Below are 57501 nucleotides of genomic sequence, written 5' to 3'. Positions count from 1 at the left end.
CGGGGAGAACCAATGCGTGCCACCCACCGATCCACGCGAAGACTGACCATTGCAGGCGGGTTCGCGGCAGCGGCGGCGGCACCGCTGGTCGCGGCGGCTCTCATCGCACCCGCCAGCCAGTCCACGTTCCTCGGCCAGTGCTCGAACGGCGAAGAGGGAGATGCCTACACCGGGCAGTGTGTTCCCTATCTTGTCCCGAACAGCCCTGGCGATAACGCGGCGGCCCACGCGGGCAACGCGATGTCCAGTGGGTGCCCGGCCGGAGTCAGCGGCTCTGAGTGCGCGATCCAACCGCCGGCCAACTCCGGGCCGAACATGCCTGCGAACCCCCCGCCGCAGCAGCCAGAGCAGCAGCTCGCTGAGGTCGTCACGCCCGGCTACTGATTTCCGACTCCTAGGCGCTGAAGCCGGTCAGGATTTCCTGACCGGCGGTGTGGATGTACTCCGAGCTGGCGACATCGGGGATCGTGAACAAGAACGTGTCGACTCCGGCTGCGCGGTACTCGTTGATGCGCTCGACGCACTTCTGCGGAGGTCCGACGATCAAGCCGGTCTCAGGAATGGAAGCGAATTCCTGGCGGACTCGAGCCTCCTGCTCGGCTGATTCGGTGGGCGCAAGCAGCGTCGTCACCGAAAGTCGAAGCGTCGCGGGATCCCGTTGCGCCTCTGCGCACGCCTCTGCAAGGAAACCTCTTCTCTCGCTTACCTTCTCGGGCGACCACCAGCGAACGTTGATCCCCTGCGCACTGCGTGCTGCGATCCGGTGAACGCGGTCACCCTCGCCACCGACCCAGAGCGGTGGATGCGGCGTCTGCAACGGTGGTGGGTCGCAAACGGCGCCGTCCAACGTATAGAACTGACCCGCATAGACGGGGTCGGGCTGGGTCCAGATGGTCTTGATGACATCCAGCGCCTCGCCGAGCGCGGAGACCCGCTCTCCCGCAGGGGGGAAAGGGATTCCGTAGGCCTCGAACTCGCGCTTGAACCAGCCGGCACCCAAGCCCAGGTCGAGGCGTCCCTCGGAGATGACGTCCAGCGTGGCCGCCATCTTGGCCAGCACCGAGGGATGACGATACGAATTGCACAGCACGCTGGTGCCCAAGCGAACGGTCGTGGTGTCGCGGGCCAGCGCCGCGAGGGCCGTCCATCCCTCGAGAAGAGCCATCGATGTGGAGGGCGCTCCGGTGGCACCCTGCTGCACGCCTCCCGCGGAGGTGATGCCCGCGTCTTGAACGTAGTCTTCGGCGCTTGTGGTGAGAAAGTGGTCGCAGAGCCAAATCGAGTCGAAGCCATAGCTTTCGGCCGTGTTGGACACCCGGACCATCTCGGGGTAGCTACTCACCGCCAGACCGTTGATGGTGAGGGCCAAGATCAAGCCAAATGTTGGTCTTTCGGCGACATCGTCCACCATCCCGTTCTACCACTAGCCTCAGCGGTTCGGTGTCGATCTAGAGCTGTTGCAGCGGAGTGGGTTTCAACGCCAACGTGGCAATGACGCTGACGATCGCCGTCGCGACGAGGTAGCCGCACGCTATCCACGGCGATCCACCTGCGGCGCCGATCAGCGCGGTGAGGATCAGCGGCGTCAGACCCGATGCATAAACGCCAGACAGCTGATAGACCGTCGACAATCCCGTGTACCGGACCCGGGCGGGATACAGCGACGCGTACAGCGTTCCCTGCGCCCCATAGAACACTGCGTGAACGACGCCGAAGACCAGAACCATCGCGACCGTGTAGGCCACGATGTCCCTGGTGCCGAACAGCGCGAACACCGGGAAGACGGCCACGCCGTAGGCGGCGATTCCGGTCGCATAGACCCGCTTCGCGCCATAGCGGTCGGTCAGCAGTCCCGACACCGGCAACAGCGCGGCCATCAACAGGGCGGCGATGGTGACCGCAACCAGCACCGGGACTTTTTCGAGCTCGAGGGTGCCGGTCGCGTACGAGATCGCGAAGACACCCCACGTGTTGAATGCAGCACCTTCGCCCCACCGCGAAAGCATCCCCAGCACAGTCGATTTGAGAAAAGGCGGTCGGAACACCTCGCGTAGTGGCACCGTCGCGCGGTCGTTGGTGTCACGCACCTTCTCGAAGGCGGGGGTCTCACTGGCCTTTAGTCGCACCACCACACCGAAGATCACCAGCACGATGCTGAACAGGAATGCGATCCGCCATCCGTAGGCGAGAAATGCCTCGTCAGGAAGGGCGATCTGCAGCAGCGCGAAGACCCCGGTGCCCAGGGCTAGTCCGAGCGCGAGACCAACCTGTGGGACGCTGCCGAACAGGCCGCGCTTACGCCCAGGGCTGTGCTCGACGGCCAGCAGCACCGCGCCCGCCCACTCACCGCCGAGTGCGAAACCCTGCACGATCCGCAGGAGCAGAAGCAGGATGGGCGCCAGCACGCCGATCTGCGCGGCGGTCGGCAGGACACCCATCAAAGCGGTCGCGCCGCCCATCAACAACATCGTCAACGCCAACGTCTTCTTTCGGCCGATTCGGTCTCCGACGTGGCCGAAGACGAAGCCGCCAATCGGTCGAACGAGGAACCCGACCGCGAACGTCGCGAACGACAGCAGCGTGCCGACGAACGTGGTCTGGTCGGGAAAGAACGCCTGATTGAAGACCAGGCTCGCGGCCGTCGCGTAGAGGAAGAAGTCATACCACTCGATCGTCGTCCCGACGAGGCTTGCCCATAGCGCTGTGCGGGCCTGCGGGGTCACGGTCTGCGCGCCGTCCGCCTCGGCGGGTGCGTTGGTGATGGTCACAAGAACCCATCAGTCCAAGTTCAGCGTGACTTGGCCACCTTTGTGCGCGTGGTGATCGCAATAGTGCGGTCGACGGACGTCACTCTCCGAGGGCCGCCACCGCCATGTCGTAGATCGGTTTTGGGGCTTTCGAAGGTGCGCCCGAGTTGAACGGTGGCTGGGGATCGTATTCGATGGCGAGCTGAATCATTTGAGCCGCATCGGGTCCCGCGATGTCGGCGGCGAGTGTCAGCGCGAGGTCGATACCGGACGAAACCCCGGCGCCGGTCACGATCTTCCCGGCGGGTACCACCCGCTGCTCGGTGGGCTGCGCGCCGTAGGTGGCGAGTTCGTCATAGAAGGCCCAGTGGGTGGTGGCGGGCAGGCCGTCGAGCACGCCCGCGGCACCGAGAAGGAGCGCGCCCGTGCATACCGAGGTCGTCCACGTGGTGTGTGGATGTGCCTGGCGTATCCAGTCGACGATCGGGTGGTCGTCCCTGGCGTACTGGCCAGCTGCGGGACCGCCGGGCACCAGCAGCACATCCGGGCGAGGAACGTCGGCGAAGGTCTGATCGACGCGTAGATGGATCAGGTCGTTGTGGTCGTCGACCACTCCAGTCTCCTTGGCGCAGAGAACGACTTCGGTATCGGGTAGGTACGTCAGAACTTCGTACGGGCCGATCGCGTCAAGCGACGTGAAACCTTGATAGAGGCCGAGCGCAATGATCATGAGTCCTCCTCACCGGCACCCTAGATTGTGCCCGGAGTATCACGAGGACCGACGGAGTTGACGACAACGACGCATGATGGGGATTCGGAATAACGGAGTCGTTTCCGCAAACTTCGCCATGGAACGGGCCAAGTCGCGCGCCAGCAGCGCGCCGTCATGCAATACTCGCCGGATAGCTAACAGCTGGTGGCCGCTGCCACCCTGGCCCCGGTGGAGAAAGCGTGCTCAGAGCTACTGCCGAGCAACTGGCGCCGCTGTCTCGCATGGAGCGTTTCGCATTCCACTTCGCCGACCTCTTCAACCGCAGATTCGCCCGCTTGGCGCATTTCTGGAACCGCACGTTCATGGTGGTGGTGTTGCGACTGACGGCGGCGCGTCGCATCCGTGCCTACGGGTTGGAGCGGATCGCGGACCTCGACAGCTCCGATCGCCTGGTGATGGTGGCGAATCACCGGTCGTTCTTCGACTACTTCACCGTCATGCACGTCATCTTCCAGTCGACGAAGCTGTCCAGCCGCATCATCTTCCCGGTCCGGTCCGCGTTCTTCTACGACAATCCCGCGGGCATCGCAGTCAACTTTCTGATGAGCGGAATGGCGATGTTCCCACCGGTTCTACGCGACCCCGCCAAGCGCACGTTCAATCAGTACGCCGTCGCGCGCATCGTCTCCGAGCTCGAAATCCCCGGCAGGCTGGTCGGTTTCCATCCCGAAGGCACCCGCCAGCGCGGTGGCGATCCGTACCGACTCCTGCCGGTGCGGGCCGGTGTCGGCGAGGTCATCCAGCGTGCCGGCCCCGGAGTGAAGGTGTTGCCGATCTTCGTCTTCGGCATCGACAACGACCTGCCGCGAGAGGCCTACCGCAATTGGTTTCGCCGCGATGAGCACCCGATCGACGTCGTGTTCGGCGATCCGGTAGACGCGGCCTACCTGCGCGTGGAACTGGACGGTCCCCAAAGCCATCTGGCCATCGCAAACCGGTGCGTCGACCTGGTGGCGGCGCTCGGCGAATACCAGCGCACGCACGGCAGGGCAATCTACCGTCCAGAGTGAACTACCTGCGAGCCCGCCATAGCGCGAGCAACACGCTGATGCCGACGGACAAGGCGAACAACGCGAGGATCAGATGGCGCAACCCGTAGTCGGACACGACGAACGCGGCCAACTGAAGTCCTCCCGCGGCGAGAGCGATCATCGCGAAGAGCAGGCCGGCGATCCGCAACAGCTTGGTCGACACCCACCAGCATAGGTACTCGCTACAACCCCGTCGCGAGTCTGGCCTCCGCGCAGGGTGTTCCGGTCATCGCGAGGATGATGGCGGCGCTGACCGCTCGCGGGGCCTCCTGCAGAAGCATGTGCCCCGCAGACGGGAGGTGCGTGTGCACGGCACCCGCGATCGACTCGGCGAGATCGTCGGCGTGTGACACCGGGGTTGCGAAGTCCGTGCCACCACTGACCACGACAGTCGTGGCGGTGATCGACGCGAGGGTCTCGTATTGGTCGTAGCGCTTCAGACCGAGGAGAAATCCGGCGGCAGTGGTCAGCGAGTTCTTCGGTAAGGCGGCCAGGCCGGTACGGGCGGTTGCATCGAGGCCCGGTAACGCCAACAGGGCACCGCTCAGCGTGCTGGCGATGGCTCGGACGGCCCACCCTGTGGCGAATCTCGGTGCCCGATCGACTATTTCGAACAGTGCCTCGGTGGCGGGTGTGGAGATCAGGCGGCCGATGCCGCGCTCGGCGAGCTTGCCTGCTGCGGTCGCGATGAGGACGATTCCACTCGGCTCGACCGGTCGATCGGCGGCGGGACGTCCCAGGTACTCCAGGGCGGTCATGCCGCCCATCGAATGACCGGCGATCGTCAACGGCCCGGCCACGTCCAGCGCGGTGAGCACGTCGGCCAGATCGGCGGCGAGCCGATCGATCCGGTAGGTGTGCATGGACGCCGACGACGAGCGCCCGTGTCCGCGGTGGTCGTAGGTGACGATGCGGATCGAGGTCCCCCACTTCTGGACGAGGTTGCGGACCTGGGCTGCCCAGCTGTCTTGGGTCAGGCAGAGTCCGTGCAAGAGGACGACGGTGTGTTCGGCGTCCGCGGCGGAGCCGACGTCACGAACTGCGAGCCGCACCCCGTCGCTCGTGAGGACCGTAAGCTCGCGATAGCCCAGAGTTGACACCGCATCGGTTGTCGCGAACATGTTGCCTCCCAATGTTTTTGAATTCTGCCGACGGGAACTCTCGACGGGCATGCTTCAAAGCTATGGAAGGGTTGCTGCGGTGTCGCGCTTGTGCGCACTAGTCACACAACGCGCAATGTGGCACTTCTGCGCATTGTGCTCAGGGGCGGCTACTCCTCATCGGGCAAGGGATGGCGGGTGCGGTCGTCGCGCGCGGGAACACCGTTGCGTCCGCCCTCGTCTTGGGCGTACAGGCCTACGACGTGGGCGATCACGCCGCCATTGAGTGCCAGCGCGTCCTGGTTGATGTTGTCGATCGTGTCCTTTGCGGTGTGGTAGTTGGGATCGCACTGCTGATCGGCGGTGCCACCCCATAGCTCTACTTGCTCCGGCGATTTGATTTCGTCGGCGCCGGTGTCGAAGTTGCCGGCCGGGACACCCGCCTGAGCGAAACCGTCGTAATCGCTGCGACCGTCAAACGGCATATCCTGCGGCGTCTTGCCTGCGCTCTCGATGGTGTCGATCAGTGTGCGTTCGATCCCGGGCGAGCCTTCGGGGATCAACTGGTCGTAGCCGAGCTCTGGATCCGGCGGTAGCGATTGATCGGCATCGGACGTGAAGTAGCACGTATTGGGCGAGGCCATCATGTCGAAGTTCAGATACAGCGCAATGTCTTTCAGCGCTTCGACGTCTAACGACCCGACGTAGTCATACGATCCGAACAGGCCCTGCTCCTCGCCTCCCCAGAATCCGAACCGCACCGCGTTCGCCACTTCCGGTGATGAGCCCATCTGTAACGCTGTCTCCAATACCGTCGCCACACCGGACCCGTTGTCGTTGATGCCTGGGCCCGCTTTGACGCTGTCGAGGTGCGCACCGACCATCACGACGTTGTCCGTCGCGCCGGTCTTGGTCTGGGCGATCACGTTGCGTGTCTTGATCTGCTCGAGTTTGGTTTCGGCGACGGCGGTCGCCGTGCCGGTTTCGGACCGGAGCCTGTCGCCGTCGGCCTTGTTGACGCTCAGCACCGGAATCTTGATTCCGTCGCTCTCGTCCATGCTGCCGCTGAACTCTTTCTCCTCGACGTCGTTCGCGACGATGAGTGCGGCGGCTCCGTTTTCGGTCGCTACGTTGGCCTTATCCACCAGGTCGCAGTCGCCCCTATCGACCATCACCACCGCACCCTCGACGTCCAGATCGTTGTAGTCCCTGGCTGCACATCCCTTGGCTCCATCGCCGGAAACCACTACAAATCGGCCTGTTGCCCCGTCACCGGGACTGGCGCCGCTGTACTCGATGGCGTGCGCCTCGAACGGTTGGCCGTTGACGTTCAGCGACTCCTCGCCGACGGAGAAGAGTGGCATCGAGAACTCGGGCGTCTCGACATCGAAACCCTTGTCGCGCAGCATCTTAGCGACGTACTCGACGCTGGCGTCATAGCCAGGGGAACCGGCGACGCGCGTACCGCCATTGGCATCTGCGATGTTCTGGAGTTCTTGCAGATGCACCATCGTCGCATCGAGGGTGACCTTCGACTGGAGATCGTTGGCGTACTCGGTGGCGGCGTTGGTCGCGTGCGCTTCATCGCCCTGATCGCGTCCGCAGCCCCCGGCGGCAACCAGTGCCACGATTGCCGCACCCACCATCGTGTGCCGAAAGACGTTGACCATGCCCGGATGCTAGGGCGGGAGATGATCCACCGCAGCCACTTCGGCAATCGGCGGCATATTGCGTTGGCTTCATACGGAACTGGGCAGCCAGACGCCAGTGGGGCCTTTCACACAGCCAGGATCAGGCTTCGACGTCCATTTCGACCAAGACCCGGCGCAGCAGCTTCCCGGTGGCGTTTCGAGGCAGCTCGTCGATGAAGATCACATCACGAGGCACCTTGTGTCGCGCGAGGTTGTCTTTCACGTATTGCTTGACCTCTGCCGCGTCTTGCGCGCCTCCTGGCTCGGTAACGATGAAGGCGCGCAATCGCTTTCCGAACTCGACGTCATCAACGCCGACGACGGCAACCTCGGCGATGTCGTCGCGCTCTTCGAGCAGATTCTCCACTTCTTGCGGGAAAACGTTTTCGCCGCCGGACACGATCATGTCGTCGTCGCGGCCGTCGACGAACAGCAGCCCGCTCTCGGTGAAATGACCCATGTCGCCGCTGGACATGTAACCGTCGAGGATCTGCTTGTTGCGGCCGTCGGTGTAGCCGGAGAACGGTGCACCGTTGCGGATGAAGATCCGTCCGCGGCGGTTCGCGCCCTCGACCCGTTGATCGTGCTCGTCATACAGCACCACCTCGCAGGTCACCGGGGCGCGACCGGCGGTACCGGGGGCGACGCGGAGCTCGGCAGGCGTTGCGACGGTGGCGATGGCGCATTCGGTGGAGCCGTACATGTTGTACAGAACATCGCCGAACGTGTCCTGCACGCGGTTGGACAAGTCGGGGCTCAACGCCGACCCGGCGATCAGGATCACCTTCAGTGACGAGGTGTCGTACTTGGCGATGACGTCGGGCGGGAGCTCGACCATCCGGTGCAGCATCGTCGGGACCGCGACGAGCATGTCGGCCTGGTGGTCGGCGATGAGCTTCAATGTGTTCTCGGCCTTGAAACGGCGGGCGGTCACCACCTTGTTGCCCAGTGCGGCGCCGACGGTATAGGTGGCCCACCCGGTGCTGTGGAAAATTGGTGACACGATGACCATGGTTCCCTTGCGCGGGAACGGGATTCGGTCGATGATCTGCGCGGTGGCGAGCGGGGAGACGGAGTCGCGCGGCGCCCCCTTGGGGAGGCCGGTCGTGCCGCTCGTGAGGATCACGGATCCGCCCGCCTTGCTCGGCGGGGGCAGCGGCTCTGTGGAGTTGGTTGCGATGATGTCGTCGAGCTTCTGTGCCGCAGGCGGTAGATCTGCGCCGTCGTCCACCCACGTCAGCACGCGCGGCATGTCGGCGGGCAGTGCGTCGAGCAGACCGAGAAATTCGCTGTCGTGCAGCACCACGGTCACGTTTTCTCGTGCGCACACCTCGGCGAACTGTGGTTTGGCGAATCCGGTGTTCATCAACACCATTCGGGCGCCGAGCTTGCCGCAGGCAGCCATGGTGATGACGAGGCCACGATGGTCACGGCACAGCACGCCGACGACCGCGCCCGCTTCGACGCCGAGTTTCTGCAAGCCGTGCGCCAGAGCCCACGACTGATCGTCGACCTGCTTGTAGGTCAGCGTCCCGCGTTCGTCGACGATCGCGGGCAGGGTCGCGTACTTGCGACCACCCTGGATCGCCATCGTGGCCTGCGGGCCGAAGACAGGCGCGAGCTTGGCCGTCTGAATACCTGAACCGAGGTCCTTCAGATCGATGATTCCGGTGTCGACGAGACGTTTGGCCGCGCGCCCCGCCTCGGACACTTGCTGCAGCTTCTGTCGAACGCCGGCCAGCACCTCAGCCATCGGGCCTCCTCACCATGGATTTTGCGATGCACAGTAGCAGTCGCAGATGAGACCCGGCCCGGTACCCACGCCCGGCACAAGGGCTTCGAAGTTAACGGCCATTCGCACCGCAGGGGTCCGCGACTCCCGGGTTACCGCTCGGAGTCGAACCGTGCCCGTGAGCTAGCGCGGCTCACTCTCGCGGGGACTAACCAGGCCCGCCGACTCAGCGTTGGCGACGAGGTGCTCCCAGCCGATCAAGGCCGCTGCGATGACGGCGATGATGGTCGCAAGGGCAGCGATTGAGGCGATGGGGTGCACCATTTCATTGCTGATGCAAAGTGCGCCAAGCAGGATGGCGCCGAAAACTGTGGCGAGAGCCGTTCGCCAGGCTCCTATCGAGGCGGTCATTACACCACTGTGCGTTTGGCACCTGAGGAAATGCGAAGCGTTGTTTAGGGAAATGCTCTGAAAGACCCGCGCGGCCATTGACGTCTCGGAGGGATCGAGTTCGATCTGCCATCGGCGCGAGGAATAGCTCGAATTACACCGATGTTGTTTGGCTTTGACGATCGCGGGGAACCAATATCGCCGGAGGTGACGGCAATGACAACTGTTGGACGTGACGCTCGGCGACATCGATATGCGGCAATGCATACAGGTGCGGTCGCCGTTGCATTTGTATCGGGCACATTCGCTTTGGTGGCAATGCTGGTGGGGTCGCCGCTGCAATTCGGAATCGCGCTGGCTTTGTGCGGTGCGGGATGGATCGTCACTCACTTCGTCGAGCAGCTCGCAGAGCAAGATCTCGACCAGTCGCGACGGCCCACCGCGGAAGACCTCGTGCACGGGTATATGCGTTTCGGCGCGCTGGTGCAGTCACATCGCCACACGGCGCACAGCTGACGGCTCGGGCGGCGAAGTCAGGGCGGCGGCGCTGGGGGTTGGCCATTGATGAGCAGCGGACCCTTGGCACTGTTGACGAGCGTCGACCACCCGCCGTTGCCCAGGACCGCGCCGACGCTACAGGACACCTGACGGCTGCCCGCGGTCCAACTCGCGGGCGAGAGCGTGCTGTAAACCACCGTTAGCGTGGTGTCGCGCAACGGCTTCGGCGCGAGGAACGAGTCGGTGATCGCTGTGCATTCGTTCTTGACGAACCCGTCCTGGTCGGCTTCCGAGGGAAACGCGTCGGGGAATCGCGCGCCGACATTGACCGAGCCCGTCACCTCCATGGCGTGTGGTGCCGCGCAGTCGACGGGGATGTCGGTGGGCTGGCTGGTGGATAGGTCGATCCCGATGCAGGTCCCTACGGGCCAGACTCTGGACTGGTCGGCATCGGCCACCCTGCCTTGGAACACCGATTGCTCGTTGTTTGGTCCGGGAAGCTGGAGACCGCACAGCATCCGACGTTCACCGGACTCGCGCCAGACCTCATCGCCCGACCACAGCATGGTGACGGTGAAACGGCTGTTCGGGTCGAAGCGGGTGCCGAGGTAGCGCTGGACGGCCGCCGAGCAATGTTCCTGGCTGATCTGCGCGATGCCGTCCGCCGACGGTGGGGCCGCGTCGGGACCGTACTCGTAGCCGGGGAGGGTGCTCACGTCGATCGCCTCGACGACCTCGAATCGATGATCGCTTGCGCAGTCGACGATTTCCGCTTCGTCAGGTATGCGCGCCGGCCAATCGAGGCAGTCACCGATTTTGACCCGGTCGAGGAGTTCAACGAGGGGTGCTGCCGTGGCGCTGGTCGTCTGTTCGGTGACCGATGGGCCGTCGTCCTGCTGCGATCCAGTACATCCGGCGAGCAGGGCGATCGCCGCGGGAATCATCGCGGCGCCGCCCAGCAGTTCGACCAGACGATGGCGTCCGAACGTCGCCCCCTGCACGCGTCAACGATAGTTGCCGCAACTCCACGCTAGGGAGACCACGACATCCGTGCCGAAAATCTTGATCTGCGCCCAGCCAGACAGCCGCGCCTGCCCACGAACTGAGCAAACGACGTCGGACATGCGCCTCTATCAACGTCTTGGTAAATCTCCAATATCAGTGTGATTTGGTTAACCGCTGGTTATCGTGGATCAGTCCCGCTGACTGGGGGTTTACGTGGATCGACCGAGGGTTCCGCTGATCGCGTGGATCGGCGTCGCCTACCTCCTCGGCTATGGATTGTGGCTGGCGTTCGGCTGGGGCGGCCCCGACGTGCTGATCGTGGTGAGCGATCTGGGATCCCTGGTGGTCGAGGCCTTGGCCATTATCTGCGTCGCGCTGGCCATCAGGTCTACTTCCGGTCGCCAACGTATGGCGTGGGTGGCACTGGCAGCCGGGTTGGTCAGCTGGTTCGTCGGCGACGCGATCTGGGCGATCTACGAGTTGGGCCTCGGCGTGGAGGTGCCGTTCCCGTCGCTGGCCGACGTGGGTTACCTGTTGTACTACGTTTTCACGCTCTTCGTCCTGGTGATGTTGCCGACCGGGAACGCGGCCGCCACGCTAGCCCGATTGTTCCTCGACGGACTGCTCTTGGCTTTGTCGCTCTTCGCGCTGGCCTGGGTGTCAGGACTGGACGACGTCGTCGCGGCGGGGGGAACCGATCCGTTGTCGTTCGCGCTGTTGCTGTTCTACCCCTTGGCGGACTTGGCGCTGCTGACCATGGCGGCGCTGATGCTGTCGCGGGCCGGGCCCGGCCAACGGTCGACGATCAGCCTGCTGGCTACCGGCATCGCAGTACTTGCAGTCGCCGACAGCGTGTACGTGTACCTGAACATCAACGGAACTTATTTGAGCGGCGACTTCATCGACATTTTGTGGGCAGGGGGGGTGACGTTCATGGCGGCCGCAGCCTTGGTCGCGGCGAGGGCGCGCTGGCGCGTCACGGAACCACGGGATGCGACTGGCGTGGCCGTGTGGGTGCCGTATGTGCCGCTGCTCGTCGCGGTCATCCCTAGCATCTGGTACCTGTTCGGCGGCCAGAACACCGGCCCGGTACTCGCAGCGTTGCTGCTGTTGATGGCGACGGTATTGGTGCGGCAGATGCTGTTTGTCGTCGAAAACCGGCGGCTGTCGGCGAAGGTCACCGATCAAGCGTTGCGTGATCCGTTGACGTCGTTGGCCAACCGAATGCTGTTCAACGACAGGCTGGCTCACGCGGTGGCAATACACGCCCGCGACGGTCGCGACGTCGCCGTGCTGTCGCTGGATCTCGACGACTTCAAACTGGTCAACGACAGCCTGGGCCATCCCGCGGGTGACGCAGTGCTGATCGAGGTCGCGGACCGGCTGCTGCGCAGCGTGCGTACTGGCGACACGGTGGCACGGCTCGGCGGCGACCAGTTCGCCGTTCTGCTCGAAGGAGGCACCGAGCCGGCTTTGACGGCGGCCGAACGAATCCTGGAGGCGTTCGATACGGATTTTGTCATCGACGAACAGCCGATCGACGTGCGGCCGAGCGCCGGCCTGGCCGAGCTCACCCGTAGTGACCCCGCAGGCTTGACGGCAGACGAACTGTTCAACCAGGCCCACGTCGCGATGTATTCGGCCCAGCGCACGCGCACAAGTGGAATCGCGACATTCACCGCTGACATGAAGCTGGTCGACGCCGACGAGGTTGGACCGACGTGCAGCTCTGAACGCGTGGGCGGTATGCGACTGCTGAGCGAATTGCGCACCGCCATCCGCCACGACGCGCTGTCGACCGAGTATCAGCCGAAGTGTCACATGCCCACTGGGCGAGTCATTGGAGTGGAGGCGTTGGTGCGCTGGCCGCACCCTCAATTGGGCACGCTGCTGCCGGACCAGTTCCTCCCGATCGCACGACAGAACGGTTTGATGGGAGCGCTGACTGAGCTGGTGCTGCGCCGAGCGGCCGACGACGCCGTGATGTGGAACTCGCACGGTTTCGCAATTCCGTTCGCCATCAACGTTTTCCCGCCTTCGCTGAGCAAGCTGAGCCTGGCCTCGATGGTCGCCGAGGTGATGGCCGAGCGACATCTCCCGTTCGATCACGTGACCATCGAGATCACCGAGGACCTGCTGCTGAGCAATCCGACGCGAGTCCGTGAGGTCCTGATTCGGTTGCACGACTTCGGAATACAAGTTGCGGTCGATGACTTCGGAAGCGGCTATTCGGCTTTGGACTATCTACGTCAGCTGCCGATCGACGAACTCAAACTGGATAAGCAGCTGATCGCACCGATCGTGGAGGATCCGCGTGCGGCGGTCATCGTCCGCAAAGTCGTGGAGTTGACGCAAGAACTGGGCATCGTGTGCGTGGCCGAGGGTGTCGAGAACGCGGCGACCGCGGACCTGCTCACCAGCTACGGCTGCGACGTCGGGCAGGGCTTCTATTTCAGTCCCCCGGTGACGGCCGACATGCTGCCGAGCATGATGTCAGCGCAACACCCCCGGGTGGCCGAGGAGTTGGCGACACTGGCCGAGCGCATGCCATCCGACGAGTTCTCAGGGCAGGCGTGGCGGCGACACCGCGACCCTAGGTAGTCGAGTTCCGCTTTTCCTCCGAAACATTGGGAGTCATGCAAGGACTGACGTGTCCTGCTCTGACGCAAGATCGGGATCCTCTTTTCCAGAGCTCGACCCACATTTTTTGGGGATTTCATGTTTGCACTCGATGTCGCGAGGTTTCCCGATCAGACCGTCTCGACTAGCGAAACTTGCACAGAAGGCGAGGCCGTAAACCGGCGGCTGATGCCGGGCAGGCCGCGGAGGGAGCGGGTTCCCTCGGGGTGACAGCACTTGCTTTACGCCGTAACGCGGCATCGCTGGCGATGTCAGCTAGGGCGAACGTCAAGGTGTTCAGCGCCCGCTTGAGCACACGTCCGCAGCTCCGACTCGCAGTAACTTGACGTGCCCCAGGCGAGAGTCGAACTCGCAACTCAAGGATTTTAAGTCCTTCGCCTCTGCCAATTGGGCTACTGGGGCTCGAGCGAAGAGTTTACGTCCTCGTCTTCCAGTCAAGCTGCATGCCTGTTCTGATCATATGGCAGTTGGCGCACCTGACCTCACACTTCTCGAGCTCAGCGAGAAGCTTATTGCGGGTCCCGATCAACCTTGAAATCCTGCGAATGTCCGGCCCACGCTCAACGTGGTCAAACTGTAAGACGCGTATATCTGTGATGCCGCAGTCCACGCAGGGATGGTCCTCCAAATATTGCCTAATCAACAAGCGTTGTTCAATGCGCTGTTTTGCGCGAGACGCGACCGCCCGCGCCTTGTACAACTCCTTATGTCGTTCATAGTGGAGGCGCTGATAGGCGCGTTCATCATCCGGGTTGACATAAGGCACTATTCCTCCAAAGTCATTGCGCTCATGGGCCTGTCGAAGTTCTGGCGAATTAGCATTTCGTATTGCTGCCAGTGTTCCAGACACCTATGACACTGCCAGCATGAAATCCGTTCCGCATTTCATCTGTTGCTGGCGGATTTTAAGTCCGCTGCCTCTGCCAATTGGGCTATGGGGGCCCGACCCGTTACAGGCCGCGCCTGAGTTTACGACCGGGCGGCACGGGATCCGGATGAGAAGTCGCTCATCTGGGACTCCACGTCACCTCATCTGCGCCCACGAACCTTGAGTTCGTCGGGAACCAACAGATAAGGAGACACCCATGCAGCGCCCCAGCACCTGGAAGATCGCGGTCCTGTCGGCCGCCCTCGGCGGGCTCAGCATCGCCGGCGCAGGCACCGCCCTAGCCGACATCGGCTCCGCCGACGTAGCACCCCTGTCCATCACCGCACCCATCCCCGAAGACTGGCCCTCCAATGACCTCGATGACCTCGACGACGCGGTCCGCTCCGGTTGGAACGGCCATATCGTCGGGCTCGATGACGACTGGGACGATGACGACTGGGACGACGATAATTGGGACGACGACTGGGACGACGACTGATCCCCCTCGACGACGCCCGCTGTCTGCCGTACCGACAGCGGGCGTCGGTCTTTAAGAACTCTCCAAGACCCGTGGCCCACTCTCCTATCAACACGAACAACAAAGGGAGAGAACAACCATGAACCGCAACGTCTTCAAGCTCACGATCGTCAGTGCCGCGTTCGGTGCCATGGCCGTCGTCAGCGCCGGCGCCGCCTTCGCCGACGTGCCTCACAGTGACATCGCACCGCTTTCGGTCTCCGCACAGGCACCCGCCTTCTTCCCCTTCGTCGACTTCGAAGACGGCGTCGAGCGACCCTTCGAGAACTTCGGCGATCGAACCGAACGCACCTTCGAGAACTTCGGCGACGGCATTGAGCGTCAGTTCGAGATCTTCGACTGAAACCCCCCGCGCCTACGCCCGCTGTCCAGGCACAGCGGGCGTTTTCGCGTCAGTCGATCGTGTCGAGCCGATAACCCATGCCGCGCAACGTGACAAACCGCTCCGCACCCAGCTTTCGCCGCAGATACCGCACATACACGTCGACCACATTGGATCCCGGATCGAAGTCGTAGCCCCACACATGACTCAGCAACTGCTCGCGTGACAGCACCTGCCCGGGATGCCGCATGAACGTCTCCGCCAACGCGAACTCGCGCGCCGAGAGATCCACCATGCGCCCGTCGACCTGGGCTCGTCGCGTTCGCAAATCCAAATGAAGCCCACCGCAGGACAATACGGTCAACTCAGCCTGCCGTTCGGGAGCCAGCCGCAGCCGAACCCGGGCCAGCAGCTCCTCGAACCGGAACGGCTTCGGCATGTAATCGTCGGCGCCGCCTTCGAGCCCCGCCACGGTGTCCTGCACGCTGGTCCGCGCCGTCAGCACGATCACCGGGATCGTATGCTTCTCGGACCGCAGCTTACGCAGCACGGCGAAGCCGTCCATCTCCGGCAGCCCGATGTCGAGCACCATCAGATCGAACCCACCCGTCACCGCATACTCGTACGCCGACGGTCCGTCGGAGACGACGGTGACCGCAAACCCATTGGCGGATAATCCCTTGTTGACGAACGAGGCGATCCGCGGCTCGTCCTCCGCGATCAGAATCCGCGCCATTGCCCCTCCATCACTGCCGGAATGGCGACCGTGAACGTAGCACCGCGGCCGGCCACGCTGTCGACCAGCACCTCACCGCCGTGCGCCACCGCGATCGCGCGCACGATCGACAGCCCAAGCCCCGCACCGTCAGACCGCCGCCCACCACCGCGGGCGAACCGTTCGAAGATCCGGGTGCGATCCTCGTCGCTGACCCCCGGACCCGAATCCGACACCCAGAACCGCAGCCATCCGCCCGACAACTGTGAGCCGACCCCGATCCAACCACCCTCCTCGGTGAACCGGCACGCGTTGTCGGCCAGGGCCACCAGCGCCTGCGTAATCCGTTGCGGATCAAGCACAGCCACCGCCCGGGCCACCGTCTCCAAGTTGAAGTCCCGATCCGCGAGGCTCGTGACTTTCTCGAATGCCTCCTGCGTCAGCGCACCGACGTCGACCGTGTCCAGATGCAGGAACGACGGCTGCTCGGAATGCGCCAACAACAGCAGATCCGACACCATCCGGTTCATCCGCACCAACTCGTCGTCGACCAACGCCACCGTCGACCGCACATCCTGCGGATCGTGTGCGTCGACGACTTCGAGGTGCCCGCGCACAATCGTGATAGGCGTACGCAATTCGTGTCCGGCGTCGTCGATGAACCGCCGCTGCGCCGACACCCCCGACTCGACCCGATCGAGCATCCCGTTGATCGTCGTGACGAGGCGGTCGAGTTCGTCGCCATTACCCCGCGACGGCACCCGCTTGGATAGGTCGGTATCGCTGATCACCCGCGTGGTGTCCGCGACGGCGCGCAACGGCCGCAGGATCCGTCCCGCGACCAACCACGCGGCTCCCGCGGCGCCCAGCATCGTCACCGACCCGACGATCAGCATCAGCCGGGCCGCGTTGTTCGCGAACTGCCGCTCGGCGTCGGCGAGGTAGGCGGCGACGATGACCCCACGCGCGGGGTCGCCAGCCAACCCGACGGGGATCGCGAGATACCGCACCTCACCCGCCTGGGCGTGCTGGTAGCGGCCCTCCACCGGTTCGGTCACCGTGGCCACCCGCTCGGCGAACGCGGCGTCCTGCGCGAGCACCTCAGGCGTGCCCGGCTCCTGCCTGCTCTGGGTCCGGTACACCCCGTCGACATAGCCGAGGAACTTCTCGTTGGGCCGGGCGATGTTGTAGGCGATCGCCTCCCGGATGACCTCCTCCACACCGGCGAACGGCGCACCCGTCCGCGGATTGACGCCCGGTTCGGTCAGCTCGGTGAACTCCTGCACCTCGAACCGCAGCGCCTCGTCCATCCGCGCATCGGTGTCGCGGACCAGGAGTCGCCAGGTCACGAACGTCAGCACGCCGAGCGCGGCCAACACCAGCAGCAGCACCCACGCGATGATCTGCGTGCGCGCCGTCGACGGCAGCAGCCGCCGCCGCGGCCTCGGTCCGTCTGGCGCGGATCCAGCACTCATCGTCGTCCTTCGGGTCGTACTACCTTGACCCCATACTCCAGGCGGCTCGACGATCAGCGCCCGGTCAGCCGTCGTCGTCATCATCATCGTCACCGTCGTCGTCATCTCCGTCGTCGTCACCAGGCCCGACGGGCGGGGGCGGGGCGGGAACGTCGGCCGTCGCCGGCGGCGGTGGCGGCGCCACGGTCGACGCACTGGGCGGCCTCGGTGGACGTTGCGGCGGCATCGGAGCAACGGGAGCGACGGGCGCGATCGTCGCCTCGGGCACGCGGAGCACCGGTTCCGGGGCCGGATCCTGCGGCGCATGAACCGTGATCGGTCTCAGCGGCCGGTCCTCGGCCGCGAACCCCGTCGTCGCGATCACCACAGCCGCTACACCAACCAGTCCGGCGACGGCGGCCGCGACGATGACCGGTGTTCGCATGGCCCCAGCATCGGATCGCCGGATGTCGCCTGCGTGATAGCCAGATGAGAAGGCTCTCATCTGAAGCACCTGAGAGCTGGGCCCGATCGGGACAATCTGCCTGCGTCGTCAACTATGTTCGCCTATGTGGAGCCACCCCACACCTACATACGGGAGGCATCCGCTTCGGTGGCACACCACGCGGACTACCTCGACCGGCGCGACAACCATGCGCTCTGCGGAGCGGCGATCGCGGGCGCGATAACGCTGACCGAGGTTGACGCCGTCTGCCCGGACTGCGAAGAGAAGCTGGTGCTGTACCACCTCGAGTGGTGGCGCTCGAAAGCCCTGGCGGCATCCGCGGAAGTCGAGGAATTACGCGCGAAGTACGGCGAGGCAGCGGAGGTTGAGCAGGAGCCGGACTCGATCGAGGAACCGGCCGAGAAAGAGCCGACGACCCTGCTCGACCACGCCCGCCGAGAACTCACGAGACTCTGCCGCGAATTCGACGACGACGTCCCCTACTTCCGACTCAAGAACACCATGCAGGCCTTCAGCGACCGGCTGGAGTCCGACGAGCGTGTGCTTCTTGCGCAGGAGATCGGCGGCGACGGCACCCTAATACGTTGGTCGACAACAGAAGTCGAAGCCCTCGGATGGCACGTCAGCAACAGCCCCGTGCAAGGAGACTCCGAAGCGCAATGGGACGCCTGGGTTCAGGATCCCTACCCGCCGGCCAAGAAGGCGAAGCGGCGGTTCGGCCGCTCGCGCTGAGGCACTACATCTTTTGCACCGCTGCGGCCCTCCTCGCTGATTTACTCACGAAGGCCGGGCTACATCATTTGCCCCATAGACGCCCCACAAGACGCATCTTTCGCCCGATGAGCACGGCATGGCCGCAGCCATAACGTCGTCATCACCCGGCAAGGAGCCGAGAAACAACGAACGGCATAGACATGAACGCCATCAGCACCGTCAAGAACAACGTCATCTGCAGCGCGACCGGCAGCCACCTCAAGGCTGTCAGCTAAATGTCCAGCGCAGGATCCACCCACATGCCCGAGAACCTCGTTCTTGGTGCGGCGCTGAGCTCGCTCTCGTTCTTCGGCACCGCAGTGATGAGTGCAATGGTGAAAGCTACCGAAGCGCTGACGTCGGCAGCGGTCATCTTGCTCTTCCAGAACCTCATCTGCTTTCTGCTCATCCTCCCGTTCGCCTTGCGCGGCGGATGGTCGTCAGTGAAAACCGAGAAGCCAGGCCTGCACATCCTGCGGGCGGTCGCCGGGACCGGAGCGTGGTACGCCCTCTTCATCGCCATCACGATGATGCCGCTGACAAATGCGACGCTGTTGACGTTCAGCGCTCCGCTGTGGATGCCCGCTATCGCCTGGGCGTTCTTCCGCGAAAAAGCCGCGAAGGCAACGTGGTTCGGCGCTGCCGTCGGCTTCATCGGAATCGTCCTGGTCCTGCAACCCACCCATCAGACGTTCAACATCGGTGCGCTCATCGCGATGGCCGGCGCGATATCCCTTGCCGTCGCCTGCATCTCGGTGCGCCGGCTGGGAGGGACCGAGCCCACATCGCGAATTCTGTTCTACTACTTCGGCATCTCCACTCTGCTTTGCCTGCCGTTCGCCATCAGCGACTGGCACACCTTTGGGCTGCGCGGATCCGTCTACATGGTCGGTATCGCCTTGATATTGCTGATCAGCCAGGCGCTCATCGTCCTCGCCTATCGCTACGCGTCGGCCGTCAAGGTCGCGCCCTTCGTTTACACCGTCATCGTCTTCACGGCCCTGATCGACTGGTTCCTCTGGAACCATGCGCCCACGCTCGGCGTCGTCCTCGGCATCGCGCTCGTAATCGGCGGCGGAATCATCGCGATCCGCAGGCAAGGGTCCGTCGGCCCGATGGAAACCGTTAAAGACGACGACCCGGCCGTCAAGAAACCGTTAAGGCCGGTATTAACACCCTGAGCTGCGGCGATTCTTCTACAGGTCGCCGAAATCCGGCGGCCCGTAAACGTCTCGGAGTGTCATGTCCGTCTTGGTGTACATCGCGTTGACCGTGGCGGTCTTCGCCGTCTTCGGCCTCATTCAGAAGTGGGCCGAGGGGCTGTGATCGACAACGTCATCGGCCTCGTGCTGGCGGTCCTCATCGCGGTGTTCCTCTTCGCCGCCCTGCTCTTCCCCGAGCGGTTCTAAGTGAGCACCACCACCGCGGGGATCCTCTTCCTCGTCTCGCTCATCATCGGCCTGGCCGTTGTCCACGTGCCGCTCGGCGACTACATCTACCGCGTGTATTCCTCGGAACGGCATCTGCGCGGCGAGCGCGTCGTCTACCGACTGATCGGTGCCGACCCCAAGGCCGAACAAACCTGGGGCGCCTACGCCCGCAGCGCGCTGGCGTTCTCGGCGATCAGCCTGCTGTTCCTCTTCATCCTCCAGCTGGTTCAGGGCAAGTTGCCGTTGCACCTCAACGATCCGGGCACCGAGATGACCCCGGCGCTGGCGTGGAACACCGCGGTCAGCTTCGTCACCAACACCAACTGGCAGGCCTATTCGGGTGAGTCAACCCAGGGCCACCTGGTGCAGATGGCCGGTCTGGCCGTGCAGAACTTCGTCTCCGCCGCGGTCGGTATGGCCGTGGCGATGGCATTCTTGCGCGCGCTTGCCCGCCGCAACACCACCGAGTTGGGCAACTTCTGGGTCGATCTCATCCGTGGATCCATCCGAATCCTGTTGCCACTCTCGGTAATCGGAGCGCTCATCCTCATCGTCGGCGGCACCATCCAGAACTGGGATCTGCACACGACGGTCGCCACCACGCTGGCCGGCGGTCAGCAGACCATCCCCGGTGGCCCGGTCGCCAGCCAGGAAGTCATCAAGCTGCTCGGCACCAACGGCGGCGGATTCTTCAACGCCAACTCCGCACATCCCTTCGAGAATCCGACCGCGTGGACCAACTGGATCGAGATCTTCCTGCTGTCCTGCATCGCGTTCTCCCTGCCACGCACGTTCGGACGCACGGTCGGCAGTCGCAAGCAGGGCTACGCGATCGTCGCGGCGATGTCCGTCATCGCGCTGATCAGCATGACGCTGATCATGACCTTCCAGGTCCAGGCGCACGGCACGGTCCCAACCGCCGCGGGCTCGGCGATGGAAGGTGTCGAACAGCGTTTCGGCGTACCGGATTCCGCGGTGTTCGCCGACCTGACGACGTTGACGTCCACCGGCGCGGTGAACTCGTTCCACGATTCCTACACCAGCCTCGGCGGCATGATCACGATGTTCAACATGCAACTCGGCGAGGTCGCACCGGGCGGCGTGGGCTCGGGCCTGTACGGCATGCTCGTGCTGGCGATCATCACGGTGTTCGTCGCAGGCCTGATGGTCGGTCGCACCCCGGAGTACCTCGGCAAGAAGATCACCCCGCGTGAGATCAAGCTCGCGGCAACGTACTTCCTCATCACCCCGCTGATCGTGCTGACCGGGACCGCGGTGGCGATGGCGATGCCGGGTCAACGCGCCAGCATGCTCAACACCGGGCCGCACGGGCTCTCGGAGGTGCTGTACGCCTTCACCTCGGCGGCCAACAACAATGGGTCGGCGTTCGCGGGAATCTCGGTCAACACGGAGTGGTACAACACCGCGCTCGGGCTGGCGATGCTGTTCGGCCGGTTCCTGCCGATCATCTTCGTGCTGGCACTCGCCGGTTCACTGGCCAAACAGGGCAAGACACCCGACTCCGTCGGCACGCTGCCGACGTACCGGCCGCAGTTCGTCGGCATGGTCGCCGGTGTGACGTTGATCCTGGTCGCCCTGACCTTCCTTCCCATGCTCGCGCTGGGACCCCTCGCTGAAGGAATCCACTGATGTCCGTGACCCTGGAAAACCCCGCGCCTGCACGGCCGAAGGCGAATGCGCCCAAACGTATTCAGGGCGGGCTGCTCGACCCGAAGATGCTGTGGCGCTCGACGCCCGACGCGCTGCGCAAGCTCGACCCCCGCACGCTGTGGCGCAACCCCGTCATGTTCATCGTCGAGATCGGCGCCGCGTGGAGCACCGCGCTCGCCATCATGGATCCGTCCTGGTTCGCCTGGCTGATCGTCGTATGGCTCTGGCTCACGGTGATCTTCGCCAACCTGGCCGAGGCGGTGGCCGAGGGCCGCGGCAAGGCGCAGGCCGAGTCATTGCGTAAGACCAAGACTGCGACGATGGCGCGACGCCTCGTCGGCTGGGCGCCGGGCAGGCCGGGTCACGAAGAGGAGGTCGCCGCACCGCTGCTGCAACAGGGCGACGTCGTGGTGGTCGAGGCGGGCCAGCCCATCCCTGGAGACGGTGACGTCGTCGAAGGCATTGCCTCTGTGGACGAGTCGGCGATCACCGGTGAATCCGCCCCCGTCATCCGCGAATCCGGCGGTGATCGCTCCGCCGTCACCGGCGGCACCACGGTGCTCTCGGACCGCATCGTCGTCAAGATCACGCAGAAGCAGGGTGAGAGCTTCATCGACCGGATGATCGCGCTAGTCGAGGGCGCCAACCGGCAGAAGACGCCCAACGAGATCGCGCTCAACATCCTGCTGGCCTCGCTGACCATCATTTTCGTGTTCGCCGTTGCGACCCTGCAGCCACTGGCCATCTATTCCAAGGCCAACAATCCGGGCGTCGCGGACTCGTTGGCGCTGGGCGGCAACGGCGTCAGCGGCATCGTGATGGTCGCACTGCTGGTGTGCCTCATCCCGACGACGATCGGGGCGCTGCTGTCGGCGATCGGCATCGCCGGAATGGACCGGCTGGTGCAGCGCAACGTGCTCGCCATGTCCGGGCGCGCCGTGGAGGCTGCCGGTGACGTCAACACCCTGCTGCTCGACAAGACCGGCACCATCACGCTGGGCAACCGGCAAGCCGCGGCGTTCGTACCGCTCGCCGGGATAGCACCTGAAACTCTGGCCGACGCCGCGCAGCTGTCCAGCCTCGCCGACGAAACGCCGGAGGGACGGTCGATCGTCGTGTTCGCCAAACAGGAGTACGGTCTGCGGGCACGCACATCCGGCGAGCTCGACACTGCCCGTTGGATCGAATTCAGCGCCACCACAAGGATGTCCGGTGTCGATCTGAAGGATCACAAGCTGCGCAAGGGCGCGGCGAGCACCGTGGCCGAGTGGGTGCGCTCCGAAGGCGGGATCGTCCCGACCCAGCTGGGCGACATCGTCGACGGCATCTCCGCCGCCGGTGGCACTCCGCTTGTCGTGGGGCAGGTGTACCAGGGTCAAGCCGAAGTGCTCGGCGTCATCCACCTCAAGGATGTCGTCAAACAGGGCATGCGGGAACGCTTCGACGAGATGCGCCGCATGGGCATCCGCACCGTGATGATCACCGGCGACAACCCGTTGACCGCCAAAGCCATTGCCGACGAGGCGGGCGTCGACGACTTCCTCGCCGAGGCCACGCCGGAAGACAAGATGGCGCTCATCAAGAAGGAGCAAGCCGGCGGCAAGCTCGTCGCGATGACCGGCGACGGCACCAACGACGCACCCGCGCTCGCGCAGGCCGACGTCGGCGTCGCGATGAACACGGGCACCTCGGCGGCCAAAGAGGCCGGCAACATGGTCGATCTGGACTCCGACCCGACCAAGCTCATCGAGATCGTCGAGATCGGCAAGCAGTTGCTCATCACCCGCGGTGCGCTGACGACGTTCTCGATCTCCAACGACATCGCGAAGTACTTCGCGATCATCCCGGCGCTGTTCGTCGCGATGTTCCCCGGCCTCGACCTGCTGAACATCATGCGGCTGCATAGCCCGCAGTCGGCGATCCTGTCGGCGGTGATCTTCAACGCGTTGGTCATCATCGCGCTGATCCCGTTGTCGCTGCGGGGAGTTCGTTACACACCGGCCAGCGCGTCAAAGCTGTTGAGCCGCAACCTCTACATCTACGGCCTCGGCGGAATCATCGCCCCGTTCATCGGCATCAAGCTGATCGACCTCGTCATCCAACTCTTCCCGGGAATGTGACCATCATGCGTTCAAACTTCGTTCGTCAACACTGGGCGGCACTGCGCGCCGTGCTGGTACTCACCGTCATCCTCGGCATCGCCTATCCGGTGGTCATCTGGCTGGTGGCGCAGCTGCCCGGCCTCAACGACAAAGCCAACGGCTCGCTCGTCGAGGTCGACGGAAAACTGATGGGCAGCAGCCTGATCGGCCAATCGTTCACCGACGCCGACGGCAACGCGCTGCCGCAGTACTTCCAGAGCAGACCGTCGGCGGCCGGCGACGGGTACGACACGTTGGCCACCAGCGCGAGCAACCTCGGACCGGAGAGCATCGTCGATACACCGGACAAGCCGAGCCTGCTCACCCTCGTCTGCGAGCGCAGCGCCGCCGTCGGCAAGACCGAAGGAGTCGACGGCGCACGACCTTTCTGCACCGGCGGCGGCGTGGGCGCGGTGCTGTCGGTGATCGGCCCGCGCGACGCCCGGGGCAACGTCGTCAGGCCGACGCGGGTCGTCAGCGTCAACGAGCCGTGCGCGACCACACAGACTCCGTTCCTGGATACCTACGAAGGTGTGCGCGTCGAGTGCACAGCGTCGGGCGAGGACTACAGCATCGGAGCGCTCGTTCCGATCCGCGGCAGCGCACCCGCCGTTTCCGCGGTGCCCGCCGACGCGGTGACCGCCAGCGGAAGTGGTATCGATCCGCACATCTCGATTCCGTACGCCGACATTCAGATCAACCGGGTCGCCGAGGCGCGCGGCGTCACTCCCGAACAGGTGCGTGACGTGATGGCCGGCCACACCGACGGCAGGTTCCTCGGGTTCGTCGGTGAGCCCACCGTCAACGTGCTGGCGCTCAACCTGGCCCTCGACCAGAAGTATCCGGCGAAGAACTGACGAGACCGGTGGATGATGGGATTGTGACCGACCGTCCCGGCTCCCAGAGAAAGCGTGGTGAGCTGCGCATTTACCTGGGAGCCGCGCCCGGTGTCGGCAAGACCTTCGCGATGCTCGGCGAGGCGCACCGCCGGCGGGAGCGTGGCACCGACGTCGTGGCTGCGGTGGTGGAAACGCACGGCCGCAAGAAGACCGCCGACTTGATCGAGGGCATCGAGATCATTGCTCCGAAGCTCATCGAGTACCGCGGCAAGCAGTTCGCCGAACTCGACGTCGAGGCGGTGCTGCGACGCGCACCTCAGGTTGTCCTCGTTGACGAACTCGCGCACACCAATACCCCGGGCAGCAAGAATCCCAAGCGGTGGCAGGACGTTGAAGAACTGCTCGACGCCGGCATCACCGTCATCTCCACGGTCAACGTCCAGCACCTCGAAAGCCTCAACGACGTCGTCACCCAGATCACCGGCATCGAGCAGCAGGAGAAGGTGCCCGACGAGATCGTTCGCGCGGCCGACCAGATCGAGCTCGTCGACATCACGCCGGAAGCGCTGCGGCGCAGGCTCGCTCACGGCAACGTGTACGCGCCCGAACGCGTCGACGCCGCGCTGTCCAACTACTTCCGTAGGGGCAACCTGACGGCGCTGCGTGAACTCGCCCTGCTGTGGCTGGCCGACCAGGTCGACGCCGCGCTGGAGAAGTACCGCGAAGAGAATCAGATCACCGCGACGTGGGAAGCCCGCGAACGCGTCGTCGTCGCGGTCACCGGCGGCGCGGAATCGGAAACGCTGGTGCGCAGGGCTTCTCGTATCGCGTCGAAGTCCAGCGCCGAACTGATGGTCGTCCACGTGGTCCGCGGTGACGGTCTTTCAGGCGTTTCCGCACCGCAGATGGGATCAGTGCGGGAGCTGGCGACCAGCCTCGGCGCAACGTTGCACACAGTCGTTGGTGACGACGTGCCGAGCGCATTATTGGACTTCGCCCGCGACGAGAACGCCACCCAGTTGGTGATCGGCACGTCGCGGCGGTCGCGGTGGGCGCGGATGTTCGACGAAGGAATCGGTGCCGCCGTCGTCCAACAGTCCGGCTCGATCGACGTCCACATGGTCACGCACCCCGAGGCACGCAAGGGTTCGGCGTGGGCGCGCACATCACCGCGCCAGCACCATCTGGCCTCATGGCTGGCCGCCGTTGTGGTCCCATCCGCGGTATGCGCGCTCTCGGTCTACCTGCTCGATCCGTACCTGGAGGTCGGCGGCGAGAGTGCGTTGTTCATGGTGGGGGTGCTGATCGTCGCGCTGCTGGGAGGTGTTGCGCCCGCGGCGTTGTCGGCGGTGCTGTCGGGAGTGCTGCTGAACTACTTCCTGATCGAGCCCCGCTACACACTCGACATCGCACGGCCCGACAACGCGATCACCAGCGTCGTGCTGCTCGCCGTGGCGGTGGCCGTCGCCGCGCTCGTCGACAACGCCGCCAAACGCACCCGCGAGGCGAGGCGGGCGTCCCAGGAGGCCGAGTTGCTCGCGTTGTTCTCGGGTTCGGTGCTACGCGGTGCGGATCTCGACGCGCTGCTGGAGCGGGTGCGTGAGACGTATTCGCAACGGGCGGTGAGCTTAATGCGCGCGAATGCGGGCATCATCGCGTGCGTCGGCGACAATCCGTGCGTGGACGTCGATTCCGCCGACACCGCCATCGAGGTCGGTGACGACGAGTTCTGGATGCTGATGGCCGGACGCAAGCTGGCTGCCCGCGATCGCCGAGTGCTCACGGCCGTCGCGATGCAGGCGGCCGGGCTGGTGAAGCAGCGCGAGCTCACCGAGGAAGCGGGTAAGGCCGAAGCCATCGCTCGGGCCGACGAATTGCGGCGCTCGCTGCTGTCTGCCGTCAGCCACGACCTGCGCACTCCGTTGGCTGCCGCCAAAGCCGCGGTGTCGAGTCTGCGTAGCGACGACGTCGACTTCTCCGCCGAGGACACCGCCGAACTACTGGCGACCATCGAGGAGTCGATCGATCAGCTGACCGCGCTGGTCGGCAATCTGCTGGACTCGTCGCGATTGGCCGCCGGAGTGCTGAAGCCTGAACTTGGCCCGGTGTATCTGGAGGAGACCGTGCAACGGGCGATCCTCGGAATCAGCAAAGGGACCACGGGGTTCCGTCGCCAGGGCCTGGACCGGGTCAAGGTCGACATCGCGAGCAGTGGAGACGGCGCCGTCGCGATGGCCGACGCCGGACTGCTCGAACGGGTGCTGGCCAATCTGATCGACAACGCGCTGCGGTATGCCCCGGACAGCCCGGTGCGGGTGACCGCGGGCCAGGTCGCCAACCGGGTTCTGATCGCCGTCGTCGATGAAGGTCCCGGTATTCCGCGCGGCGCAGAGGCGCAGTTGTTCGCGCCGTTCCAGCGCCTCGGCGATCACGACACCAGCATCGGTGTCGGCCTTGGTCTTTCGGTGGCGCGCGGCTTCGTCGAGGCGATGGGTGGCACGATCTCGGCGACCGACACCCCTGGCGGCGGGCTCACCATCGAGATCGATCTGGCAGCGGCGCCATGACGACCAAGACCCGGGTTCTCGTCATCGATGACGAACCGCAGATCCTTCGGGCACTGAGGATCAACCTGTCGGTGCGCGGCTACGAGGTGTTCACCGCTGCCAGCGGTGCGGAGGCGCTGCGGCAGGCTGCTGATCACCGCCCCGACGTCGTCGTGCTGGACCTCGGCCTGCCGGACATGTCGGGCATCGACGTGCTCGGCGGGTTGCGCGGCTGGCTCACGGCGCCGGTGATCGTGCTGTCGGCGCGGACCGACTCGTCGGACAAAGTGGAGGCTCTTGACGCAGGCGCCGACGACTACGTCACCAAACCCTTTGGAATGGACGAGTTTCTGGCCCGGCTGCGGGCCGCGGTGCGCCGTGCCACGGCCGCGTCGGACACCGACGAGCCCGTCATCGAGACGTCGTCGTTCACCGTCGACCTGGCCGCCAAGCGAGTCACCAAGAACGGCGCCGAAGTGCATCTGACACCCACCGAGTGGGGCATGTTGGAAATGCTGGTGCGCAATCGCGGCAAGCTGGTCGGCCGCGAGGAACTGCTCAAAGAGGTGTGGGGTCCCGCCTACGCGAAGGAAACCCATTATCTGCGCGTGTATTTGGCGGCGCTACGGCGCAAGCTCGAAGATGATCCGTCACGTCCCGTGCACCTGCTGACCGAAGCCGGGATGGGCTACCGGTTCCAGCAGTGAGCTTTATCGCGTAAGTCTCGGCCGCAGGCGTTCGGGGGCAATCGCAACACCCTGCTCCAGATCTGCGACGAGATCTCGGGCATGCCTGATCAGACCATCGAGATCGATGCCATGCGGAGCGGGGCGATCCCCCTCTTCGAGGTGATCGGCGGCCCGCGTCAGGACACCCGCCGCTCCCCTGGCATTGCCGCGCTGAATGTGGGTGAAGCCAACCGCGAGCTGCGCCAACCCCTGCCACATTCCGCGTTCGCCATCGGGTGCGCTCTTCCAGGCGGCCTCGAGCACCTCATGTGCGTTGAAAGCCAGGCCACGGTCGAGCAGGTCCTGAGCGTAGGTGAGCGAATCGGCTGGAGAGAGATCGAGATCGTCAGGGATGCGCGCGACGCCCTCACTGCCATGCGGCAGCGGACGGCCCAATGCATCGCGCGGTCGGCTGCTGCGCGCGTGGCCGAACTCGTCGCGATCGCGGTCTGTCAAATGCCCGCTGTCTCCTCCGCAAGCGCGATCAGCTTCTTGCGGACCAGATCCGGTCGCTCGTCAACGACGAAGTGGGTGGCATCAACCGTCTCCAGCGTATAGTCGTCAGCCTTCGCGGATTCCGGCGACACCATCGCAAGGGAGACGGCGGCATCACGCTCGCCGAACAGCGCACGGATTGGGACCGTAGCTCGCCGTTCTTCGGGATTCCTTGCGGCCCAGGGTAACTCATGAGTCAAGAACGTGCGGTAGGTATCCCGACCCGCTCGCGCGCTCACCGGATTTCGGAAGCTGTCGGCAAAGACGCGCGCATCCGCAGGGTCTAAATCGGACCCCACCTTGAACATGAAATTCACGATGTTGGTGTGCCGCATCAGCGTGATTCCGGCCGTGGCCAGGGGCGCCTGGTAGTACAGCTTCCACAGATGCGGCAGGACGCTGGTGGGCTTCTGCCAAGGATGCGCCATGTTCATCGGGATATAACCGTCGAACCGCTCGGGCTCGCGCAGGATCATCCGATATCCGGTGTAGGCACCCCAGTCGTGGGCGACGAATAGCACACGCGAAAGCCCGAGCGCGTCGAGCAGCGCAAGCACGTCTGTCGCGAGGTCCTCCTTCGCCATGCGGTGACTGGGCGGCCCCGACCAGCCGTAGCCGGGCAGGTCGGGCGCGATGATTCGCAGGCCTGGTGGTGGGTCGGCCAGCAGATCGCGCCACTCCCAATGGTGCTGCGGCCATCCGTGTAGTGCCAGGACGGGACGGCCGTCGGGCGGGCCGGCCTCGGTGACGTGAAACTTCACCCCGTTCGCTACGACGAACGAGCGGCGCACACCTTCGATCTGGGGCGGTTCGACAGACATAAACCGACTCTAGAGAACCCGGTCGCGCGCTACGGTGCGGGATATGGCCGGGTACCGCGAACTCTTCGACGCCAGCATCTCCGATCCCGCCGTTTTCTGGGCCGATGCCGCCAAGGCCGTCACCTGGATCCGCGACCCGCAACAGATCCTCGACGACTCCAATCCGCCGTTCTACCGGTGGTTTCCCGACGCCGAGATGAATACATGTGCCAACGCGTTGGACCGACACGTTGAAGGCGGCCGCGCCGACCAGCCTGCGCTGATCTACGACTCCCCGGTGACCGGATCGGCGCGCACCTACACCTATCGCGAACTGCTCGACGAGACCGCACGCTTCGCGGGCGTGCTGAAGGGCCTGGGCGTCGGCAAGGGCGATCGCGTGGTGACCTACATGCCGATGGTCCCCGAGGCGGCGATCGCGATGCTGGCCTGCGCGCGTCTGGGCGCCATCCATTCGGTGGTGTTCGGTGGATTCGCGGCGCACGAACTCGCGGCGCGTATCGATGACGTTCGCCCCGCCGTCATCGTCACAGCATCGTGTGGGGTCGAGCCGACCCGGACGGTCAACTACAAACCCATGCTCGACGCCGCACTGGACATCGCCGAGCACGGCGCATCCGCGTGTGTGATCCTGCAGCGCGAGCAGCAGCCGTGTGAGCTCGTCGCCGGGCGCGATCTGGACTGGCACGAACTCATGGCCGACGCCGAACCCGCCGACCCGGTGCCCGTAGCGGCCACCGATCCGCTGTACGTGCTCTACACCTCCGGCACGACCGGTAAGCCGAAGGGCATCGTGCGCGACAACGGCGGACATGCGGTCGCGCTGCTGTGGAGCATGAAGCACATCTACGACATCGAGCCGGGCGATACCTATTGGGCCGCTTCGGATGTCGGATGGGTCGTCGGGCACTCCTACATCGTGTACGGACCGCTGATGCTCGGTGCGACGAGCGTGCTGTACGAGGGTAAGCCCGTCGGCACGCCCGATGCCGGCGCGTTCTGGCGCGTGGCCTCCGAGCACGGGGTCAAGGCGATGTTCACCGCTCCGACGGCGATTCGGGCGATCAAGAAGGAAGACCCCAACGGCGAACTCCTTGCCAAGTACGACCTCTCGTCGCTGAAGTACCTGTTCCAGGCGGGCGAACGGCTGGACCCGGGCACGTACGAATGGGCATCGGAGCGACTCGGCGTCCCGGTGGTCGATCACTGGTGGCAGACCGAGACGGGCTGGTCGATCGCGGCCAATCCGATGGGTGTCGAGGCGCACGGCATCAAGCCAGGTTCGGCGACGGCGGTGATGCCCGGATACGACCTGCGGGTACTCCGCCCGGACGGCTCGGAGTGTGACGCCGACGAGGAAGGCGCAATCTGTGTGCGGCTGCCGCTGCCGCCCGGCACCCTCCCGACGCTGTGGGGTGACGACGACCGCTATGTCGCGTCGTACCTGTCCGCGTTTCCGGGCTACTACCTCACCGGCGATGGCGGGTACAAAGACGCGGACGGCTATCTGTTCGTCATGGGACGCACCGATGACGTCATCAACGTTGCGGGACACCGCTTGTCGACGGGCTCGATCGAAGCGGTACTGGCCACGCACCCTGCGGTCGCGGAGTGTGCGGTGATCGGCGTCGCCGACGAGATCAAGGGTCAGGTGCCGCGCGGGTTCGTCGTCCTCAAGGCGGGTGCGTCGGACGACGGGCTCGCCGAGGAGCTCGTCACCGCTGTGCGCGAGAACATCGGTGCTGTCGCGTGTTTCAAGGTCGTCGACGTCGTTTCGGCACTACCCAAGACTCGCTCCGGAAAGATCCTGCGCAAGACCATGCGCGGGATCGCCGACGGCCGCGACGAGCCGGTGCCGTCGACCATCGAGGATCCCGCGGTGCTCGACGCGTTGAAACCGATTCTGAAGGACTGACTTACGGCGTCGCCGACAGTTCCATCAGCTGCGGGGCGGCCCGCCGGTGGATGGGCCCGGCAATCGCCCAGACTAGCCGCGCAAGGGGTTGCCGGTAGCGCACAAACGTCGTCAACCTCATGGTGACCGGATCGACGCGACGCGCCACCATGGTGCCTCCCATCAGCGGCCCGTCGGCTTCAAGCCGGCACACGCCGGGTTCCGACATCACTACGCGCCAGCCCATCACGTGATCCTGTGACGACGCGGGACCGAGCCGAAACCCCAGAATGTGTCGATGCGCGAGGATCAGTGCCGAGAACCGTTCGGGCGCCACTCGTGACAGGCCGGTGCGTACCACCTCCTCGGCGGTACGGGCGTCAGTCTCGTCGACGGTCACTTCGAAGGCGTCGGCGTAATCCGACGATGGGCTTGGCGATTCAGTCACCTCGCATCGGCGGGCGCCGGGCCGTTCAGTTCGGAGTGTCATGGTTGGAACCTCCTCGCGTGCACAGTAACATACATACATGTCTGTATCTAGATCGCCGGTGCGCCGTACACAGGCCGAGCGCCGCGCCACCACCCGCGCGGCCCTACTCGAGGCTGCGGCACAGGGAATTTCACGCTATGGATACGGCAATCTGGCACTCGAACAGGTGGCCGGCGACGCGGGTTATACGCGCGGAGCGCTGTATCACCAATTCGACGGCAAGGAGGACCTCGCGATGGCCGTCGTCGAATGGGTAGCCGCGACATGGGAAGAGCAGGTGTGGCTGCCGGCCGCCGAACGTGGTGAACCCGTCGATGTGCTGATCGCGCTCGCGCGAGGGCACATCGTGTTCTGCCGCCAGGACATCCCCCGCGTGATGATGGCGCTGCGGGTGGAGTTCGCCGGTCGCGATCATCCGGTCGGCAAGGCCGTCGCCGAGATCGGCAAGGATCTGGTGCGGCGCTTCAGCGCATTGATCACCGCTGGGCGTCGCGAGCGCGCCATACCGGACGGGCCGTCAGCCCGTACGCTCGCGGCAGGGCTCATCGCGGCGCTCGAGGGACTCGCGATCGGAGTGGCGGGTATGCGCGACGACGAGCTGATCGCCGAGCGGATGGTGCGCGGCGTACTGGGAGTGAATTAGCCTCATCCGGCGAGAAGACGCGAAAACCCCCATTGTGTGCGCGAATTGGGGGTTTTCATGTCTGCTCGGCGATCTAACCCTAGCCCCGGCCCGCCAAGTGGCGCTTGAACACCTCATCGAATTGACGGTAGGTGCTGCGCAGTTCGTGGCCCGGCCAGTCCTCAGCTTCCAACTCGGCGGGCAGCAGCGGGTCGAGCTGCAGATGCCGGACGACGGTGATGGACAGCGCAAATTGATAGATGAAGTCGTCGGCCTCAACAGCCTCGACGTCCAACTCGTCGCGCATCGCTACTATCAGCCGCCGCGCATCCGCCGCCCAATCATGAAGGTTGAACAGGGATCTCACAGTCTCTGCAGGAATATCCGTCGCCGCGCCATGGAAGTGCACACACTGCCGGTCCAGCACGGCGCGTAGCGTCGTCAGGCGTTTGGGATCGAGGTTGTCCGGGCGGATCCACACGCCTTCGCGCAACTCAGCGAGGTGCAAACCCGTCGCAGACTTACGCAACGCGAGTCGATCGGCCGCCGACCGTCGATCCAGCGAGACCACCGCCAATTCCCATGTGCCATCCCATGGCAACGCGGAATCGTCATATCGGGCTGCCTCGTCGACACGCTGCCGACGCTCGAGCAACGGACCAGCCAGCGCATAAACCCCGTCGTCGCCGGTGAGCTCACCGTTGGACACCATGCGCCACAGGCAGGTGCGCGCCGCGCCGTCACTGATGCCGAACAGCGACGCGATCCCGACCAGCTCCCCTACCGTGAGATGCGGTTCGTCCGCGCCCAGCAGCGCCGTCGCCAGCACCGATCGTGCGCTCAGCGTGCGGTCGCCGATCAGGTCGGCGACGCGGGCGCGAGAGGCTGCCGGCACTACACGTCCAGCCAGGGCTCACGCCAACTGGGGTATCCGGCAACAAGTTTGGACACCGAGGCCGGACCCCACGATCCGCTCTCATAGGTCTGCAGCTCGGGCGGCGATTCGATCAACGGCTCCACGATCCGCCAGGTCTCCTCCACACCGTCTTCCCGGGCGAACTGCGACGAGTCGCCGCGCATCGCGTCGGACAGCAGCCGCTCGTAGGGTTCGGGCGCCTCTCCAAGTTCCTTGGCGAACGTCAGCGACAGGTCGACGCATCGAGTGGTGTTCGCACCGGGCTCCTTGGCCTGGATGATCATGTCGGTGCCCGGGTTCGGGTCGATGCGCAGCACCAGCTGGTTGGGGTCGGGCCGCTCCGGCATGACTGCGAGCTTGGGCGGACGTTTGAAGAACACCCGGATCTCGGTGGCTCGCACCGGAAGCGCCTTGCCTGCCCGGATGAAGAACGGCACTCCGGCCCATCGCCAGTTGTCGATCTCCAGCTTCAGCGCGGCGAAGGTCTCCGTCTGCGAATCCGGCCGCACTCCCTTGATGGACCGGTATCCGTCGTACTGCCCCCGGATGTAGTGCGCCGGATCGATCGACGGGATCGCGCGGAACACCTCGGCGCGCTTATCGCGTAGGCCGTCGGCACCTGCACAACTCGGCGGCTCGGACGCGAACAGCCCGATCAGCTGAAGCAGGTGGTTCTGCACCACGTCGCGCAGCGCCCCGACGGGGTCATAGAAACTGCCGCGATCCTCCACGCCGAAGTTCTCCGCCATGGTGATCTGCACGCATTGAATGCGGTCGCGATTCCACAGCGGCTCGAACACCGAGTTGGCAAACCGCAGGAACATGATGTCCATCGCCGGTTCCTTGCCGAGGAAGTGGTCGATGCGAAAGATCTGCCACTCCTCGAGCACGCTGCGCAGTTGCGCGTTGAGAGCACGGGCCGATTCCAGGTCGTGGCCGAACGGCTTCTCCACCACCACGCGGGCGCGATCGGTCAGGTTGGCGTGCGCCAAGCCCTCGACGACCATGCCGAACAACGACGGCGGTATCTCGAGGTAGAACACCGGCGTGTGCTTACCCTTGATCGCGCGGGCGACCTTTTCGTAGGTGCTCGCGTCGCCGAAGTCGCCCGACACCATCGAAAGGCGTTGTGCGAAACGGGCGAAGACCTCTTCGTCGATCGTCTCGCCCGCGGTCTCGATCGAACTGCGGGCATGGTCGTGCAGCGTCGCCTCGGACCAGTCGTCAAGGGCGACGCCGACGATCGGGCAGTCCAGCAGCTTGCGCCGCTCGAGCCGGTACAGCGACCGGAAGGTCATCTTTCTGGCGAGGTCCCCGGTTATCCCGAAGATCACCAGTACGTCCGCGGGCGTGGTCGCCGCCGGTGTCGTCATGATGCCTAGTTCTTCTTCTCGGCGTGGCCGCCGAATTCACTGCGCATGGCCGACAACAGCTTGTCGGTGAACTCGCCGAGGTCCCGTGAGGAGAACCGCTCGAACAGCGACGTGGTGATCACCGGAGCGGGCACCCCTTCGTCGACCGCGGCCAGTACCGTCCACCGTCCCTCACCGGAATCCGATACCCGGCCGGTGAAGTCGTCGAGCTGGGGCGAGCGCGCCAGGGCGTCGGCGGTGAGGTCGACCAGCCAGGAGCCGACCACCGATCCGCGGCGCCACACTTCGGCGACCTCGCCGACGTCGATCGAGTACTCGTAGGCCCAGGGGTCGCGCAGCGGGGTGGTTTCGGCGTCCACTGTGCGGTTGACCTTCCCCGCATCGGCGTGCTTGATGATGCTCAGACCCTCGGCGATGGCGGCCATCATCCCGTACTCGACACCGTTGTGCACCATCTTCACGAAATGCCCTGCGCCGCTTGGCCCGCAGTGCAAATAGCCGTCTTGAGCGGTGCCGTCGGTGCGGGTGCGGCCCGGAGTGGGCTCGGCACAGCCCTCTCCCGGCGCGATGGTCTTGAAGATCGGATCGAGGCGTTCGACGACTTCGTTCTCGCCGCCGATCATCAGGCTGTAGCCGCGCTCCAGACCCCACACGCCACCACTGGTGCCGCAGTCCACGTAGTGGATGTTCTTCGTCAGCAGGCTCTTGGCGCGGGTGATGTCGTCACGGTAATAGGAGTTGCCACCGTCGATGACCGTGTCGCCGGGTTCGAGGAGATCCACCAACTGTTCCAGCGTGGAGTCCACCACTGCGGCGGGCAACATGAGCCACACCGCGCGCGGCTTCTCGAGCTTGCCGACGAAGTCACTCAGCGAATCCGCTCCCGCCGCGCCCTCGCCGGCAAGCTCGGACACCGCGTCGGCATTCATGTCGTAGACCACGCAGCGATGCCCGTCGCGCATGAGCCGTCGCACCAGGTTGGCACCCATGCGGCCAAGCCCGATCATTCCCAGTTGCATTGGCGATTCCGTTGCCATGTCTCTCCTCGTGATCGTGGTCCGACACGATGTTAACGCTATCTCACGAAAAGATTGACACGTAGCGTGATTACTGTGATACTTCCGTGGTATGTCCACTCCGACACGGGCGTCGGTTGCTGACGATGTGAATGTCGTCCGCCGCCTCTTGGCGCACATCGACGCGGGTACGACCGACGAAGGCGACGCCTGGCGCGAGCCCGTCGAAAACTATGTGAACCCAACCCGATTCGCCGATGAACTCGCGATGCTGCGTTCCCACCCGAGCGTGTATCTGCCGTCTGCGGCGCTCCCCAAACCCGGTGATCACGTCGAACGCGTCAGCTTCGGCGTCCCGCTGTTCGCAGTACGCGGCCGCGACGGCACTGCACGGGTATTTCGCAACTCGTGCCGACACCGCGGCATGGCCCTCGTTGAGGGCCCGGGATGTGCTCAAGCGCTGGTGTGCCGCTATCACGGCTGGACCTACCGTCTCGACGGTGCGCTGGCGCACGTCCCGCACGCAGATGCGTTCCCCGGCCTGGACATGTCCGCCCGCGGACTGGTCGAGGTCGAAAGCCTCGAGGTGGATGGGTTGATCGTGATCGGCCCGCTGGACTCACCGCATCCGGGCGCGGAGGCCGCGATGTCGGCACTGGCCGACGGCAGCCCGTGGCGCGACAAGCTGGTGCACTCGACGCAGCTCGTCGCCGTGAGGCCGGCGCTGCGCACCATGAACTGGAAGGTGCTCGTCGAGCAGTTCCTCGAGGGCTATCACATCCGCACCACCCACAAGGACACCTTCTACCCGATTCAGTACGACGACCTCAACGTCGTCGAACCCTTCGGGCCGAACACCCGAATCACATTCCCGTTCAAGAACATCGAACGGCTGCGTGACCGTCCCGAGTCGACGTGGGAGGTCGGTCATCGCGTCACATACGTGTACCACCTGTTCCCCAACGTGATGGTCGCGACGTTCCCGAACCAGGTACTCGTGATCACCATCGACCCGATCGACATCGATCACACCACCGTCACGATCTACGCGATGGTCACGCCGGAGGTGGTGCAGCGCGCGACGGCCGACCCCCAGACTTCCCAGGACGCGCGAAACCTGCTGAACGAAGGGGGCATCGAGGACAACGAGATGTCGGAAGGCGTGCAACGCGGGCTGCACGCCGGTGCCAACACGTTCGTGGAGTTCGGCACGCACGAGAGCGCGATCGGCCACTTCCACGCGACGCTCGACGACCGGTTGGCGTCAACCCGATGACCGCCTACGAGCACCTGCTCTACGAGCAGCACGGACCTGTCACCGTCATCACCATCAACCGGCCCGAGCGCATGAATGCCATTGGCCCGCAGACACATCGCGAGCTCGTCGACGCGTGGGATCGCTTCCGCGCCGACAACGACGCCCTCGTCGGCGTTCTCACTGGCGCGGGCGATCAGGCGTTCTGCGCAGGCGGCGACCTCAAGGCCGCGCAGGCCGGTGAGCTCGCAATCGACGCGAGCCCCGACGACGGCGTCCTGGGCCCATCGCGCTGGACGCACATCTACAAGCCCACCATCGCCGCGGTCAACGGCGTCGCGTACGCCGGCGGTCTGGAATGGGCCTGCTGGACGGATCTGGCGATCGCCGACGAGCACGCCACCTTCGGCGTGACCTGTCGCCGATGGAACATCGGGCTGGCCGACGGCGGCACCCAGCGGCTCACCCGCATCCTGGGGTATCGCCGCGCAATGGACCTCATCATCACCGGGCGCGTCATCGACGCCCACGAGGCTGAACGCATCGGCCTCGTGAACCGGGTCGTGCCGAGCGGAACGTGCCTGCAGCGCGCCCTCGAACTCGCAGTCACCATCGCGGCACTCCCCCAGCCCGCGCTGCGCACCGACCTGGAGGCCGCTCGCACCGGGCAGGGCCGACCGTTGGACGACGGCCTGCGCATCGAAGCCGAATGCTTCGGGCGGTCCATCTACGCCGCCGAAACGATCGAAGGATTGCGACGGTTCAACGAACGCGACCACCCGGACCTCGCGCCGTCCCGATAACGATAATTGCAGCTAATCGCCGTAACGCGATCGTCGCACCACGTTAGTCTGCTGATCGCGTGGCGGATGTCATCACTGGCCACGCTTGACCCCGACGAGAGGGGCGGCGATGAGCGACAACTCGCGTGCTTACAACAGCGTGTGGCAATTGCGCGGAGACTCCTGGTGCCGGCTGGAAGAGGCCAGCGACAAGCTGTCCCGGCCCTCGTGCAGCGGGGAACTCAAGGACGAGTACATCGCGACCTGCCGCGACCTGCTGACGATCCTGACGCCGCTCGAGCCCTACTGGGCTTATCCGGGCATGCCGCAGTTCTCCCGGGTGTCACGGCTGTTCTCGGCCGGCGACTACGACAAGTTCGGGCAGGCCGTCGGACAGATCAATCGCGCGCTGACCACGGAGTCATACCGCTCCGGCGACGTCGAACACGCGGGCCTCGAAGACCATGAGGTGTTCCCGATCGATCCGCGCCAGCTCGAGAAGCAGGTCGCCACCAACGCCGGCGTTCCCTACTTCGAGGTACTGGTCGTCGAGTCGATGACCGAGGACCAGGAACGCGCACTGCGCAACGAGGTCCGCAACTGGCGCCGCCCCGACGACGAGTTCGTCTTCGAGTTGGTGGTCGTGTCCAGCGGCGACGAGGCGCTGATCGCGGCACTGCTCAACGTCAACCTGCAGGCCGTGGTGATCCGCCGCCGCTTCTCACACCAGTCCACGCGCGACCTGTCGACACTCTCGGAGTTCGTCGACACCAAGATCTCGGGCGAGCTCTCCGACCACAAGTCGCCCGACGAGCGCGTCGAGATCCTTGCTTCCTCCCTATCGCGCCTGCGGCCGGAATTGGACCTCTATCTGATGACGGAGATCGAGGTCGAAGACATCGCCGGACGTCTCGGCCAGTATTTCCGCCGCGTGTTCCACGCCCGCGAAGGCGTGCTCGAACTCCACCTGTCGATCCTGCAGGGCGTGGCCGCGCGGTACCGCACCCCGTTCTTCAACGCGCTCAAGGAGTACAGCCACCGACCCACCGGCGTGTTCCACGCACTGCCGATCTCGCAGGGCAAGTCGATCGTGAACTCGCACTGGATCAAAGACATGGTCGGGTTCTACGGCCTCGACGTCTTCATGGCCGAAACCTCAGCCACCTGTGGCGGATTGGACTCGTTGCTGGAGCCCACGGGACCGCTTCGCGAGGCACAGCAGCTGGCCGCCGAGGCGTACGGGTCGCGTCAGAGTTTCTTCGTCACCAACGGCACGTCGACCGCGAACAAGATCGTCACGCAGTCGCTGGTCGCGCCCGGCGATATCGTGCTGCTCGACCGCAACTGCCATCAGTCACACCACTACGGGATGATGCTCGCCGGTGCGCAAGTGATCTATCTCGAGGCGTACGCGCTGCCGTGCTATTCCATGTACGGAGCGGTGCCGCTGCGGGAGATCAAGTCGAAGCTGTTGGCGCTCAAGCGTGCCGGGAAACTCGATCGCGTGAAGATGATCTCGCTGACCAACTGCACATTCGACGGCATCGTGTACGACGTCAGCCGCGTCATGGAGGAATGTCTGGCGATCAAACCGGATCTCGTGTTCCTGTGGGACGAGGCGTGGTTCGCGTTCGCGCGGTTCCACCCGGTGCTCCGCGAGCGGACCGCGATGGCGGCGGCCAAGGCGCTGCGGGACAAACTGTGCGACGAGGACTATCGCCGCGAGTTCGAGGCGACGCTCGAAGCCGACTCGAAGGCGCCACCGACCGACGAAGAACTGCTGAACCGCAGGCTGATGCCCGACCCGGCCAAGGCACGCGTGCGCGTCTACGCCGCGCAGTCCACGCACAAGACGCTGACCTCGCTGCGGCAGGGCTCGATGATCCACGTCTTCGATCAGGATTTCGGCCAGAAAGTCGCGGAGCCGTTTCACGAGGCCTACATGGCGCACACGTCGACGTCGCCCAACTACCAGATCCTGGCATCGCTGGATCTCGGCCGCCGGCAGGTCGCCCTGGAGGGCTTCGAGCTGGTGCAGCGCCAGATCGAAAACGCCATGCAGCTGCGCGACGCGATCGACAATCACCCGCTGCTGAGCAAGTACATGGCGTGCCTGCGTACCTCGGACTTGATCCCCGACGAGTTCAGGCCGTCGCACATCGAGCAGCCTCTGCGGTCGGGCCTGCGCAACATGATGGCGGCGTGGGATAGCGACGAATTCGCTCTCGACCCGTCGCGCATCACCTTGTCGATCGGCCGGACCGGCTATGACGGTGACACGTTCAAGCGCCAGCAGTTGATGGACCGGCATGGAGTGCAGATCAACAAGACATCGCGGAACACCGTCCTGTTCATGACCAACATCGGCACCACCCGCAGCTCGGTGGCGTTCCTGGTGGAGGTGCTGGTCAAAATCGCCCGCGAGCTCGACGAGCAGGTTTCCGAGATGGGGCTCGGTGAGCGCAGCCGGTTCGAACGTCGCGTCGCACGGCTGACGGCCGCCTCGGCGTCGCAACCCGACTTCAGCGGTTTCCACGACGTCTTCCGCGACCACAGCGGCGCCGAAGCTGTGCCGGAAGGTACACCAGAGGGCGACGTCCGGCGGGCGTTCTACCTGTCGTACGACGACACGAACTGCGAGTACCTGTCCGACGAGGAGATCGTCGCCAAACTGGACGCCGGTATCGACGTCGTCTCGGCGACCTTCGTCACACCGTATCCACCCGGTTTCCCCGTACTGGTACCCGGCCAGGTCTTCAGCAGGGAGATCCTGGCGTTCATTCGCGACCTTGACACACCCGAAATCCACGGCTATCAACCGGATTTCGGCTACCGCGTGTATACGGAAAAGGCGATCGAGACGTGCCGGCCCGCCCAGGTGCCGACCGCCAACGGGCACCGGCCGATTGCCGCTGAACCGCCTGAGACGGCCTCGGCACCCGGCTGACGAGGGCGACGTGGGTCACTGATTCCACGGGTAGGCTCGCCCACGGCCATAACCTCAGTTACCGTTTTCTCGTGGCGACTCCGACTGTGCCCTTCGATTACGCCGAGAAGCAGGCGTCCGATTCGCTACAGGCGGCGTACTTCCGGGATGCACTGGTGGATCAGCGTGCGCTCACTGCTTCCGAGATCATGCGACAGACCCGGAAATTGAACGGAATGTCCACCCGATCGGATGCGCTGGCCATCAGCCAGCTGCGCCGCGACATTCGCGCCAATGACGCCGAGCTGCGCGATCTGGACCGCATGATCGCCGCGCTCGACCGCCGCTTCGCCGCGATCTGGGCTAACCAATAACCTCGAGCCGGTTCGATCAACCGAACCGGCACGAAGGGTGATGGCATAGGCATACGTTGATGGAAGCTGGTGGAAGGAAGTGATCGAATATGCGCGTCCCAGCCTCCAAAGCCCGAACCGGCTGTACCTGTAAATGCCACGGCTGCGCTGCCGGCAGGCACTGTGGCAGCCCCGCCGCGGGCTGCCGCGTCCACAAGTAAAGAATCGCGGCGCCGCGTCGACGCTAGGCGATCGACAGGGCGATGCCGTCGAGGATGTCGTGCTCGCTGACCACGAGCTCGTCGATACCCGCACGGTCGCCCAGCGCATTCGCCAGCTCCTCGACGATGATTGCGCCGCCGCCGATGACGTCCACCCTGCCCTCGTGCATCGGACCGAGGGCGGCGCGTTGTGCACGTGTCATCGCGATCAGCTCATCACAGACGGGAAGTAGTTCGCCGAAACCAACCCGGGACAAGTGGATTGCCTCGGAATCGTAGGTCGTCATCTTGTGCGCAAGTGCCGACACCGTCGTCATCGTGCCCGCCACGCCGACCCACGTGCGGGCCTGTTCGACGGGCACCACGGCGAACGCATCACGCAAACCGTCACGGACCACCTCGCGTGCCGCCGCGACCTCGGCCGCCGCCGGCGGGTCGGAGTGCAGACAGCGCTCTGTCAGGCGCACGCAGCCGATGTCGGCGGAGAAGCTGGCCTCAACGTCACGCACCCCGAGCACCACTTCGGTCGACCCGCCGCCAAGGTCGACAACGACGAAAGGCCCTTGCGCCGCGTCTAATTCGTTGACTGCCCCGCGGAACGACAGTTCAGCTTCCTCGGTCCCGGTGATCACCTCGGCGAGCGCACCCGGCACGACAGCTCCAAGAACCTCCGCGGTCATCGCGAAGAACACATCACGGTTGGACGCATCGCGCGTCGCGGAGGTGGCTACCATCCGAACCGCCGACACCTCATGGGCGTGCAGCAACTCGGCGTAGTCCGTCAGCGCCGCCCTGGTGCGGTCCAATGCGTCGGGAGCGAATTGCCCTGTGGCGTCGACCCCTTGACCCAACCGGACGATCCTCATCTCGCGATGCAGGTCCGCGATCTTGCCGTCGCCGATGTCGGCTATCAACAGCCGGATCGAGTTGGTGCCGCAGTCGATGGCGCCGACCCTACTCATATAGTCCACGTCTCCCGTTCGAGAATTCCCGCCATCGCCGGTTCAGCGGCGAGCACCGCCAACGCCTCGTCGCCGAACGGGTTGGTGCCAGGCCCCTTGGCCAACGAGTGTGCGATCACCACATGCAGACACTTGACCCGGTCGGGCATACCGCCGCCGGAAAACGTTGTGCCCAAGGGCTCTATCGCGTCCCGCTCGGCGAGATACGACTCGTGCGCCCTCCGATACGCGGCAGCCAACTCCGGATCGTTCTGCAGACGCTCGGTCATGTCTCGCATCATGCCCGACGATTCCAGACGGCTGGCCGCCGCAGTCAGCGCGGGATGGGTCAAGTAGTACAGCGTCGGAAAAGGCGTGCCGTCAGGCAATTTCGGTGCCGTCCTGACGACGCCGGGCTCACCGTTGGGGCACCGGTAGGCGATCTCCAGCACACCGCGAGGTTCACGACCCAACTGCGTGGCGACCGCCTCCAGATCCGCCGGCTCAACCACCGGGCGGGGGCGCGTTGTTGGGCGGCGCGGGAGGCGCCGGCACTGGAGCTGGTGGGACGCCGTACGGCTTGTCGGCGATGGTCCCCCACAGCGCGGTGTACCAGGGCTGGTCGGGGTCCACGGTCGCCGGCTCCACGCCGGGCATCGTCGGCACCGCACTTCCCGGAGGCAGCTGCACCTGGTACGGAATCTCGCCCGGCATAACGAATCCGAGACGTTCACGCGCCTGCGCGGCAATGAACACCGGGTCTGCAAACTTGACCTTCTGCTGTTCGAGTTCGGCGATCTGCGCGCGCAGCTGTTCCTCGGTGGCCTTGAGTTGCTTCATCTCGGTGCGCTGGCCGAAGTAGGTGCGCACCGGCCCCGCGATGGTCAGCGTCAGCACGCAGATCACTGCGGCCAGGATCGCGGCCCGTCGCGCCGCGGACCCAAACCGTTGCTCGGACTGCTGTTCGGCCGCAACCGCAATGGATTTGCGGATCGAGTCACCGCTGTCCTTCGACTCAGAAGGTCCAGCCTCGGGCTCAAGCTGCGCTTCGTCCGCGGGTGCCGGGCGCGGCTCGGTGACGCGGGGCTCGCGACGGACCGGCGAAGCGCCACGCGGACGGCCCCGAGATCCCTCGGACTTGCCCGACTTCCCTGGTCGAGAAGTTGGGGATCGCCGCTTGGGGTCGGGCCGCTTCGCTTCTGGCACGGGCTATTTGGTCTCCACCGAATAACGTGGGAAGGCCAGGTCGCCCGCATACCGGGCGGCGTCGCCGAGGGTCTCCTCGATGCGCAGCAGCTGGTTGTACTTGGCCACGCGCTCGCTGCGCGCCGGTGCGCCGGTCTTGATCTGGCCACTGCCCACCGCGACGGCCAGGTCAGCGATCGTCGTGTCCTCGGTCTCGCCGCTGCGGTGACTCATCATCGTGCGGTAGCCGCTGTTGTGGGCGAGCGCGACGGCGTCCAGCGTCTCGGTGAGCGTGCCAATCTGGTTGACCTTCACCAGAAGTGCGTTGGCAGCGCCCCGCTCGATACCGTCCTCCAGCCGCTCTGGGTTCGTGACGAACAGATCGTCGCCGACCAGCTGAATGCGGTCACCGATCGCGGCGGTCAGCGCCACCCAGCCGTCCCAGTCGTCCTCGGACAGCGGATCCTCGATTGACACCAGCGGATACGAGTCGAGCAGACCGGCATAGAACTCGATCATCTGCATGTCGGTCCGGGTCTCTTTCTCGAACTTGTAACCCGTTCCCTCGGTGAAGAATTCGGTTGCCGCGACGTCGAGCGCCAGCGCCACGTCGGACCCGGGCTTGTAGCCGGCGCCCTCGATGGCGGTCAGGATGAGATCCAGCGCGGCCTTGGTGCCCGCGACGTCAGGGGCGAATCCGCCCTCGTCGCCGAGGCCGGTGGACAGGCCCTGCTTCTTGAGTACCGACTTCAGCGAGTGGTACACCTCGGTGCCCCACCGCAGCGCCTCCTTGAAACTAGGGGCTCCGATCGGGGCGACCATGAACTCCTGGACGTCCACGCCAGTGTCGGCGTGCGCGCCGCCATTGAGGATGTTCATCATCGGCACCGGAAGAATGTGGGCGTTGGGGCCACCCAGATAGCGGAACAGCGGCAGCGCGGCGGAATCGGCCGCGGCCTTCGACACTGCCAACGACACGCCGAGGATGGCGTTGGCGCCGAGGCGGGACTTGTCGGGGGTGCCGTCGAGGTCCAGCAGTGCCTGGTCGACGAGTCGCTGATCGTCGGCGCTGAGCCCGATGACGGCGGGAGCGATCTCGTCGAGCACCGCTTCAACGGCCTTCCCGACGCCCTTGCCGCCGTAGCGGGAGCCGCCGTCACGCAGCTCGACCGCCTCGTGTTCACCGGTGGATGCGCCCGACGGCACGGCGGCCCTGGCGAAGGTGCCGTCCAGCAGGGCCACCTCGACCTCGACCGTCGGGTTGCCGCGGGAATCGAGGATCTCGCGGGCTCCGACCTGCTCGATGATGGGCACGTGCGCCTCCGTGGTTTGGGGGTTCGAAAGATTCCTGACGGGGATGAGCCTAGAGGTTGCACCGCGCAGCGGCGTGTTTAGAGGGGGTGTCCATTGGCGTAGGCGGTCGCCCAGTCGCGCACCGTGCGCGCGTACTGGTCGGAATGGTTGTAGGCCCGCAGGGCATCCATCCAGCCCCGGGGTGTGGACAGATCCTTGCCCCGCCAACACAGGTAGCCCGCCGCCGACAGCGCGGCATCGTCGAAGTTGTCCGGGCTGATGACGTTGTCGTTGTTGGCGTCGACGCCATAGAGCTTCCAGGTGTCAGGGATGAACTGCATCGGGCCCATCGCGCGGGCGTGGACCGATTCCTCTTCCTCCTCGTGGCTGACGCCCTCGCTGTCGAAGATCTCGAGGTTGCCGTTGGTGCCGTCCAGACGGACACCGCGGATCGGCGGGGTGACGTCTCCGTTCTCGGCGATCGTCGCGCCGCGGTAGGTGCCGTGATGGCTCTCCACCTCACCGATTCCAGCGAGCGTCGTCCATTCCAGGTGGCAGTCGGGGTTCTCCACCTCGGCCACCCGCGCCGCGTAGGCGTAGGCCTCCAGCGCCTCGATGGGCATTCCCAGCGCGGGGGCACGTTCGGCCGCCCATTGCCGCAGCTGATCAGCGGGCCGCCCGCCAGCGTGCGTGTCGATTTTGGGCACAGGGTCGCCCCCTGGAGGTGGCACCCCCTCCGGAATCGGGGTGCCCACCTGCCATGAACAGCTCGAAGCCATGAGCAGCGCCGTCGCTCCCACTACCGCGACCGCTCGCAGCCAACGCACGCGCGACACCAAACTCCCTCGAACCAACCTCGGTCATGCCATGGTCCCACGCGCTCAAGACGCTGTGGGCAGGCGCGGCCGACACCTTCTACGCCGAATCCCAGTTAACCGGGATCATCGCGAATCGACGACCACCCCTTGATCTTCTCGATCTTCCAGTTCATCGTCATTCTCGCCACCCACGTCGTCGTCCGATGCGTCGACACGCGTCGACTCGGGCTCTTCCGCCGACTCCTCGGGTGTGTCGGGTGCTCGGGCCGCGTCCGGCCAGTGTGCTCGCCACTCCTGTTCGGTGACGTCGCCGAGCGACGCGACGTCCAGTTCCTCCGGCACGTCAGCCCCGCGCCGGTCGGCGGCGACCGCGAGTTCAGTCGTGCGGACGATGTCCATGAATTCCAGGACCGACGAACGCAGCGCGTTCTCGGTATCGACGTGTGGAGCCACTCGCACCGATGTCATGGCCGCCGGAATCAGGTCGACGGGCACCCCAGCCGCGGTTGCCCGCTCGAGCACCTTCTGCGCCAACGCCAGCGCCGGTTGGCCGGTGGGCACGTCGTCGATGACGGAGCGGACGCCCTTTTTCGAGCGCTCCATGGCCTTGCGCTCTTCCCATTGGGCGAGCTGATCCTCCAGTGAGACCTCTTCACCGGCGAGCACCGCAGGCACGCGGTTGATGAGCTTGCGGATGAGGGAGTCCGCGACGTCGTCGATCGAGAACGGGTGCTCGGGTGCGTCCTCGGCGATGCGGGCGTGAAAGAGAACCTGCAGCAACACGTCGCCGAGTTCGTCGCGCAAATCGTCAGCGTTGCCGCTGCGCACCGCGTCGAAGACCTCGTAGGTCTCCTCCAGCAGGTAGCGGCGCAGCGAATCGTGCGTCTGCTGGGATTCCCACGGACCCGACGAGCGCAGCTTGTCCATCATGGCCACCGCGTCCACCAGTCGCTCACCCGATGACGCGCCCGGCGCCTCAATGAGTCTCTCGCCGGCCGCCAGTCGCGTCCTTACCGCGGGGTGCTCCCGGTCCGACGACAGCAGCACCGGCGCGGCTTCGTCGTCGGACGCATCGTAGGAGCACGGCCGGGCCGCAGGCAGTGACCACGGCACCCGTACCGGCATCTCCTCGGTGTACTGGACGTCACCTGCAAGCAGATCGATGGCTTCTACCGGGACCAACGAAGGGCGGCGCGGGTCGACCAAGACGACGGTCACCGGCTACACCCCCTTACGCGTGTCTGACGAGAACGCCCGTCTCGGTTATACCAATTTTGACCGCTGGGCTCCCAGGTGCGGCGATGGCCGCCCCGCCCAGGGGCGGAGCGGCCATCGTGTCACATTTCGTGCCTCAGGACTCCGGCGGGAACAGGTCATCTGGAAGGGTCCAGTGGCCCGGCGCCTGCTCGAAGAACGGGTTGGCGACCCCATTCACCTCGGGCAGCTTCTTCAGCTGTCCCGGCGGGATGTTGAAGAACGGATTCGCCACACCGTTGATGAACGGCGAGTTCTTCAGCTGCCCCGGCGGAATGTGTCCAACCGGCAGCCTGAAGTAGTTGTCAACCTCGGGGAACTGCACAACCGGCACGTTCACATCAGGGACGTTGACAGCCGGCACATTCACATCAGGAACGTTCACAGCCGGCACATTCACATCAGGAACGTTCACAGCCGGCACATTCACATCAGGAACATTCACAGCCGGCACATTCACATCAGGAACGTGCGGAATGCCCGGGACGGGAATCGGCGGCGGCTGCGGCACAGCCTGCGCGAGCCCCGCGCCCAAACCAAGCGCGCCGAGTCCCAGTGCACCGCTGATGGTCGTGGTTACTGCAATTTTCTTGAAGTCCACCTTCAACTCCTTCGCCTTGCGTCAGCGCGATACGCACCAAACAGCCCGGTGGTAATCGCGATGATGTTTCGGTTTACGGAATTGCTTAACCGCCTCGTAGACGATCGCCGCCCGCGGTTTGGACGACAACGCAATACCTTGACCCCCCGCCGTGTATGTCGGGTTCCCCGGGTGCGGCGTTAACAGCGCTGCGCCGTCCGAGGGCGGGTTGAACGGCCGTACAAACCCGTTGACCAGGCGGTTACGCTGTCGATTTTGTTCCAGAAATTATGTCGACACTGCCCTGTGGCTTGCCGTCCAGCGCCAGCAGGAGATCGGCGACCATCTGCACCAGTTCAAGATCACGTAGGCGTGGCGCCGCGACACCGCCGCCCACTCGGGGAATCGGCACCTGCACCGTCGACGTCGTCGCGCGGTACGCCGCGCTCGGATACAGCCGCTTCAGCCGCAGCTGCTGAGAATCCACCAACTGCAACGGCGACAGCTTCAGCGTCGCCTCCGACACCGTGCTCATCTCGGTCACGCCGTAGTGCCGGCACAGCAGTCGCAACCGTGCCACCGCAACCAGACGTCGTGCGGGTTCGGGCAGTGGGCCGTACCTGTCGACGAGTTCGTCGATCACCGCGTCCACTGCAGCATCGTCCGCAGCCGCCGCCAGCCTGCGATAGGCCTCCAACCGCAGACGGTCACTCCCGATGTAGTCCGGCGGCAGGTGCGCGTCGACCGGCAGATCGATCCGCACATCCTTCGGTTCCTCCGGCGCCAGAACGGTTTTCCCGTCGGCCGCGGCGCGATAGGCCTCCACCGCCTCACCGACCAGGCGCACGTAGAGGTCGAAGCCGACGCCGGCGACGTGGCCGGACTGCTCCGCCCCGAGAACGTTTCCAGCGCCGCGGATTTCGAGGTCCTTCAACGCGACGGCCATACCGGCGCCGAGTTCGTTATTCTGCGCGATGGTCGCGAGACGGTCATATGCGGTCTCGGTGAGCGGAACCTCGGGCGGGTAAAGGAAATACGCGTAGCCGCGCTCGCGGCTACGACCCACCCGGCCCCGCAGCTGATGCAACTGCGACAGGCCGAAGGTGTCTGCGCGCTCGACGATCAACGTGTTGGCGTTCGAAATGTCCAGTCCCGTCTCGACAATCGTGGTGCACACCAGGATGTCGAACTCGCGGTTCCAGAAGCCCTCGACGGTCTTCTCCAGCTGCTCCTCGGGCATCTGCCCATGCGCGACGGCGACGCGGGCCTCGGGGACCAGCGCGCTGACCTTCGCCGCGGCCTGGTCGATCGACCGCACCCGGTTGTGGATGTAGAACGCCTGCCCGTCGCGCAGCATCTCGCGTCGCAGCGCTGCTGCGACCTGCTTGTCGTCGTGCGGACCGACGTAGGTCAACACCGGGTAGCGCTCTTCGGGCGGGGTGAGGATCGTCGACATCTCCCGGATGCCCGCCAGGCTCATCTCCAGCGTGCGGGGAATCGGGGTGGCGCTCATCGTCAGCACGTCGACGTGGGTGCGCATCGACTTGATGTGCTCCTTGTGCTCGACGCCGAATCGCTGTTCCTCGTCGACCACGACCAGGCCGAGGTCCTTCCACATCACCCCGGTCTGCAACAGCCGGTGGGTGCCGATCACGATGTCAACCGAGCCGTCCTTCATGCCCTCGAGCACCCCGCGCGACTCCGCGGGGTCGGTGAACCGGGACAGCCCCTTCACGGTGACGGGGAAGCCGGCCATGCGCGCGGTGAACGTCTGCAAATGCTGGTCGGCCAGCAGCGTCGTCGGCACCAGGACCGCGACCTGCTTACCGTCCTGCACCGCCTTGAACGCCGCCCGCACCGCGATCTCGGTCTTGCCGTAGCCGACGTCACCACAGATCACGCGATCCATCGGGACCGGCTTCTCCATGTCGCCCTTGACCTCGGTGATGGCCGTGAGCTGGTCGACCGTCTCGGTGAACCCGAACGCGTCCTCCATCTCGTTCTGCCACGGAGTGTCGGGTCCGAACGCGTGCCCCGGCGAGGCCTGTCGCTTGGCGTACAGCGAGACCAGCTCGGCCGCGATCTCGCGCACGGCGCGGCGGGCCTTGGTCTTGGTGTTCGTCCAGTCGCTGCCGCCGAGCTTGCTCAATGTCGGCGATTCACCGCCGACGTAGCGCGACAGCTGATCCAGTGAGTCCATCGGCACGTACAGCCGGTCGGAGCCGCCGCCGCGTTTCGAGGACGCGTATTCCAGCACCAGGTATTCGCGGCGGGCGCCGCCGACCACCCGTTCGGTCATCTCGACGAACCGGCCGATGCCGTGCTGGTCGTGCACCACGAGATCGCCCGCGGTCAGCGCCAGCGGATCGACGACGTTGCGTCGCTTGGCCGCCAGCCGCTTGCCCTCGGTGGCCGCGACCCGGTTGCCCGTCAGATCCGTCTCGGTGATCACCACCAGGTTGGCACCGGGTATCACGACGCCGTCGTGCAACGGCCCCTTGAGCACGTTGACGATCCCGTCCCGCAGATCCTCACCGGGCTCCAAACAGACTGCCGCCGTATCGGATTCACGTAGTTGTTCGACAATGCGGTGCGCGGTGCCGGTACCGGGTGCGACGACGGCGGCGTGCCCGCCGGTGAGGACGTGAGCGCGCAGCATCGCGAAGATCTCGGTGACATTGCTCTGCTGGCCGCGCGCCGATGGCGCCGGACGGATGTCGAGCTCGAGTGCGGACTCGTCGGACAGCTGGCTCAGCGTCCACCACGGGTGACCACCGTCGCGGGCCGCGGTGCGGGCGTCGTCCAGCTCGATGAAGCCTGACGCGCCCATCGCCTCCAGGTCGATCGGCGCGTCACCGCCCACCGCCGCCGCCGACCAGGACGCCTCCAGGAACTCGCGACCCGTCTTGATCAAGTCGGCCGCGCGGGTGCGGATCTTCTCGGGGTCGCAGATCAGCACCGGGGTGCCCGACGGCAGATGTGCGGTCAGCGTGGCCAGGTCGGTCGGACGCAGCAGCGGCAGCAGCGCCTCCATGCCATCGACGGGAATGCCCTCTGACAGCTTGGCGAGCATGTCGGGCACGCTGCCGGACACCGAGTTGTCGACAACCGGGTGATCAGCGGCCAGGTCGGCGGCGCGGACGCGGACGTCCGCGGTCAGCAGCACCTCACGGCATGGCACGGCGATGAGCACGGCGACGTCGATCTCGGGGATCGACCGCTGATCGGCGACGGAGAACATCCTCATCTCCGACACCTCGTCGCCCCAGAACTCGATGCGAACCGGATGTTCGGCGGTCGGCGGGAAGACATCGAGGATGCCGCCGCGCACCGCGAACTCACCGCGCTTGCCGACCATGTCGACGCGGGTGTAGGCCAAATCCACCAGTCGCGCGATCACTTGGTCAAAGTCCGCTTCGGAGCCCACGCTCAGCGTCACCGGGTCGATGTCGGCCAGGTCGGAAGCCATCGGCTGCAGCAGCGATCTGGTCGTCGTCACGACGACGCGCAGCGGTGGGCCGAGGCGCTCGTCGTCTGGATATGCGAGGCGTCGCAGCAGCATCAGGCGCGCGCCGACGGTGTCGACGCCCGGGGAGAGCCGCTCATGCGGCAGCGTCTCCCAGGACGGGAACAGTGCGACGGCGTCGCCGAACACGCCCTGCAATTCGGCGGTCAGGTCGTCGGCCTCGCGACCGGTCGCGGTGACGACCAGTAGCGGGCCTGCTGAGGCGAGCGCGCTCGCGACGTACACCCGCGCGCTGGCCGGCCCGACCAGTGCCAGATCGGCCGGTTTGTCGGCGGCGCGGTCGACGACCTTCTGCAGCGAAGGGTCCCGTAGCGCCAGTTCGACGATCCCGGCGATCGGGGTCTGGGCATGGGTGATCCCCGATGACGTCATGATGCGTCCATCGTAGGTCGGGTCGACTTCGTCAAAATCTCGGCAGGCGGTGTCAAGACACCGTCAAGAGGTGCTACCGGCGCGGCTGCGGCGGGCACGGTGGTTTTATGACGCTTCTGGATTTCATACCGTCGCTGCAGCACGCCGCCCCGTCACGCATCGACCCCGCGGTGTGGCCGTTGACGGCCCGTGTCGACGAATGCGGCCGGCTCTGTGTCGGCGGGGTGCCGCTTTCGGAGGTGGCCGACGAGTTCGGCACTCCTGCCTACGTCATCGACGAGGCTGATTTCCGGCATCGCGCCCGGGTGTACCGCGCCATGTTGCGGAACTCCGAGGTCGTCTATGCGGGCACGTCGCTGCTGACCACCGCGGTGGCTAGGTGGGTCCGCGAGGAGGGCCTCGGACTCGATGTGTGCTCGGGTGGGGAGCTGGCGACGGCGCTGGCCGGCGGTGTCGATCCGGCGCGAATCATCATGCACGGCAACGCGAAGACGCCGTGTGAGTTGCGTGACGCGACCGCGGTCGGCGTGGGCCGGATCGTGGTGAACTCCGGCACCGAGATCGCCCTGCTCGCCTGCGAGGCCCCGCGGCCGCAACGGGTGCTGCTGCGAATCACCCCCGATATCGACAACGATCATGCCGCGATGGCGGTGACCCGCATCCTGCATCAACCACTACTCGACCTGGTGGGCCTGCACTGCCACATCGGGTCGCAGGTGGTCGACGCGTCGCGGTACGGCGAGGCGATCCGCCGGATGATCGTCGCGTTGTCGGACATCCGAACCGCCCACGGCGTGGTGCTGAGCGAGCTCAATATCGGTGGTGGGCATGGGATTCCGTATGTCGCCGGCGACCCGGAGCTTAGCCTGGCCGAATTGGCCGACGTCATTGACGACGCACTCGACGCGGCGTGTGCCGCGGAGCGCTTCCCGCGCCCGCGCGTCGTCGTCGAGCCGGGCCGGGCAATGTCGGCGCGCGCCGGCGTGACGCTGTACCGCGTCGTCTCGGTGAAGACGCAGCCCGGCGAACGGACGTTGGTCGCCGTCGACGGTGGCATGAGCGACAATCCGCGCGTCGGGCTGTACGGCGCGAAATACAGTGTGACGCTTGCCAACCGCCACTCACTCGTGTCGACCCGTCCGGCGACGGTGGCGGGTCGTCATTGCGAAGCCGGTGACGAAATCGCCCGTGACGTCCCGCTGCCCGCCGACATGCATCCCGGCGACGTGCTCGCCGTCGCGTGCACGGGGGCCTATCACCACAGCATGGCGTCGAACTACAACCTCGTCGGCCGTCCCCCGGTGGTCGCGGTGAGCGGCGGACGTCCGCGCGAGATCGTGCGCAGGGAGACGATCGCGGACCTGCTATCGCGTGACTGCGGCTAGTCGTCGAGCAGCGGCGGGTCGTGCTCGAGGTGCGTCAGCCCGTTCCAGCACAGGTTGACCAGATGCGCGGCGACGACCTCTTTCTTGGGCTCCCGCACGTCGAGCCACCACTGCGCGGTCATCGAGACCGAGCCGACCAGGGCCTGTGCGTACAGCGGCGCCATCTCAGCGTCCAGTCCTCGGCGCGAGAAGTCCCCGGCCAAGATCGAGGACACCTGGTTGACGGCCTCGTTGAGCAGCGTGGAGTAGGTGCTGCCCGACGTGATCGAGGCCGGGGAGTCGCGAATGAGGATGCGGAACCCGTCGGTGCGCTCGTCGATGTACGTCAGCAGCGCGAGCGTCACCCGCTCGATCCGCAGGCGGGACCGGTTGTTGGTCATCTTCGTGAGCGACGACGTGATGCGGTCCAGCAGCGCCGACATCTCGCGGTCGACGACCACGGCGTACAACCCCTCCTTGCCGCCGAAGTGCTCGTAGACGACGGGTTTGGAGACGTTGGCGCGCTGGGCGATCTCCTCGATCGAGGTGCCCTCGTATCCACGCTCGGCGAATAGCGAGCGCGCGATGTCGATGAGCTGGTGGCGTCGCTCCGCGCCGGTCATTCTGGCGCGAGGCGTACGCATGCTGCTGTCGGGGCCGTCGGGCTTAGGGGGCACTGCCACGGCTTTCAGGGTATGCCCTTCGACTAACATCACGGGTTGATCGATCCGTCGTGGTGTAATCGGCAGCACCTCTGATTTTGGTTCAGATAGTTCAGGTTCGAGTCCTGGCGACGGAGCATTTGCGCGGCGTGGGCCCACACAAGTCGGCGAGCGTGCGCAAACTGGCCAAGGAAGACGGCGTGTCGCCCGCATACACGCACGTTCGCGGGGAAGGGAGCCTTATGACCCAGAGGCCCACAGATTCCGCCGTCGTGGTCTTGGCGGCAGGCGCGGGCACGCGGATGCGTTCCGCCACCCCCAAAATGCTCCACCCGATCGCCGGCCGCAGCATGCTGTCGCACGCCCTGCACGCCGTCGCCAAGGCAGCGCCGCAGCACCTCGTCGTCGTGGTAGGTAAGGACCGCGACAAGGTGGTGCCCGCCGTCCAAGGGCTCGCCGGCGCTCTCGGCCGCAGCATCGACATCGCGGTTCAGGAGCAGCAGCTGGGCACCGGCCATGCCGTCGCCTGCGGCCTGACCGCACTACCCGCCGACTTCACCGGCACCGTGGTCGTCACCTTGAGTGACGTACCGCTGCTGGACGCCGAGACGCTCGCCGACCTGATCGCCGTGCACAGCTCTGAATCCGCCGCGGCGACGGTGGTGACGACGACGCTGCCCGACCCGACCGGTTACGGCCGCATCCTGCGCACCCAGGACCGCGAGGTGATCGGCATCGTCGAACAGGCCGACGCCACCCCGTCGCAGCGGGCCATCACCGAGGTCAACGCCGGCGTCTACGCCTTCGACATCACCGCGCTGCGGCCGGCGCTGAGCCAGCTGCGCTCGGACAACGCGCAGCACGAGCAGTACCTGACGGACGTCATCTCCATGATGCGTTCCGGCGGCCGCGTGGTGCGGGCCAAGCACGTCGACGACGCCATGCTGGTCGCCGGCGTCAACGACCGGGTGCAGTTGGCTGCGCTGGGCGCCGAGATGAATCGCCGCATCGTGACCGCACACCAGCGTGCCGGGGTGACGATCACCGATCCGACAACCACGTGGATCGACGTCGACGTCACGATCGGCCGCGACACGGTCGTGTACCCGGGCACGCAGCTGCTCGGGTCGACCCGCATCGGTGAAAGCTGCCAGATCGGCCCCGACACCACGCTGACCGATGTCACCATCGGCGACGAGGCGATGGTGGTCCGCACCCACGGCAGTCAGTCGGAGATCGGGGGCGGAGCGGCCGTCGGCCCGTTCGCGTACCTGCGGCCCGGCACGGTGCTCGGCGCCGAGGGCAAGCTCGGCGCATTCGTCGAGACGAAGAACTCCACGATCGGTGCCGGTACGAAGGTGCCCCACCTGACCTACGTCGGCGACGCGGACATCGGTGAGCAGAGCAACATCGGCGCGTCCAGCGTCTTCGTCAACTACGACGGCGAGAACAAGAACCGCACCACCATCGGCTCACACGTGCGGACCGGATCCGACACGATGTTCGTCGCTCCGGTCACCATCGGCGACGGCGCCTACACCGGCGCGGGCACCGTGGTGCGCGAGGACGTGCCGCCGGGCGCGCTGGCCGTTTCGGCCGGGCCCCAACGAAACGTCGAGGGTTGGGTGTCACGGAAGCGACCCGGATCCAAAGCCGACGAGGCCGCACGTCGCGCCGCCGGCGAAGATCCCGGCCCGGACGACGCCGCAAAGCCGTGAGCCGGTTGCCAGGTGTTCGGTATCTGGCAACCCGTACGATTGAGCCGATATCGATCCCGAGCAATGAGGGCACCGTGGGCACCGAGTGGACCGACAACCGCAAAAATCTGATGCTGTTCTCGGGTCGCGCGCACCCCGAACTGGCTGAACAGGTCGCCAAAGAGCTCGACGTCCACGTCACCGCTCAGACGGCCCGCGACTTCGCCAACGGCGAGATCTTCGTGCGCTTCGACGAGTCGGTCCGCGGCTGCGACGCGTTCGTCTTGCAGTCCCACCCCGCGCCACTCAACCAGTGGCTGATGGAACAGCTGCTCATGATCGACGCGCTCAAACGAGGCAGCGCCAAGCGGATCACCGCGATCCTGCCGTTCTATCCGTACGCCCGCCAGGACAAGAAGCATCGGGGCCGCGAGCCGATCTCGGCGCGGCTGGTCGCCGACCTCCTGAAGACGGCGGGCGCGAACCGGATCCTCACGGTCGATCTGCACACCGATCAGATCCAGGGCTTCTTCGACGGGCCCGTCGACCACATGCGGGCGCAGAAGCTGCTGACCGGTTACATCGCCGAGAACTACTCCGACCACGACATGGTTGTGGTCTCCCCCGACTCCGGCCGCGTGCGCGTCGCCGAGAAGTGGGCCGACTCGCTGGGCGGCGTTCCGCTGGCCTTCATCCACAAGACCCGCGACCCGTTGGTGCCCAATCAGGTGAAGTCCAACCGCGTCGTCGGCGACGTGAAGGGCAAGACCTGCATCCTGACCGACGACATGATCGACACCGGTGGCACCATCGCCGGCGCGGTGAATCTGCTGCGCGCCGACGGGGCCAGCGACGTCATCGTCGCCGCCACCCACGGTGTGCTGAGCGACCCGGCGGCGCAGCGCCTGGCCGACTGCGGTACGCGCGAGGTCATCGTCACCAACACACTGCCGATCGGCGAGGAGAAGCGCTTCCCGCAGCTGACCGTGCTGTCGATCGCACCGCTACTGGCCAACACCATTCGCGCGGTGTTCGACAACGGTTCTGTCACAAGCCTTTTCGACGGGTCGGCGTAGTGCCTGAAGCGCGGATTTACCACAATCCGAAGTGCTCGACCTCCCGCAAGACTCTGGAGTTGCTGCGGGACAACGGCATCGAGCCGGCGGTGGTTCAGTACCTCAAGACACCGCCGACGCGCGACGAACTCGTGAAGATGATCGAGGATGCGGGTATCGAGGTGCACACCGCGGTGCGTAAGCGCGAATCGCTCTACGGCGAACTGAACCTCGCGGATGCCAGCGACGACGAACTGCTCGACGCGATGGCCGAGAACCCGATCCTCATCGAGCGCCCCTTCGTGGTGACAGCGAAGGGTACGAGGCTGGCCCGGCCGATCGACGCGGTACGCGAGATTCTGTGAGGGTTCGCCACCGCGTGGTAGCCGCCGCGTTGGCGGTCCTCGCCGCGTCGGGTTGCGCGCCGGAACCGCCTGACTACCAGTCACTGTTGTCGACGACACCGACGACGACCACCACCACCGCCGAGGAGGGCGCCGAAGCGGCGGTGCCGATCGCGACGTACCTGGAGCAGAAGGGCGTCGTCGGTGAACCCATCCCGGCCGACAAACTCACCGACCTGACGGTGACGTATCCGACGCCGCCGGGCTGGAAGCCGTTCTTCAACTCGAATCTGTCGCCGGGTACGCGGGTGATCGCAGAGGGCACCACCTATCCGATGGCGATGGTGATCGTGTTCAAGCTCAACGGCGACTTCGATGTCCAAGAGGCGATCGGGCACGGCTACGTCGACGCCGAGATGTCGGAGAACTTCAAGCGCCTCAACGCGTCGATGGACAACTTCAAGGGTTTCCCGTCGGCCATGATCGAGGGCAGCTACGACCTCAACGGCGAACGGATGCACACCTACAACCGCATCGTCATCGCGACCGGAGCGCCGCCGGCCAACCAGCGGTACCTCATCCAGTTCACGGTGACGGGTTACGCGAACAAGGCCGCCGAGGAGGCGCCCGATATCGAGGCGATCATCCGGGGCTTCAACGTCGCAGTGCCGAAGTAGCTTTTTCGCGAAATGGCATTCCAGCAGAGAGAGTACGAGTAGAGCCCTGCGAGGATTCAACCTCGGGGATTACGGACGCCAACCGCGCGAGATCATCGCGTTCCACGCCCGTCGCACGATGTCCTTCGGGTGGTCTTCCTTGATGACGCGCAGCACGATCCAGCCGAGGCTCTCGATGATCGGTATGACCCGCTGGTCCTTCACATATTGCAAGCGAGACGTCTGATGCTGCTCGCCGTCGTACTCAGCAAGGACCATGAAATCCTCCCAACCCATGTCGACGGTGCGAAGCACTCTTCCGTCAGGACCGAAGATCGGTATCTGCGTGGTCGGCCTCGGGAGGCCTGTATCCATGTAGAGAAGTCGTAGCCATGTTTCTCGCGGCGAGGCGGCACCCCCGTCCACGATCGGCAGCGCCTTTTTGAGGAGCCTGACGCCTCGCGCACCGCGATACCGCTTCGCCAGGAGTAAGACGTCCTCTTCGGAGAAGGC

General features: G+C 65.4%; 52 protein-coding genes, 2 tRNA genes and 1 pseudogene (1 of these 55 running past the window's edge). 26 read left to right on the top strand and 29 right to left on the bottom strand.

Features of this window, described 5'->3' with window-relative positions; all coding sequences use genetic code 11:
* The first annotated feature begins 12 nt into the window (after window positions 1-12).
* Window positions 13-384 (top strand): hypothetical protein, encoded by a 372-nt coding sequence (locus ACIA48_RS23960; RefSeq protein ID WP_396737412.1) that lies wholly within the window; start codon window positions 13-15, stop codon window positions 382-384.
* A 10-nt stretch (window positions 385-394) separates the two neighbouring features.
* Here ACIA48_RS23960 and ACIA48_RS23955 read toward each other — a convergent pair whose 3' ends face one another.
* The 3 genes from ACIA48_RS23955 to ACIA48_RS23945 all read right to left on the bottom strand — a co-directional run bounded on the left by ACIA48_RS23955 (window position 395) and on the right by ACIA48_RS23945 (window position 3477).
* On the bottom strand, window positions 395-1411 hold the full coding sequence (locus tag ACIA48_RS23955) for a TIGR03619 family F420-dependent LLM class oxidoreductase (protein ID WP_396737409.1): 1017 nt from the start codon (window positions 1409-1411) through the stop codon (window positions 395-397).
* 37 nt (window positions 1412-1448) lie between these two features.
* Window positions 1449-2768 (bottom strand): MFS transporter, encoded by a 1320-nt coding sequence (locus ACIA48_RS23950; RefSeq protein ID WP_396737406.1) that lies wholly within the window; start codon window positions 2766-2768, stop codon window positions 1449-1451.
* A 79-nt stretch (window positions 2769-2847) separates the two neighbouring features.
* Window positions 2848-3477 carry a DJ-1/PfpI family protein gene (locus ACIA48_RS23945; RefSeq protein WP_396737403.1) on the bottom strand — a complete coding sequence of 210 codons (630 nt, stop codon included), beginning with the start codon at window positions 3475-3477 and terminating at the stop codon, window positions 2848-2850.
* 221 nt (window positions 3478-3698) lie between these two features.
* On the opposite strand from ACIA48_RS23945, the gene ACIA48_RS23940 reads away from it, so the two are divergent.
* Entirely contained in the window at window positions 3699-4529 is an 831-nt protein-coding gene (locus ACIA48_RS23940) for a lysophospholipid acyltransferase family protein (protein ID WP_396737401.1), read from the top strand.
* Between the two features lies 1 nt (window position 4530).
* Here ACIA48_RS23940 and ACIA48_RS23935 read toward each other — a convergent pair whose 3' ends face one another.
* The 5 genes from ACIA48_RS23935 to ACIA48_RS23915 form a co-directional block, all read right to left on the bottom strand.
* Window positions 4531-4713, bottom strand: coding sequence for a hypothetical protein (locus ACIA48_RS23935; RefSeq protein WP_396737398.1), 183 nt, complete (start codon window positions 4711-4713; stop codon window positions 4531-4533).
* A 19-nt stretch (window positions 4714-4732) separates the two neighbouring features.
* Complete coding sequence (locus ACIA48_RS23930; RefSeq protein ID WP_396737395.1) at window positions 4733-5671, bottom strand: alpha/beta fold hydrolase; 939 nt, start codon at window positions 5669-5671, stop codon at window positions 4733-4735.
* Window positions 5672-5820: 149 nt separating this feature from the next.
* Window positions 5821-7320 carry a M28 family peptidase gene (locus ACIA48_RS23925; protein WP_396737392.1) on the bottom strand — a complete coding sequence of 500 codons (1500 nt, stop codon included), beginning with the start codon at window positions 7318-7320 and terminating at the stop codon, window positions 5821-5823.
* Window positions 7321-7441: 121 nt separating this feature from the next.
* Window positions 7442-9094, bottom strand: a complete 1653-nt coding sequence (locus ACIA48_RS23920) for an acyl-CoA synthetase (RefSeq protein ID WP_396737389.1) — start codon at window positions 9092-9094, stop codon at window positions 7442-7444.
* Between the two features lie 162 nt (window positions 9095-9256).
* Window positions 9257-9484 carry a hypothetical protein gene (locus tag ACIA48_RS23915; RefSeq protein WP_396737387.1) on the bottom strand — a complete coding sequence of 76 codons (228 nt, stop codon included), beginning with the start codon at window positions 9482-9484 and terminating at the stop codon, window positions 9257-9259.
* A gap of 291 nt (window positions 9485-9775) precedes the next feature.
* On the opposite strand from ACIA48_RS23915, the gene ACIA48_RS23910 reads away from it, so the two are divergent.
* Entirely contained in the window at window positions 9776-9979 is a 204-nt protein-coding gene (locus ACIA48_RS23910) for a hypothetical protein (RefSeq protein WP_396737384.1), read from the top strand.
* Window positions 9980-9999: 20 nt separating this feature from the next.
* On the opposite strand, the pseudogene ACIA48_RS23905 reads toward ACIA48_RS23910, so the two are convergent.
* A pseudogene (locus tag ACIA48_RS23905) lies at window positions 10000-10962 on the bottom strand (septum formation family protein); the annotation flags it as partial.
* Between the two features lie 217 nt (window positions 10963-11179).
* Between ACIA48_RS23905 and ACIA48_RS23900 the strand changes: the two are divergent.
* A complete protein-coding gene (locus tag ACIA48_RS23900; protein ID WP_396737381.1) occupies window positions 11180-13567 on the top strand; it encodes a putative bifunctional diguanylate cyclase/phosphodiesterase in 2388 nt (795 codons plus the stop codon).
* 367 nt (window positions 13568-13934) lie between these two features.
* Here ACIA48_RS23900 and ACIA48_RS23895 read toward each other — a convergent pair.
* Window positions 13935-14008 (bottom strand) — tRNA-Leu (locus ACIA48_RS23895).
* A gap of 683 nt (window positions 14009-14691) precedes the next feature.
* Here ACIA48_RS23895 and ACIA48_RS23890 point away from each other — a divergent pair.
* The gene (locus ACIA48_RS23890; protein ID WP_396737379.1) at window positions 14692-14973 is read left to right on the top strand and encodes a hypothetical protein; all 282 of its coding nucleotides are present in this window, start codon (window positions 14692-14694) and stop codon (window positions 14971-14973) included.
* 118 nt (window positions 14974-15091) lie between these two features.
* Window positions 15092-15355 (top strand): hypothetical protein, encoded by a 264-nt coding sequence (locus ACIA48_RS23885; RefSeq protein WP_396737376.1) that lies wholly within the window; start codon window positions 15092-15094, stop codon window positions 15353-15355.
* A 49-nt stretch (window positions 15356-15404) separates the two neighbouring features.
* Here the strand turns inward: ACIA48_RS23885 and ACIA48_RS23880 are convergent, their stop codons facing one another.
* The 3 genes from ACIA48_RS23880 to ACIA48_RS23870 form a co-directional block, all read right to left on the bottom strand.
* A complete protein-coding gene (locus tag ACIA48_RS23880; RefSeq protein WP_396737374.1) occupies window positions 15405-16070 on the bottom strand; it encodes a response regulator transcription factor in 666 nt (221 codons plus the stop codon).
* Window positions 16055-17524 (bottom strand): sensor histidine kinase, encoded by a 1470-nt coding sequence (locus ACIA48_RS23875; RefSeq protein ID WP_396737371.1) that lies wholly within the window; start codon window positions 17522-17524, stop codon window positions 16055-16057. Before ACIA48_RS23875 ends, ACIA48_RS23880 begins: the two co-directional genes overlap by 16 nt.
* Window positions 17525-17588: 64 nt before the next feature.
* Window positions 17589-17948, bottom strand: a complete 360-nt coding sequence (locus ACIA48_RS23870; protein ID WP_396737368.1) for a hypothetical protein — start codon at window positions 17946-17948, stop codon at window positions 17589-17591.
* A gap of 126 nt (window positions 17949-18074) precedes the next feature.
* Between ACIA48_RS23870 and ACIA48_RS23865 the strand changes: the two genes are divergently transcribed.
* The 8 genes from ACIA48_RS23865 to ACIA48_RS23830 all read left to right on the top strand — a co-directional run bounded on the left by ACIA48_RS23865 (window position 18075) and on the right by ACIA48_RS23830 (window position 28056).
* Window positions 18075-18701, top strand: coding sequence for a hypothetical protein (locus ACIA48_RS23865; RefSeq protein WP_396737365.1), 627 nt, complete (start codon window positions 18075-18077; stop codon window positions 18699-18701).
* Window positions 18702-18982: 281 nt separating this feature from the next.
* Complete coding sequence (locus tag ACIA48_RS23860; RefSeq protein WP_396737363.1) at window positions 18983-19903, top strand: DMT family transporter; 921 nt, start codon at window positions 18983-18985, stop codon at window positions 19901-19903.
* A gap of 126 nt (window positions 19904-20029) precedes the next feature.
* Window positions 20030-20131: a K(+)-transporting ATPase subunit F gene (gene kdpF / locus ACIA48_RS23855; RefSeq protein WP_396737360.1), complete on the top strand. Its 102-nt coding sequence runs from the start codon at window positions 20030-20032 to the stop codon at window positions 20129-20131.
* Window positions 20132-21802, top strand: coding sequence for a potassium-transporting ATPase subunit KdpA (kdpA, locus tag ACIA48_RS23850; RefSeq protein WP_396737357.1), 1671 nt, complete (start codon window positions 20132-20134; stop codon window positions 21800-21802).
* A complete protein-coding gene (gene kdpB / locus ACIA48_RS23845) occupies window positions 21802-23943 on the top strand; it encodes a potassium-transporting ATPase subunit KdpB (protein ID WP_396737356.1) in 2142 nt (713 codons plus the stop codon). Before kdpA ends, kdpB begins: the two co-directional genes overlap by 1 nt.
* A 5-nt stretch (window positions 23944-23948) precedes the next feature.
* A complete protein-coding gene (locus tag ACIA48_RS23840; protein WP_396737353.1) occupies window positions 23949-24821 on the top strand; it encodes a potassium-transporting ATPase subunit C in 873 nt (290 codons plus the stop codon).
* Window positions 24818-27370: a DUF4118 domain-containing protein gene (locus tag ACIA48_RS23835; RefSeq protein WP_396738450.1), complete on the top strand. Its 2553-nt coding sequence runs from the start codon at window positions 24818-24820 to the stop codon at window positions 27368-27370. Before ACIA48_RS23840 ends, ACIA48_RS23835 begins: the two co-directional genes overlap by 4 nt.
* Complete coding sequence (locus tag ACIA48_RS23830; RefSeq protein ID WP_396737350.1) at window positions 27367-28056, top strand: response regulator; 690 nt, start codon at window positions 27367-27369, stop codon at window positions 28054-28056. Before ACIA48_RS23835 ends, ACIA48_RS23830 begins: the two co-directional genes overlap by 4 nt.
* A 3-nt stretch (window positions 28057-28059) precedes the next feature.
* On the opposite strand, the gene ACIA48_RS23825 is transcribed toward ACIA48_RS23830, so the two are convergent.
* Window positions 28060-28533 carry a DUF309 domain-containing protein gene (locus tag ACIA48_RS23825; RefSeq protein WP_396737347.1) on the bottom strand — a complete coding sequence of 158 codons (474 nt, stop codon included), beginning with the start codon at window positions 28531-28533 and terminating at the stop codon, window positions 28060-28062.
* Window positions 28530-29393, bottom strand: a complete 864-nt coding sequence (locus ACIA48_RS23820; protein ID WP_396737345.1) for an alpha/beta fold hydrolase — start codon at window positions 29391-29393, stop codon at window positions 28530-28532. The genes ACIA48_RS23825 and ACIA48_RS23820 overlap by 4 nt, the downstream gene beginning before the upstream one ends.
* Before the next feature lie 34 nt (window positions 29394-29427).
* On the opposite strand from ACIA48_RS23820, the gene ACIA48_RS23815 reads away from it, so the two are divergent.
* Window positions 29428-31308 (top strand): propionyl-CoA synthetase, encoded by a 1881-nt coding sequence (locus tag ACIA48_RS23815; RefSeq protein WP_396737342.1) that lies wholly within the window; start codon window positions 29428-29430, stop codon window positions 31306-31308.
* A gap of 1 nt (window position 31309) precedes the next feature.
* On the opposite strand, the gene ACIA48_RS23810 is transcribed toward ACIA48_RS23815, so the two are convergent.
* Window positions 31310-31777: a hypothetical protein gene (locus ACIA48_RS23810; protein WP_396737339.1), complete on the bottom strand. Its 468-nt coding sequence runs from the start codon at window positions 31775-31777 to the stop codon at window positions 31310-31312.
* Window positions 31778-31814: 37 nt separating this feature from the next.
* Between ACIA48_RS23810 and ACIA48_RS23805 the strand changes: the two genes are divergently transcribed.
* A complete protein-coding gene (locus tag ACIA48_RS23805; protein WP_396737336.1) occupies window positions 31815-32420 on the top strand; it encodes a TetR/AcrR family transcriptional regulator in 606 nt (201 codons plus the stop codon).
* A gap of 79 nt (window positions 32421-32499) precedes the next feature.
* On the opposite strand, the gene ACIA48_RS23800 is transcribed toward ACIA48_RS23805, so the two are convergent.
* Genes ACIA48_RS23800 through gnd form a run of 3 tightly spaced genes read right to left on the bottom strand, consistent with a single transcriptional unit; the run spans window position 32500 to window position 35707 of the window.
* Window positions 32500-33294 (bottom strand): PaaX family transcriptional regulator C-terminal domain-containing protein, encoded by a 795-nt coding sequence (locus ACIA48_RS23800; RefSeq protein ID WP_396737333.1) that lies wholly within the window; start codon window positions 33292-33294, stop codon window positions 32500-32502.
* Window positions 33294-34688: a glucose-6-phosphate dehydrogenase gene (gene zwf, locus ACIA48_RS23795; protein WP_396737330.1), complete on the bottom strand. Its 1395-nt coding sequence runs from the start codon at window positions 34686-34688 to the stop codon at window positions 33294-33296. The genes ACIA48_RS23800 and zwf overlap by 1 nt, the downstream gene beginning before the upstream one ends.
* Before the next feature lie 5 nt (window positions 34689-34693).
* Entirely contained in the window at window positions 34694-35707 is a 1014-nt protein-coding gene (gnd, locus tag ACIA48_RS23790) for a phosphogluconate dehydrogenase (NAD(+)-dependent, decarboxylating) (RefSeq protein ID WP_396738448.1), read from the bottom strand.
* 109 nt (window positions 35708-35816) lie between these two features.
* On the opposite strand from gnd, the gene ACIA48_RS23785 reads away from it, so the two are divergent.
* The 4 genes from ACIA48_RS23785 (at window position 35817) to ACIA48_RS23770 (ending at window position 41041) form a co-directional block, all read left to right on the top strand.
* Window positions 35817-36980 carry an SRPBCC family protein gene (locus ACIA48_RS23785; protein ID WP_396737327.1) on the top strand — a complete coding sequence of 388 codons (1164 nt, stop codon included), beginning with the start codon at window positions 35817-35819 and terminating at the stop codon, window positions 36978-36980.
* Window positions 36977-37762, top strand: a complete 786-nt coding sequence (locus tag ACIA48_RS23780; RefSeq protein WP_396737324.1) for an enoyl-CoA hydratase-related protein — start codon at window positions 36977-36979, stop codon at window positions 37760-37762. Before ACIA48_RS23785 ends, ACIA48_RS23780 begins: the two co-directional genes overlap by 4 nt.
* A gap of 109 nt (window positions 37763-37871) precedes the next feature.
* A complete protein-coding gene (locus ACIA48_RS23775; protein ID WP_396737321.1) occupies window positions 37872-40688 on the top strand; it encodes an aminotransferase class I/II-fold pyridoxal phosphate-dependent enzyme in 2817 nt (938 codons plus the stop codon).
* Between the two features lie 71 nt (window positions 40689-40759).
* Entirely contained in the window at window positions 40760-41041 is a 282-nt protein-coding gene (locus ACIA48_RS23770) for a hypothetical protein (protein WP_396737318.1), read from the top strand.
* A gap of 223 nt (window positions 41042-41264) precedes the next feature.
* On the opposite strand, the gene ACIA48_RS23765 is transcribed toward ACIA48_RS23770, so the two are convergent.
* The 8 genes from ACIA48_RS23765 to mfd form a co-directional block, all read right to left on the bottom strand.
* Window positions 41265-42203 (bottom strand): exopolyphosphatase, encoded by a 939-nt coding sequence (locus tag ACIA48_RS23765; protein ID WP_396737316.1) that lies wholly within the window; start codon window positions 42201-42203, stop codon window positions 41265-41267.
* Entirely contained in the window at window positions 42200-42694 is a 495-nt protein-coding gene (locus ACIA48_RS23760) for a DUF501 domain-containing protein (protein ID WP_396737313.1), read from the bottom strand. The genes ACIA48_RS23765 and ACIA48_RS23760 overlap by 4 nt, the downstream gene beginning before the upstream one ends.
* Window positions 42687-43388 (bottom strand): septum formation initiator family protein, encoded by a 702-nt coding sequence (locus tag ACIA48_RS23755; protein WP_396737310.1) that lies wholly within the window; start codon window positions 43386-43388, stop codon window positions 42687-42689. The genes ACIA48_RS23760 and ACIA48_RS23755 overlap by 8 nt, the downstream gene beginning before the upstream one ends.
* 3 nt (window positions 43389-43391) lie before the next feature.
* Window positions 43392-44681 carry a phosphopyruvate hydratase gene (gene eno / locus ACIA48_RS23750; RefSeq protein WP_396737307.1) on the bottom strand — a complete coding sequence of 430 codons (1290 nt, stop codon included), beginning with the start codon at window positions 44679-44681 and terminating at the stop codon, window positions 43392-43394.
* A gap of 77 nt (window positions 44682-44758) precedes the next feature.
* On the bottom strand, window positions 44759-45496 hold the full coding sequence (locus ACIA48_RS23745) for a lytic transglycosylase domain-containing protein (protein WP_396737304.1): 738 nt from the start codon (window positions 45494-45496) through the stop codon (window positions 44759-44761).
* Window positions 45497-45601: 105 nt separating this feature from the next.
* Window positions 45602-46696 carry a nucleoside triphosphate pyrophosphohydrolase gene (locus tag ACIA48_RS23740; RefSeq protein ID WP_396737302.1) on the bottom strand — a complete coding sequence of 365 codons (1095 nt, stop codon included), beginning with the start codon at window positions 46694-46696 and terminating at the stop codon, window positions 45602-45604.
* 133 nt (window positions 46697-46829) lie between these two features.
* Window positions 46830-47333 (bottom strand): hypothetical protein, encoded by a 504-nt coding sequence (locus ACIA48_RS23735; RefSeq protein ID WP_396738447.1) that lies wholly within the window; start codon window positions 47331-47333, stop codon window positions 46830-46832.
* A gap of 241 nt (window positions 47334-47574) precedes the next feature.
* Window positions 47575-51210 carry a transcription-repair coupling factor gene (mfd, locus tag ACIA48_RS23730; protein ID WP_396737299.1) on the bottom strand — a complete coding sequence of 1212 codons (3636 nt, stop codon included), beginning with the start codon at window positions 51208-51210 and terminating at the stop codon, window positions 47575-47577.
* Window positions 51211-51317: 107 nt separating this feature from the next.
* On the opposite strand from mfd, the gene ACIA48_RS23725 reads away from it, so the two are divergent.
* Complete coding sequence (locus ACIA48_RS23725; RefSeq protein ID WP_396737296.1) at window positions 51318-52595, top strand: diaminopimelate decarboxylase family protein; 1278 nt, start codon at window positions 51318-51320, stop codon at window positions 52593-52595.
* Here ACIA48_RS23725 and ACIA48_RS23720 read toward each other — a convergent pair.
* On the bottom strand, window positions 52592-53197 hold the full coding sequence (locus tag ACIA48_RS23720; RefSeq protein ID WP_396738445.1) for a TetR/AcrR family transcriptional regulator: 606 nt from the start codon (window positions 53195-53197) through the stop codon (window positions 52592-52594). The genes ACIA48_RS23725 and ACIA48_RS23720 overlap by 4 nt on opposite strands.
* 104 nt (window positions 53198-53301) lie before the next feature.
* Here ACIA48_RS23720 and ACIA48_RS23715 point away from each other — a divergent pair.
* The 5 genes from ACIA48_RS23715 to ACIA48_RS23695 all read left to right on the top strand — a co-directional run bounded on the left by ACIA48_RS23715 (window position 53302) and on the right by ACIA48_RS23695 (window position 57009).
* Window positions 53302-53373, top strand: a tRNA-Gln gene (locus ACIA48_RS23715).
* 105 nt (window positions 53374-53478) lie between these two features.
* A complete protein-coding gene (gene glmU, locus ACIA48_RS23710) occupies window positions 53479-54954 on the top strand; it encodes a bifunctional UDP-N-acetylglucosamine diphosphorylase/glucosamine-1-phosphate N-acetyltransferase GlmU (protein ID WP_396737293.1) in 1476 nt (491 codons plus the stop codon).
* Between the two features lie 74 nt (window positions 54955-55028).
* Window positions 55029-56009: a ribose-phosphate diphosphokinase gene (locus ACIA48_RS23705; protein ID WP_396737290.1), complete on the top strand. Its 981-nt coding sequence runs from the start codon at window positions 55029-55031 to the stop codon at window positions 56007-56009.
* On the top strand, window positions 56009-56353 hold the full coding sequence (gene arsC / locus ACIA48_RS23700; RefSeq protein ID WP_396737288.1) for an arsenate reductase (glutaredoxin): 345 nt from the start codon (window positions 56009-56011) through the stop codon (window positions 56351-56353). The genes ACIA48_RS23705 and arsC overlap by 1 nt, the downstream gene beginning before the upstream one ends.
* The gene (locus ACIA48_RS23695) at window positions 56350-57009 is read left to right on the top strand and encodes an LpqN/LpqT family lipoprotein (protein WP_396737286.1); all 660 of its coding nucleotides are present in this window, start codon (window positions 56350-56352) and stop codon (window positions 57007-57009) included. Before arsC ends, ACIA48_RS23695 begins: the two co-directional genes overlap by 4 nt.
* Window positions 57010-57078: 69 nt before the next feature.
* Here the strand turns inward: ACIA48_RS23695 and ACIA48_RS23690 are convergent, their stop codons facing one another.
* On the bottom strand, window positions 57079-57501 hold the 3' portion of the coding sequence (locus ACIA48_RS23690) for a hypothetical protein (protein ID WP_396737284.1). It continues 426 nt past the right edge of the window; the window shows 423 of its 849 coding nt (coding positions 427-849); its start codon lies off the right edge, out of view; its stop codon occupies window positions 57079-57081.

This window comes from Mycobacterium sp. NPDC051804, assembly GCF_044452905.1.
Taxonomy (GTDB): domain Bacteria; phylum Actinomycetota; class Actinomycetes; order Mycobacteriales; family Mycobacteriaceae; genus Mycobacterium.
Note: the sequence above shows the minus strand (reverse complement) of the source record. Positions and strands in the feature narration are given on the sequence as shown.

Excerpts from the sequence above, each read along its gene's own strand:
- ACIA48_RS23810 (WP_396737339.1), bottom strand. The coding sequence starts at position 31,777 with ATGACACTCCGAACTGAACGGCCCGGCGCCCGCCGATGCGAGGTGACT.
- ACIA48_RS23780 (WP_396737324.1), top strand. The coding sequence starts at position 36,977 with ATGACCGCCTACGAGCACCTGCTCTACGAGCAGCACGGACCTGTCACC.
- ACIA48_RS23890 (WP_396737379.1), top strand. The coding sequence starts at position 14,692 with ATGCAGCGCCCCAGCACCTGGAAGATCGCGGTCCTGTCGGCCGCCCTC.
- ACIA48_RS23725 (WP_396737296.1), top strand. The coding sequence starts at position 51,318 with ATGACGCTTCTGGATTTCATACCGTCGCTGCAGCACGCCGCCCCGTCA.
- ACIA48_RS23765 (WP_396737316.1), bottom strand. The coding sequence starts at position 42,203 with ATGAGTAGGGTCGGCGCCATCGACTGCGGCACCAACTCGATCCGGCTG.
- ACIA48_RS23805 (WP_396737336.1), top strand. The coding sequence starts at position 31,815 with ATGTCTGTATCTAGATCGCCGGTGCGCCGTACACAGGCCGAGCGCCGC.
- ACIA48_RS23915 (WP_396737387.1), bottom strand. The coding sequence starts at position 9,484 with ATGACCGCCTCGATAGGAGCCTGGCGAACGGCTCTCGCCACAGTTTTC.
- ACIA48_RS23920 (WP_396737389.1), bottom strand. The coding sequence starts at position 9,094 with ATGGCTGAGGTGCTGGCCGGCGTTCGACAGAAGCTGCAGCAAGTGTCC.
- ACIA48_RS23785 (WP_396737327.1), top strand. The coding sequence starts at position 35,817 with ATGTCCACTCCGACACGGGCGTCGGTTGCTGACGATGTGAATGTCGTC.
- ACIA48_RS23840 (WP_396737353.1), top strand. The coding sequence starts at position 23,949 with ATGCGTTCAAACTTCGTTCGTCAACACTGGGCGGCACTGCGCGCCGTG.
- ACIA48_RS23720 (WP_396738445.1), bottom strand. The coding sequence starts at position 53,197 with ATGACCGGCGCGGAGCGACGCCACCAGCTCATCGACATCGCGCGCTCG.
- ACIA48_RS23820 (WP_396737345.1), bottom strand. The coding sequence starts at position 29,393 with ATGTCTGTCGAACCGCCCCAGATCGAAGGTGTGCGCCGCTCGTTCGTC.
- ACIA48_RS23885 (WP_396737376.1), top strand. The coding sequence starts at position 15,092 with ATGAACCGCAACGTCTTCAAGCTCACGATCGTCAGTGCCGCGTTCGGT.
- ACIA48_RS23775 (WP_396737321.1), top strand. The coding sequence starts at position 37,872 with ATGAGCGACAACTCGCGTGCTTACAACAGCGTGTGGCAATTGCGCGGA.
- ACIA48_RS23960 (WP_396737412.1), top strand. The coding sequence starts at position 13 with ATGCGTGCCACCCACCGATCCACGCGAAGACTGACCATTGCAGGCGGG.
- ACIA48_RS23860 (WP_396737363.1), top strand. The coding sequence starts at position 18,983 with ATGCCCGAGAACCTCGTTCTTGGTGCGGCGCTGAGCTCGCTCTCGTTC.
- mfd (WP_396737299.1), bottom strand. The coding sequence starts at position 51,210 with ATGACGTCATCGGGGATCACCCATGCCCAGACCCCGATCGCCGGGATC.
- kdpB (WP_396737356.1), top strand. The coding sequence starts at position 21,802 with ATGTCCGTGACCCTGGAAAACCCCGCGCCTGCACGGCCGAAGGCGAAT.
- ACIA48_RS23955 (WP_396737409.1), bottom strand. The coding sequence starts at position 1,411 with ATGGTGGACGATGTCGCCGAAAGACCAACATTTGGCTTGATCTTGGCC.
- gnd (WP_396738448.1), bottom strand. The coding sequence starts at position 35,707 with ATGCAACTGGGAATGATCGGGCTTGGCCGCATGGGTGCCAACCTGGTG.
- ACIA48_RS23880 (WP_396737374.1), bottom strand. The coding sequence starts at position 16,070 with ATGGCGCGGATTCTGATCGCGGAGGACGAGCCGCGGATCGCCTCGTTC.
- ACIA48_RS23875 (WP_396737371.1), bottom strand. The coding sequence starts at position 17,524 with ATGAGTGCTGGATCCGCGCCAGACGGACCGAGGCCGCGGCGGCGGCTG.
- ACIA48_RS23830 (WP_396737350.1), top strand. The coding sequence starts at position 27,367 with ATGACGACCAAGACCCGGGTTCTCGTCATCGATGACGAACCGCAGATC.
- ACIA48_RS23870 (WP_396737368.1), bottom strand. The coding sequence starts at position 17,948 with ATGCGAACACCGGTCATCGTCGCGGCCGCCGTCGCCGGACTGGTTGGT.
- ACIA48_RS23925 (WP_396737392.1), bottom strand. The coding sequence starts at position 7,320 with ATGGTCAACGTCTTTCGGCACACGATGGTGGGTGCGGCAATCGTGGCA.
- zwf (WP_396737330.1), bottom strand. The coding sequence starts at position 34,688 with ATGACGACACCGGCGGCGACCACGCCCGCGGACGTACTGGTGATCTTC.
- ACIA48_RS23945 (WP_396737403.1), bottom strand. The coding sequence starts at position 3,477 with ATGATCATTGCGCTCGGCCTCTATCAAGGTTTCACGTCGCTTGACGCG.
- glmU (WP_396737293.1), top strand. The coding sequence starts at position 53,479 with ATGACCCAGAGGCCCACAGATTCCGCCGTCGTGGTCTTGGCGGCAGGC.
- ACIA48_RS23930 (WP_396737395.1), bottom strand. The coding sequence starts at position 5,671 with ATGTTCGCGACAACCGATGCGGTGTCAACTCTGGGCTATCGCGAGCTT.